Source organism: Providencia sp. PROV130 (assembly GCF_028482225.1).
Classification (GTDB): Bacteria; Pseudomonadota; Gammaproteobacteria; order Enterobacterales; family Enterobacteriaceae; genus Providencia; species Providencia rettgeri.
The window spans coordinates 1-57671 of the sequence record NZ_JAMPQC010000017.1 but is presented as its reverse complement, the minus strand read 5'-3'; the positions used below and the strand labels follow the sequence as shown (position 1 = coordinate 57671).

General features: G+C 39.5%; 50 protein-coding genes and 1 pseudogene (1 of these 51 running past the window's edge). 21 read left to right on the top strand and 30 right to left on the bottom strand.

Features of this window, described 5'->3' with window-relative positions; all coding sequences use genetic code 11:
- Together PSF28_RS12330 and PSF28_RS12325 are read right to left on the bottom strand one after the other, a co-directional pair.
- Nucleotides 1–1541, bottom strand: the beginning of a protein-coding gene (locus PSF28_RS12330) for an efflux RND transporter permease subunit (RefSeq protein WP_272685132.1). 1546 nt of this gene lie to the left of the window's left edge; the window shows 1541 of its 3087 coding nt (coding positions 1–1541); the start codon lies at nt 1539–1541; its stop codon lies off the left edge, out of view.
- Nucleotides 1538–2632, bottom strand: coding sequence for an efflux RND transporter periplasmic adaptor subunit (locus PSF28_RS12325; RefSeq protein WP_247605460.1), 1095 nt, complete (start codon nt 2630–2632; stop codon nt 1538–1540). Before PSF28_RS12325 ends, PSF28_RS12330 begins: the two co-directional genes overlap by 4 nt.
- A gap of 262 nt (nt 2633–2894) precedes the next feature.
- Here PSF28_RS12325 and PSF28_RS12320 point away from each other — a divergent pair, with 262 nt between their 5' ends.
- A complete protein-coding gene (locus PSF28_RS12320; RefSeq protein WP_272685131.1) occupies nt 2895–4949 on the top strand; it encodes a TonB-dependent receptor domain-containing protein in 2055 nt (684 codons plus the stop codon).
- Nucleotides 4950–5010: 61 nt separating this feature from the next.
- Nucleotides 5011–5868 carry an alpha/beta hydrolase gene (locus PSF28_RS12315; protein ID WP_272685130.1) on the top strand — a complete coding sequence of 286 codons (858 nt, stop codon included), beginning with the start codon at nt 5011–5013 and terminating at the stop codon, nt 5866–5868.
- A gap of 2 nt (nt 5869–5870) precedes the next feature.
- Here PSF28_RS12315 and PSF28_RS12310 read toward each other — a convergent pair whose 3' ends face one another.
- Entirely contained in the window at nt 5871–6803 is a 933-nt protein-coding gene (locus PSF28_RS12310; protein WP_109912354.1) for a LysR substrate-binding domain-containing protein, read from the bottom strand.
- A 597-nt stretch (nt 6804–7400) separates the two neighbouring features.
- Between PSF28_RS12310 and PSF28_RS12305 the strand changes: the two genes are divergently transcribed.
- The 7 genes from PSF28_RS12305 (at nt 7401) to PSF28_RS12275 (ending at nt 16290) form a co-directional block, all read left to right on the top strand.
- Nucleotides 7401–8006 carry an ankyrin repeat domain-containing protein gene (locus PSF28_RS12305; RefSeq protein WP_109912352.1) on the top strand — a complete coding sequence of 202 codons (606 nt, stop codon included), beginning with the start codon at nt 7401–7403 and terminating at the stop codon, nt 8004–8006.
- Nucleotides 8007–8041: 35 nt separating this feature from the next.
- Nucleotides 8042–8965 (top strand): DUF2877 domain-containing protein, encoded by a 924-nt coding sequence (locus tag PSF28_RS12300; RefSeq protein WP_272685129.1) that lies wholly within the window; start codon nt 8042–8044, stop codon nt 8963–8965.
- Complete coding sequence (gene fdrA / locus PSF28_RS12295) at nt 8955–10505, top strand: acyl-CoA synthetase FdrA (protein ID WP_272685128.1); 1551 nt, start codon at nt 8955–8957, stop codon at nt 10503–10505. Before PSF28_RS12300 ends, fdrA begins: the two co-directional genes overlap by 11 nt.
- Nucleotides 10505–11920, top strand: a complete 1416-nt coding sequence (locus PSF28_RS12290; RefSeq protein ID WP_272685127.1) for a DUF1116 domain-containing protein — start codon at nt 10505–10507, stop codon at nt 11918–11920. The genes fdrA and PSF28_RS12290 overlap by 1 nt, the downstream gene beginning before the upstream one ends.
- 251 nt (nt 11921–12171) lie before the next feature.
- Entirely contained in the window at nt 12172–13734 is a 1563-nt protein-coding gene (locus PSF28_RS12285) for a xanthine permease (protein WP_272685126.1), read from the top strand.
- Nucleotides 13735–13809: 75 nt separating this feature from the next.
- Nucleotides 13810–14760, top strand: coding sequence for a carbamate kinase family protein (locus PSF28_RS12280; RefSeq protein ID WP_272685125.1), 951 nt, complete (start codon nt 13810–13812; stop codon nt 14758–14760).
- 141 nt (nt 14761–14901) lie between these two features.
- Entirely contained in the window at nt 14902–16290 is a 1389-nt protein-coding gene (locus PSF28_RS12275) for an amidohydrolase family protein (protein WP_272685124.1), read from the top strand.
- A 207-nt stretch (nt 16291–16497) separates the two neighbouring features.
- On the opposite strand, the gene PSF28_RS12270 is transcribed toward PSF28_RS12275, so the two are convergent.
- The 22 genes from PSF28_RS12270 to PSF28_RS12165 form a co-directional block, all read right to left on the bottom strand.
- Entirely contained in the window at nt 16498–17484 is a 987-nt protein-coding gene (locus tag PSF28_RS12270; RefSeq protein ID WP_272685123.1) for a nucleoside hydrolase, read from the bottom strand.
- Nucleotides 17485–17508: 24 nt separating this feature from the next.
- Nucleotides 17509–18510, bottom strand: a complete 1002-nt coding sequence (locus PSF28_RS12265) for a LacI family DNA-binding transcriptional regulator (RefSeq protein WP_272685122.1) — start codon at nt 18508–18510, stop codon at nt 17509–17511.
- Between the two features lie 76 nt (nt 18511–18586).
- Nucleotides 18587–19972: an MFS transporter gene (locus tag PSF28_RS12260; RefSeq protein ID WP_272685121.1), complete on the bottom strand. Its 1386-nt coding sequence runs from the start codon at nt 19970–19972 to the stop codon at nt 18587–18589.
- Between the two features lie 239 nt (nt 19973–20211).
- Entirely contained in the window at nt 20212–20463 is a 252-nt protein-coding gene (locus tag PSF28_RS12255) for an acyl carrier protein (RefSeq protein WP_272685120.1), read from the bottom strand.
- Between the two features lie 3 nt (nt 20464–20466).
- Nucleotides 20467–22413 (bottom strand): hypothetical protein, encoded by a 1947-nt coding sequence (locus PSF28_RS12250; RefSeq protein WP_272685119.1) that lies wholly within the window; start codon nt 22411–22413, stop codon nt 20467–20469.
- Between the two features lie 79 nt (nt 22414–22492).
- Nucleotides 22493–23701: a hypothetical protein gene (locus PSF28_RS12245; protein ID WP_272685118.1), complete on the bottom strand. Its 1209-nt coding sequence runs from the start codon at nt 23699–23701 to the stop codon at nt 22493–22495.
- Nucleotides 23702–23704: 3 nt separating this feature from the next.
- Nucleotides 23705–25039: a type III secretion target, IpaC/SipC family protein gene (locus PSF28_RS12240; RefSeq protein ID WP_272685117.1), complete on the bottom strand. Its 1335-nt coding sequence runs from the start codon at nt 25037–25039 to the stop codon at nt 23705–23707.
- Between the two features lie 20 nt (nt 25040–25059).
- A complete protein-coding gene (sctE, locus tag PSF28_RS12235; RefSeq protein ID WP_272685116.1) occupies nt 25060–26994 on the bottom strand; it encodes a type III secretion system translocon subunit SctE in 1935 nt (644 codons plus the stop codon).
- Between the two features lie 10 nt (nt 26995–27004).
- The gene (sicA, locus tag PSF28_RS12230; protein ID WP_442958809.1) at nt 27005–27526 is read right to left on the bottom strand and encodes a type III secretion system translocator chaperone SicA; all 522 of its coding nucleotides are present in this window, start codon (nt 27524–27526) and stop codon (nt 27005–27007) included.
- 139 nt (nt 27527–27665) lie between these two features.
- Entirely contained in the window at nt 27666–28739 is a 1074-nt protein-coding gene (locus PSF28_RS12225; protein ID WP_272685115.1) for an EscU/YscU/HrcU family type III secretion system export apparatus switch protein, read from the bottom strand.
- 21 nt (nt 28740–28760) lie between these two features.
- Complete coding sequence (gene sctT / locus PSF28_RS12220; protein ID WP_210837867.1) at nt 28761–29555, bottom strand: type III secretion system export apparatus subunit SctT; 795 nt, start codon at nt 29553–29555, stop codon at nt 28761–28763.
- Nucleotides 29552–29824, bottom strand: a complete 273-nt coding sequence (gene sctS / locus PSF28_RS12215; protein ID WP_210837882.1) for a type III secretion system export apparatus subunit SctS — start codon at nt 29822–29824, stop codon at nt 29552–29554. The genes sctT and sctS overlap by 4 nt, the downstream gene beginning before the upstream one ends.
- A 13-nt stretch (nt 29825–29837) precedes the next feature.
- Nucleotides 29838–30494 carry an EscR/YscR/HrcR family type III secretion system export apparatus protein gene (locus tag PSF28_RS12210; RefSeq protein ID WP_210837884.1) on the bottom strand — a complete coding sequence of 219 codons (657 nt, stop codon included), beginning with the start codon at nt 30492–30494 and terminating at the stop codon, nt 29838–29840.
- A 10-nt stretch (nt 30495–30504) separates the two neighbouring features.
- The gene (locus tag PSF28_RS12205; protein ID WP_272685114.1) at nt 30505–31437 is read right to left on the bottom strand and encodes a FliM/FliN family flagellar motor switch protein; all 933 of its coding nucleotides are present in this window, start codon (nt 31435–31437) and stop codon (nt 30505–30507) included.
- Nucleotides 31438–31439: 2 nt separating this feature from the next.
- Entirely contained in the window at nt 31440–33551 is a 2112-nt protein-coding gene (locus PSF28_RS12200; RefSeq protein ID WP_272685113.1) for a SpaN/EivJ family type III secretion system needle length determinant, read from the bottom strand.
- A complete protein-coding gene (locus tag PSF28_RS12195; RefSeq protein ID WP_272685112.1) occupies nt 33523–33978 on the bottom strand; it encodes a hypothetical protein in 456 nt (151 codons plus the stop codon). Before PSF28_RS12195 ends, PSF28_RS12200 begins: the two co-directional genes overlap by 29 nt.
- Entirely contained in the window at nt 33978–35270 is a 1293-nt protein-coding gene (sctN, locus tag PSF28_RS12190) for a type III secretion system ATPase SctN (RefSeq protein ID WP_210837875.1), read from the bottom strand. The genes PSF28_RS12195 and sctN overlap by 1 nt, the downstream gene beginning before the upstream one ends.
- A gap of 6 nt (nt 35271–35276) precedes the next feature.
- Complete coding sequence (locus tag PSF28_RS12185; RefSeq protein WP_210837876.1) at nt 35277–35681, bottom strand: type III secretion system protein; 405 nt, start codon at nt 35679–35681, stop codon at nt 35277–35279.
- A gap of 96 nt (nt 35682–35777) precedes the next feature.
- Complete coding sequence (locus PSF28_RS12180; protein ID WP_272685111.1) at nt 35778–37844, bottom strand: EscV/YscV/HrcV family type III secretion system export apparatus protein; 2067 nt, start codon at nt 37842–37844, stop codon at nt 35778–35780.
- A gap of 20 nt (nt 37845–37864) precedes the next feature.
- Nucleotides 37865–38965 carry a type III secretion system gatekeeper subunit SctW gene (gene sctW, locus PSF28_RS12175; protein WP_272685110.1) on the bottom strand — a complete coding sequence of 367 codons (1101 nt, stop codon included), beginning with the start codon at nt 38963–38965 and terminating at the stop codon, nt 37865–37867.
- Nucleotides 38956–40659 (bottom strand): type III secretion system outer membrane ring subunit SctC, encoded by a 1704-nt coding sequence (gene sctC, locus PSF28_RS12170; RefSeq protein WP_272685109.1) that lies wholly within the window; start codon nt 40657–40659, stop codon nt 38956–38958. Before sctC ends, sctW begins: the two co-directional genes overlap by 10 nt.
- Entirely contained in the window at nt 40649–41428 is a 780-nt protein-coding gene (locus PSF28_RS12165; RefSeq protein WP_210840106.1) for a helix-turn-helix domain-containing protein, read from the bottom strand. Before PSF28_RS12165 ends, sctC begins: the two co-directional genes overlap by 11 nt.
- 228 nt (nt 41429–41656) lie before the next feature.
- Between PSF28_RS12165 and PSF28_RS12160 the strand changes: the two genes are divergently transcribed.
- The 9 genes from PSF28_RS12160 (at nt 41657) to PSF28_RS12120 (ending at nt 47164) form a co-directional block, all read left to right on the top strand.
- Nucleotides 41657–42862, top strand: a complete 1206-nt coding sequence (locus PSF28_RS12160; RefSeq protein WP_210840107.1) for a PrgH/EprH family type III secretion apparatus protein — start codon at nt 41657–41659, stop codon at nt 42860–42862.
- Between the two features lie 33 nt (nt 42863–42895).
- A complete protein-coding gene (locus PSF28_RS12155; protein ID WP_210840108.1) occupies nt 42896–43216 on the top strand; it encodes an EscF/YscF/HrpA family type III secretion system needle major subunit in 321 nt (106 codons plus the stop codon).
- 55 nt (nt 43217–43271) lie between these two features.
- Nucleotides 43272–43568, top strand: coding sequence for a type III secretion system inner rod subunit SctI (gene sctI / locus PSF28_RS12150; protein ID WP_210840109.1), 297 nt, complete (start codon nt 43272–43274; stop codon nt 43566–43568).
- A 3-nt stretch (nt 43569–43571) separates the two neighbouring features.
- The gene (sctJ, locus tag PSF28_RS12145) at nt 43572–44321 is read left to right on the top strand and encodes a type III secretion system inner membrane ring lipoprotein SctJ (RefSeq protein ID WP_272685108.1); all 750 of its coding nucleotides are present in this window, start codon (nt 43572–43574) and stop codon (nt 44319–44321) included.
- Nucleotides 44305–44862 carry a hypothetical protein gene (locus PSF28_RS12140; RefSeq protein ID WP_272685107.1) on the top strand — a complete coding sequence of 186 codons (558 nt, stop codon included), beginning with the start codon at nt 44305–44307 and terminating at the stop codon, nt 44860–44862. Before sctJ ends, PSF28_RS12140 begins: the two co-directional genes overlap by 17 nt.
- On the top strand, nt 44834–45538 hold the full coding sequence (locus tag PSF28_RS12135) for a hypothetical protein (RefSeq protein WP_272685106.1): 705 nt from the start codon (nt 44834–44836) through the stop codon (nt 45536–45538). Before PSF28_RS12140 ends, PSF28_RS12135 begins: the two co-directional genes overlap by 29 nt.
- A 43-nt stretch (nt 45539–45581) precedes the next feature.
- The gene (locus PSF28_RS12130; protein ID WP_210840113.1) at nt 45582–45950 is read left to right on the top strand and encodes a hypothetical protein; all 369 of its coding nucleotides are present in this window, start codon (nt 45582–45584) and stop codon (nt 45948–45950) included.
- A 312-nt stretch (nt 45951–46262) separates the two neighbouring features.
- Nucleotides 46263–46691 (top strand): winged helix-turn-helix domain-containing protein, encoded by a 429-nt coding sequence (locus PSF28_RS12125; RefSeq protein WP_272685146.1) that lies wholly within the window; start codon nt 46263–46265, stop codon nt 46689–46691.
- Between the two features lie 26 nt (nt 46692–46717).
- Entirely contained in the window at nt 46718–47164 is a 447-nt protein-coding gene (locus PSF28_RS12120) for a YbaY family lipoprotein (RefSeq protein ID WP_210840344.1), read from the top strand.
- 118 nt (nt 47165–47282) lie between these two features.
- On the opposite strand, the gene PSF28_RS12115 is transcribed toward PSF28_RS12120, so the two are convergent.
- Nucleotides 47283–47744 (bottom strand): MarR family winged helix-turn-helix transcriptional regulator, encoded by a 462-nt coding sequence (locus PSF28_RS12115; RefSeq protein ID WP_210840345.1) that lies wholly within the window; start codon nt 47742–47744, stop codon nt 47283–47285.
- A 108-nt stretch (nt 47745–47852) separates the two neighbouring features.
- Between PSF28_RS12115 and PSF28_RS12110 the strand changes: the two genes are divergently transcribed.
- On the top strand, nt 47853–49679 hold the full coding sequence (locus PSF28_RS12110) for an FUSC family protein (RefSeq protein WP_272685105.1): 1827 nt from the start codon (nt 47853–47855) through the stop codon (nt 49677–49679).
- 179 nt (nt 49680–49858) lie between these two features.
- On the opposite strand, the gene norR is transcribed toward PSF28_RS12110, so the two are convergent.
- Entirely contained in the window at nt 49859–51373 is a 1515-nt protein-coding gene (gene norR / locus PSF28_RS12105; protein WP_210840347.1) for a nitric oxide reductase transcriptional regulator NorR, read from the bottom strand.
- A 181-nt stretch (nt 51374–51554) separates the two neighbouring features.
- On the opposite strand from norR, the pseudogene norV reads away from it, so the two are divergent.
- Nucleotides 51555–52748: pseudogene (gene norV / locus PSF28_RS12100) on the top strand (anaerobic nitric oxide reductase flavorubredoxin); the annotation flags it as partial.
- A gap of 62 nt (nt 52749–52810) precedes the next feature.
- Nucleotides 52811–53473, top strand: coding sequence for an iron-sulfur cluster repair protein YtfE (ytfE, locus tag PSF28_RS12095; RefSeq protein ID WP_210840322.1), 663 nt, complete (start codon nt 52811–52813; stop codon nt 53471–53473).
- 72 nt (nt 53474–53545) lie between these two features.
- Here the strand turns inward: ytfE and PSF28_RS12090 are convergent, their stop codons facing one another.
- From PSF28_RS12090 to PSF28_RS12080, 3 genes are all read right to left on the bottom strand, one after another.
- Nucleotides 53546–54916, bottom strand: a complete 1371-nt coding sequence (locus tag PSF28_RS12090) for a class-II fumarase/aspartase family protein (RefSeq protein WP_210840323.1) — start codon at nt 54914–54916, stop codon at nt 53546–53548.
- Nucleotides 54917–54930: 14 nt separating this feature from the next.
- Nucleotides 54931–56487 (bottom strand): PTS transporter subunit EIIC, encoded by a 1557-nt coding sequence (locus tag PSF28_RS12085; RefSeq protein WP_004266208.1) that lies wholly within the window; start codon nt 56485–56487, stop codon nt 54931–54933.
- A gap of 193 nt (nt 56488–56680) precedes the next feature.
- Nucleotides 56681–57421, bottom strand: coding sequence for a MurR/RpiR family transcriptional regulator (locus PSF28_RS12080; protein WP_272666203.1), 741 nt, complete (start codon nt 57419–57421; stop codon nt 56681–56683).
- Nucleotides 57422–57671: the final 250 nt, after the last annotated feature.

Below are 57671 nucleotides of genomic sequence, written 5' to 3'. Positions count from 1 at the left end.
AATAAAAAACGGGTATAACGCGCTATCCAATTTGGCATTTTAACGCCTTCATGAACACCTTTTTGTGGCAATAGTACATATGCCGCCATTAATGGCGTGACTAGCCTTGCCACCAATAACGAAGACAACACAGCGGCAGAAACCGTAATACCAAATGGCACAAAATATTGCCCCACAAAGCCGCCAATAAAGCTGACAGGTAAAAATACCGCCACAATCGTGAGCGTAATGGCGACAATCGCAAAGCCTATTGCATCCGAAGCTTTCAATGCGGCGAGATACGGCCGTTCACCATGTTCAATATATTTTTGGATATTCTCAATTTCAACAATAGCATCATCCACTAAGATGCCAATCACCAACGTCAGAGCCAATAATGTGATGCTATTTAAGCTGTAATCAAATAACAGCAAAATAAAAAAGGTGGGTAATATCGACAGAGGAAGTGCCACTGCTGCCACCAAAGTGGCTCGCCAGCTTTTCAAAAAGAAAAATACGATAATAACCGTTAAAAATGCCCCTTCTAGTAAGGTTTGAATAGTTAGCGTAAAACTCGATTCCGTGTATTTTACCGTTGATAAAACCAAGCTTATTTCAACATTTGGATTTGCTTTTTGCAGTTTTTCTAATGCGTGTGCGACACCTTGTGCCACCTGAGTATCACTGGAGCCTTTTGCACGATACACCGCAAACCCAACGACCTCTTTACCATTAAGTTGAGAAATAGATTTCACATTTTTATGGCCATCATAAATATTAGCAATTTCCCCCAACCTGACTGATCTTTGGTTATTAATGGGTAACATGATGTTTTTAATATCATCTACCGCGTGTTTTTCCCCTAACACGCGAATGGTATGTTGTAGCGTATTGTACTTCGCATTTCCCCCAGCAGAGTTTTGATGATTATTTTTCAATACTTCATTGATGCTCGCTATCGATAACTGCATTGCCGCGAGTTTATTTGCGTCCGGTTCAATGCGAATAACTCGCTCCGTATCCCCTAATCGACTGACCTTTTGTACCCCCGGAACAGTAATCAACTGCTTACTCACAGTATCATCCACAAACCAAGACAAATCTGCGATAGATTCAGTTTCTGATGAAACGGCATAACGTAAAATCGCCCCACCTTCGACATCAATACGGTTAATTAGCGGCTCGTCGATTGTTTGCGGCAATTCCCCTCGAATTTGCCCTATTTGCTCTCGCACATCGTTAGTCGCAACATGGGCATCAACACTTAAATCAAATTCAATGGTTGTCGTCGATGCACCTTCACTAATCGATGAGCTAATATGGCGGATACCGGGTATCCCAGAAACAGCGCGCTCAACCCGCTTGGTAACGGCATTTTCTAATTCTGTCGGTGATGAACCATCCTGTGTTACCGTTACCGTCACAATCGGAAAGGTGATCACCGGGTTTGCCGTCACGGGTAACTGGTTAAAGGAAAATATCCCTGCAATTGTCAGAGCTAAAAAAATCACAATGGTGGGAATTGGGCGGATAATCGCCCAAGATGATATTTGTAGTTTCATTGCGGTGCCCTTACTGGCACAACTTTATCATCTTCTGATAAAAAGGCCTGAGCATAAGTCACCACATCCAGATTAGTCTTTAATGGGCTTAATATTTCAACATTACCCTGCTGAATTTTACCTATTTGGACAGGTTGTTTGACCACGCGCCCATCATTTACCACACTAAAAATAAAACGCTGACCATCTGGTTCCGTGCGAATCGCACTATAAGGCAGTGATATATATTCACTAGGTGAATTTGTATAACGCATGGTGCCAGTTTCTCCCAGCCTCATCGATTTAATTGGGTCGGTCAGCGTCACTCTAATTTTCCCTAATTGGGTTAATACATCGATTTTCGGTGCTAAAAAACGAAATTTGCCCGAGACCACTTTATTGTCGTGAATTTGGATAGTGACAGGATTGCTCCCCACAATACGAGCCAATTCTGATGGGTGTGCAAGCGCTTCGAACTCTAACTCATTATTTTCGATTAGTTTAAATAACAAAGCGTTATCCGATAACGTACCACTCATTGCATGACGCTCACTGATAACACCAGCAACGGGTGCAATGATTTTTGCTTTATCTTCTTGGCTTTGTTCGCGCTGTAATTGCGCTTGCAATTGGCGTAGCTCTGCACGATTTGCCGCTAATAGCGCATGTTGTGCAGCCGTTTCTGACTTCGCTTTATTAAAATCATTCGCAGAGATCACGCCCGTTTTGGCGAGCGGAGACAAACGCTGTAATTCACTTTGTGATTGGGCACTTAAAGCCTCTTGTTGCTTAATGTAAGCAGCTGCTTTATCAATTTCGGCTTTTAGTTGTTGGACACCCGCGCTTTGAATTGGCGATTCTAGCGTCGCCAGTAATTGTCCTTTTTCGACCCATTCGCCTTCTTCCACGAAGACCGCGGTCACGATTTGTTGTTGCAATGGAGAACCGATAGAAATTTCATTTCTCGCCACAAATTGGCCTGGAAGATTAACCACATCCGCAACCTTAATTTTTTGCGGATGAGTCACACTTAAGCGTATTTCCTCCGCTTGTACCCCATGAGCGACCATCATAATAAAACTGCATAAAATGGCTAAAAATGTGTATTTCATATAACTCAAATTTTTCTAGTGAATGTTGGCGCTAGAGTAAATTCACGCACAACCAAACACCATAAACCAGAGTTAAACCTTAATTTTTCGTTAAGCTTGGCAAAAGTCGTAAAAGGGGAAAACACCGTAGGTGAAAATTCTTAGCTGAGATCAAATATTGCTCATAAATTAGCTAGCTCATTATTTATTTTTGATATGTTTTAGTGATAATATTCGCAAACAATATAATTATCATTCTCATTTATATTTACTAGGGATAACTATGACTTCGCAATATCACTACACCCTGATTGCCGCCGGAGTTTGTGCGGCTTTATCTTCATTTAGCGCTACAGCAGCAGACAATAAAACAGATACCATGGTCGTCAGTGCATCAGGCTTCTCGCAACAACTGCGTGATGCCCCTGCTAGCGTGACCGTGATCAGTGCAGACCAATTACAAAATAAACCTGTCCGTGACCTCGCCGACGCCGTGAAAGACGTGGAAGGGGTGAGTATCGTTGGTGCTGCAAACAAACAAGATATTAATATCCGTGGCTTACCCGGCGAATACACGCTGATATTGGTCGATGGGCGCCGTCAAAACAGCCGTGAATCACGTCCAAATGGCAGCGGTGGCTTTGAAGCGGGCTTTATGCCACCTGTCGAAGCGATTGAACGCATCGAAGTGATCCGTGGACCTATGTCCTCCCTGTATGGTTCCGATGCAATGGGTGGTGTTATCAATATCATCACTAAAAAAGTGACTAATGAATGGCATGGCAGCGTCACCACTGGGGCTATTATCCAAGAAAACAGTGATAGCGGTAACTCGACTGACGGTAACTTCTATCTGTCTGGCCCATTAATTCAAGATAAACTTGGTCTGCAATTATATGGTGGTGGTAACTACCGTCAGGAAGATAAAATCTTAGAAGGTCATCATCAGCGTGATAACCGCAGCTTAACAGCTAAATTAACCTTTACACCACAAGAGAACCAAACCTTCTTACTAGAAGCAGGTCGTAGTACTCAAGAGAAAACATCGACACCAGGTAAATCTGGTGCTGAATATGAAATTCGTGGTGGAGACAAGCAATATAACTCTAAAGAAGAGTGGCATAACGACCGTAACCACGCAGCTCTGACTTATAAAGGTGAGTGGGATTCTTTTAATACTGAGCTAAGTGTTTACCAAGAAAAAACCAAACGTAAAATAAAATCCCAAGACCGTAATCAAACTACAGGCCATTGGGAAGGCGGCTATGAGGCTCGCGTACCAGAAATCACCAATACCGTTGTTGATGGAAAAGTGGTGGCTTTCCTGCCGGACAATATCCTAACCGTTGGTGGGCAATACCAGTACTCTAAATTGAAAGACAGCTCTTTGGTTTCAAAAGGCGTAATGGAAAAAACCAGTATGTCAGTCGATCAATCAGCACTGTTTGTGGAAAATGAGTTTACCGCAACAGATGATCTGATCTTAACGGGAGGCCTACGTTTAGATCACCACGAAACCTATGGTAACCATTGGAACCCAAGGGGTTATGCCGTTTATTATCTGACGGATGAAATCACCATTAAAGGGGGAGTTTCTTCTGCTTTCCGTGCGCCTACATTACGTGAAATCAGTAAAGGTTATGGCACCTCTACCCAAGGTGGGAACGGGATTATCTACGGTAATCCAGACCTCAAACCGGAAAAAAGTGTCAGTGAAGAAATTAGCATTGCCTATAACCATGAGTCAGGCTTTAATGCGAGCTTAACCTTCTTTAATACCGACTTCAAAAACAAGCTGACTAGTTACTCACTTAACCAACCTGATCCTAACCACCCTAACCTCACGTTATATACCTACGATAATGTGGGTAAAGCAAACATCAAAGGTGTTGAAGTTGCAACGGGCATTCCTATCGCACAGGATTGGAATCTTAACCTAAATTACACATACACCGATTCAGAACGTAAAAGTGATGATGAGAAATTAGGTAATGGTATTTCCTTAAAAGGCTATCCATTGGATAAAACACCAAAACATATCGCTAATGCGAAGTTGGATTGGAACTTCAATGAAGACCTCACCTTATACACACGTGCACATTATGAAGGAAAACAGGTGTGGGCAGCACAACGTAATGGTTCTAAAGTACCTCGCTATCGTAGTGGCTATACCACCATGGATGTGGGCGCAACCTACCAATTATTTAAAAACACCAAGCTAAACTTTGCGGTGCTAAATATTGGTAATGAAAAAGGGCCTAAAATTGATAAAGTTGATGGAAACTGGGATGTTGAAGATGGACGCCGTTATTGGGCGAACGTTAACGTTAGCTTCTAATTAACTCTGGGGGTGTGCCTGTTTCAGGTATACCCTCAAAACCCTTAAATAGACTCAATAAATGAATAAAATCATATTAAGTGGCATATTGCTGTGTATGACCAGTTCCGCATTTTCCCGCCCAAGCCAGACTATTCCACCCTTGGATAAAACAGTCGGCCAATTTTATGATATCCAACAAACGGATATGACTTACGGTGACCGTGCGCTGCGCATTTACAGTGCAGTACCCTATAATGTCACCGCACAACGCCCTATCCTGTATATGCTTGATGGTAATGGTTTATACCCCAAAGCGGTTAATCGCGCAGTTGAAAAGCTGCCAGCGGATAAACTACCGATTATTATTGGGATTGGTTACCCCATCGATGAAGCCTTTCCAAAAGCATGGCGAACCTACGACTATACTCCCCCTGTTGCGGGTGACGAATTTAAACAAGGGGGCGGTTCCCCTGCGCTATACCAATTTTTAACTGACACTATTCGCCCATGGGCAGAAAAACAGTTTCCTATTGATAAAAGCAAGCAAACCCTATTTGGCCATTCATTTGGTGGATTATTTACCTTGATGGCGTACCAACAACAACCGGATGATTTTCAGTTTTATGTTTCTGCCAGCCCGTCATTATGGTGGGGTAAAGGAAGTATGGTGGATTTAGCGAAGCTGACAGCTAAACAAACGGCTTCCCCCCTGTTTGTGACTTTAGGCGGTTTAGAAGAGAGCCCTGATTTATCCAAATTGAGCGCCGAACAAGTGCAAAATTACCAAGCGCGCAAAAGTTGGATTAGCACACGCCAAGTTTGCACTGAGATTGCAAACCACCAAAGGCACTGTAAATTTAGGTTATTCGACGGCAAAAACCACGGTTCAGTGATCCCCGATGCTATCGATAAAGCCCTTGATGTCGCTAGCCAATAAGACTAATTGATGGGTTTTAGGAGATCGCTGTAGAGCTCTGCTAGAACCCCCTTTTCGCCAAATTCTTTACGGATCCACTGCGTCACAAGCCCAGTAGCCGAATGTTGTGTGGCTAATAGCATATGGGAATCTTGCCGTGGGTTCTGAATTTGTTTTGTTACCAACAAACCATGTTTAACATGGTCTTTGATCATGTAATCGGGTAAAAACCCAATCCCTTCACCTAATATCTGACACTGGCATTTAGTATTAAAATCAGGTACTTGAATGGCTTCTTGCCCATGTAACAGCCAACCCACCCGCTTATTAATGGTATGCGCGGTATCTTCCACCATAATATTGGGATAAAGGCGCAGCTGGCTCTCAGCGATGGGCTCTGGCATCAGTGCCAATGGGTGTGTGGCAGCGATAGCAAATTGCCAGTGAATCGCACCGATTTCAGTGTAGTCAATTCCACCGCCATCCATCAACGTACCCGGAGCACCAATCGCAATATCTGCATGGTTATTAATAATGGCATCCCAAACCCCATTATACACCTCGGTTGTCACAGTGATGTGGCAGGTAGCAAACTGTTTTTTTAATATTTGCAATAACTTAGCGGTATGATACGGCGTATATAATAACTGATTAATACAGATACGTACCCGCGCTTCAATCCCTTGCTCAATGGAATAAATACTTTTTTGAATAGAATGGAAATTATTGAGCAAGTCGGTTGCTTTGCGATAAAAATAATACCCTGCTTCTGTGAGTTCAATATTACGGGTATTACGAATAAATAACGCGACATCTAAATAGGTTTCAATACGTTTGATGGTATAGCTCACCGCAGAGGTGGTCACGCCTAATTCTTCCGCTGCTTTACTAAAACTCGCAAACTTCGCCGCTGTTGTGTAAGTCAGTAAGTTTTCTTCCGTAAAAATTGAGTTCATACCCACCGCCAAAAATGTTTAAAATTTAGACAAATCATGTTTTTATGTGAATAAAATTCAATAACGTAAAAATCAGATTATTTTTCGAGCATATTTTTATAGCTTAACAGAATTATTAACAACTGGAATAGATTAAATTTGATATGCATTTTTCCCAAGTAAAAACCCTACCTTTAAAGTCACTATTAATATTCGAAATACCTAATATTATTGAATTAAATAGGCAAACTAAGTATTAACATTCGATACAGTCGCGATCAATAAAATTACATATTTAACAAATTAAAAACTTTCAATTTGATGTCTATCACAGAACTGAGTAAATCATGGTTTTCGATTTTAATTAACAAAAAAAATCACACAGTTTGGGCCACAAAATAGCCATAAATCATCAAAAAACGCTAAAAAAGGATGCTCACACGCACAAAAAAGGTGGATTATTGAATTGAATTCAACAATCAAACGCCTCATTGATGAATTAAATTTAAATGGATTCTTTTTATTAATGACAATTGCTATGCTCTAACCATCATAAATAATCTTTAAATTGTCTTTATCTATGTTGGTGATAGCAATAAACCAACCTAAGGGGAAATGATGACAGCCAGTACTCTCGCTCACGATTTTTTAACCGCAGCTGAACAAGGGCAATTAGAGTTATTAAAAAGTTGTCTCGAAAAAGGTGTGGATATTAATATCACTAACCGCCAAGGTCGCACTGCGATTGTTAATGCAAGCCTAAACAAACATTATGAATGTGTCTCTTTCCTCATTAATGCAGGGGCCGATATTAATAAACAAGACCAAACTTGTTTTAACCCTTTTTTATTAAGCTGTCTTAATAATGACCTCACTTTATTACGCATTGTCTTACCTGCAAAACCAAATTTAGACTTATTAACCCGTTTTGGTGGCGTGGGAATTACACCAGCCAGCGAAAAAGGCCACGTGGAAATTGTTCGCGAACTACTTGAAAAAACCGATATTAATGTCAATCACACCAACTTTGTTGGTTGGACACCACTATTAGAAGCTATCGTGTTAAATGATGGCGGTGAAAAACAGCAGCAAATCGTTAAATTGCTATTAGACCACGGTGCGAACCCTCATATGACGGATAAATATGGTAAAAAACCATTAGAGTTAGCACACGAAAAAGGCTACAGCGAGATTGCTGAGTTACTGATTGCAGCAGGGGCATAGCGAAATCATAGACTCTAAATAGGATAAGGAGGCATGTGAACGCATCCATATCTCATCGGCAAAGGTTATACGGGTTAACGGCTGATACACATTTTCTCAATCTGTTGCATCAGCCCTCCCCCCAAGGAACGATAGAACAAGTATTTAATAAAGCCATTAACTTTTCTATTGATAATGCACTTTATACATTGCTTTGTTCTCAGTTAGATAATGCTCCAAATAGTTGCCGATTAATCAATAAAGACTTTTCTCTTTTCGATATTAAAGAGGGAGAGTCCATTAATTTATTAAATAAAGAAATATTGGTTGGTAATAATTATTTATTATCATTTTCTTTATGCAAAGAATGGCAGCAACCAGTTATCAACTTTAATGATAACAAACTGAAAAAACCAAGTTATTTATTATATATCGAAAAACAAATAAGTAATTTGGATTTAATCTTAACTGAAAATAAAAGCTCTCTATTTAAATATCAGGGAGATAATTTTTTTTATCTCTCTATGACGAAGCAATTGGTTCAATTACGCTCTGAATTGATTGAATCAATAATTAAGAAAGATAAAGAAAATATTGTTTATGTGATCCGCCAGTTTGTTGGATTGGGTATCGGGCTAACTCCTTCAGGAGATGATTACTTAGTTGGGTTAATGGCATTTTTATTATTAATCGGTCATCCAGTTGCCACTTTTCACCCTGAATTTTTTAAGGGAATAACCCAAAGCTTAGGCCAAACGACACCAATCAGCGCCATCACATTAGAAAAAGCGTTAAACCGAGAATATCGCGAAAATATGCAGCAATTAATTCAATCATTAGTTGATGCGAAAGAAACCAATATTTATCCACAATTTTTAGAGATTTTAAATATCGGGTCGAGTTCTGGCAGCGACATGCTATTTGGCTTGCGAGATGCCCTGTATATCACCCATTATTTCGGAGAAAACTATGTCGACTAAAGTTGTCATAAAGAAGAATACCTATTTCGATTCAGTCTCATTGATGTCTATTTCCACCAAAGCCAACCAGCTCGATAATGTCGAGCAAGCCTTTGTCGCGATGGCAACAGAAATGAACAAAGGCGTTTTACGTAATTTAGGGTTACTAACACCTGAATTAGAAGAGGCCAAAAATGGCGATTTAATGATTGTCATTAAAGGCCCAAGCGATGATGCTAACGAAGCCACATTAATTGCTATCGAAGAATTATTTAATAAGAAAAACCAAGGTGGCGGGCAGCATGAAGCTAAATATGCCACTATTAATTCAGCGAAAACACATATCCCAAATGCCAACCTTGCCGTCATTTCAGTGAACGGTCAGTTTGCAGCCCGTGAAGCGCGCATTGCACTAGAAAATGACCTCAACGTTATGCTGTTTTCCGATAACGTCTCCATTGAAGATGAACTCGCGCTCAAACAACTTGCTAGCAAGAAAGGCTTGCTAATGATGGGTCCAGACTGCGGAACTGCTATTATCAATGGCACCGCATTATGCTTTGGTAACGATGTACGCCGTGGCAGCATTGGTATCATCGGTGCATCCGGTACGGGTAGCCAAGAACTCAGCGTCCGTATTCACGAATTTGGTGCAGGCGTTTCTCAATTAATTGGTACTGGTGGTCGCGATTTAAGCGAAAAAATTGGCGGTATCATGATGATTGATGCACTAAAAATGCTCGATGCTGATGATGAAACCCAAGTTATCGCACTGATTTCTAAGCCACCAGCCCCTAGCGTAGCTAAAAAAGTGCTAGAGCAAGCGGAAAAATGCCATAAACCGGTTGTTGTGTGTTTCTTAGGTAGCCAACCACTACCAGAAGACAAACCGGGTTTAACCTTCGCCCAAAGCACCAAAGAAGCGGCACTGAAAGCCGTTCTATTAACCGGTATTCGCAAAGAAGATTTAGATTTACACCCGCTTAATTTACCACTAATTGATGAAGTTAGAGCCAAACTGAAGCCTGAGCAGAAATACATTCGTGGCTTATTCTGCGGTGGAACGCTATGTGACGAAGCGATGTTTGCCGCGCTGGAAAAATACGATGATGTTTACAGCAATATTCAACCAAACCCTGACTATCGCTTAAAAGACCTCAATAAAAGTATTGCGCACACCTTCCTCGATTTTGGTGATGACGACTTTACCAACGGTAAACCGCACCCAATGATCGACCCAACCAACCGTATTGAACGTTTACTGCAAGAAGCTCGCGACCCTGAAGTGGGCGTCATTATGATGGACTTCGTTTTAGGTTTTGGATCACATGAAGACCCTGTGGGTGTCATGATTGATGCGATTAAAGAAGCCAAAAACATCGCCAAACAAGATGGCCGTGAATTAGAAATTTTAGGCTATGTACTGGGCACTGACCAAGACACCCCATCGATGGATGCACAAGTCAAAATGCTAACAGATGCTGGAGTCATCTGGGCAAGTAGCAGCACCAATACTGGTTTATTAGGGCGTGAGTTTGTATGGAAAGGGGAGAAAGCATAATGACTTCATTATTTAAGCAGCCATTAAATGTCATCAACGTTGGTATCGAAATGTTCAGTGATGACCTGAAAAAACAACATGTTCCTGTCACTCACTTAAATTGGACACCACCGGGACAAGGAAACGTAGCAGTTATCCGTGCACTCGACCAAATTGAAGGCAATGAAGCATTACAAGCCAAAATTGCAGCGGCTAACGCACAAGCTCTCGAGCGGATCATTCAATCTCAACCTGTATTAGTCGGCTATGACCAAGCCATTAATGTCGTTCCCGGCATGACCAAAAATACTATCCTGCACGCTGGCCCACCTGTCGCTTGGAAAGATATGTGTGGCGCAATGAAAGGTGCGGTGACTGGTGCGTTGGTTTTCGAAGGCTTGGCAAAAGATTTAGCGGATGCCGAGCGTGTTGCGGCCTCCGGTGAAATCATCTTCTCACCTTGCCATGAACATGATTGCGTCGGTTCGATGGCAGGTGTGACTTCAGCTTCAATGTTTATGCACATTGTTGAGAACAAAACCTATGGTAACCGTGCGTTCACTAACCTCAGCGAACAAATGGCGAAAATCTTACGCATGGGTGCCAATGACCAAAGCGTCATCGACCGTTTAAATTGGATGCGTGATGTTTTAGGCCCAATGCTACGCGACGCAATGAAAATCGTTGGTGAAATCGACCTACGTTTGATGCTTGCGCAAGCACTGCATATGGGCGATGAGTGTCATAACCGTAACAATGCAGGAACAGCCTTACTTATCCAAGCGCTTACAACAGGGATCATTCAAACTGATTTCTCTGTTGCACAACAAAAGGAAGTGTTTGATTTTGTTGCAAGCAGCGATTACTTCTCCGGCCCAACGTGGATGGCGATGTGTAAAGCATCAATGGATGCGGCTCACGGCATCGAATACAGCACCGTTGTTACGACCATGGCGCGTAATGGCTATGAATTTGGTTTACGCATCAGTGGGTTACCAGGTCAATGGTTCACAGGTCCTTCTCAGCAAGTTATTGGCCCAATGTTTGCGGGCTACAAACCAGAAGACTCTGGTTTAGATATCGGTGACTCCGCTATCACAGAAACCTACGGTATTGGTGGATTTGCGATGGCAACCGCACCCGCCATCGTTGCGCTGGTTGGTGGTACGGTAGAAGAAGCGGTCGATTTCTCTCGCCAAATGCGTGAAATCACCTTAGGTGAAAACCCGAATGTCACTATTCCATTATTGGGCTTTATGGGTATCCCTACCGCCATTGATATCACAAAAGTTTCTGCCAGCGGCATTCTACCGGTTATCAACACCGCGATTGCCCATAAAGATGCGGGAATCGGTATGATTGGCGCAGGTATTGTTCACCCGCCGTTTGATTGCTTTGAAAAGGCCATGCTGTCTTACGCACAGAAATATGCTTAGTTTTCAGCCATAAAAAAAGACGCCCAACTCCGGTTGGGCAATAAAAATAAAACGAATACCCTGATTGATTTTATTTGAAAAACAGTGCTGTAACTCAAAATATAGGAACATACCCTAAATAATTTGAATTGCAGCTAGGCGGCAAGTAAACGAGACCCTAGGAGCATACATAAGTATGTGACTAGGGCGAGTGAATGCAGCCAACAACGCTGCGGTTCAAAGTATGACGGGTATACAGGGGAATACTTAAAATGAGTATATTCAAAATCAAGTGGAAACGTGGGGATTTGGCCGCCTACTTCGGCTTAATGACCAACAACCTAACCAACCTACTCACCATGATGGGCCTGTTAATTTTCGTTGTCGGCATCCCATCTGAAATTGTTTACGGTCGTATCGCTCCCGCCTTTGGTTTCGCTGTTTTACTTGCCAGTGTGAGCTATGCTTACTTTGGTCAGCAAATGATCAAGCAAACCGGGCGCAATGACGTCACCGCTTTACCATCAGGGCCGAGTGCGCCTTCTATCTTTACAGTGACGTTCTTAGTTATCATGCCGGTCTACCAAACCACACAGAATGCGGAATTTGCGATCCAAATCGCGCTGGTTTGGTGTTTTGTTGAGTCGATGATCCTCGTCGGTGGTTCTTTCTTAGGTGAAACCATCCGTAAGATGATCCCACGCACCGTACTGTTATCCTGTTTATCCGGTTTAGGGTTACTGTTACTGGCGATGAACCCAATGCTGCAAGCATTTGAAGCCCCAACGGTTTCATTCATTGTGCTGTTATTAATCTTCATTAACTGGTTTGGTAAAAAACCGATTTTTGCTCGCATCCCAACTGGCTTATTGCTGCTAATTGCCGGTACAGTATTGGCATGGGTTTCTGGCTTGCAAAGTGCGGAAGCAATCAAAGACTCAATGGCATCATTTGGTTTCAACCCACCGGGTATTCATATTGATAGTTTCTTCCAAGGCCTGCCACACGCTTTACCTTACTTAGCATCAGCGGTGCCACTTGGCTTAGCTAACTATATTTTTGACCTTGAAAATATTGAAAGTGCGCATGCTGCAGGTGATGAATACAATACGCGTAAAGTCATGTTAGCTAACGGTTTATCATCGACAGTTGGCTGTTTTATGGGTAACCCATTCCCTGTCACTGTTTACGTAGGTCACGCAGGTTGGAAAGCCATGGGAGCAAGCGTGGGTTATACATTAGCATCCGGTATCACCATGTTTATCGTACCACTATTCGGTATCGGTGCCTTCATGTTAGCTATCATTCCAATGACCGCTATCGTACCGATATTGGTATTCATCGGGGTCGTCACCGCCAACCAAGTTGTGCGAGAAACACCGAAAATTGAAGTTCCCGTTATCTTTATCTGTCTGTTCCCATGGATTGCTAACTGGGCACTGACAATGGTCAATAGCGTAATGGGTGCAGCGGGTACGTCAGCACAAGCCATTGGTATCGAAACATTACTGCACAAAGGCGTTTACTACCAAGGGCTTGTCCACTTAGGTAATGGGGCACCACTGGCAAGTATGCTATGGGGTTGTATCGCTATCTTCGCTATCTTAAATCAACCGCTACGTGGTGCAGTTGCCGCAGCAGCAGGCGCGATATTAGTGTTCTTCGGAATTATTCACTCCCCAGCGGTAGGAATTGCAACCGGTTCAACCTTGATGTTTGTTTATGCATACCTCATGATGGCGGCTTTATTTGTACTCAAGCATTTTTTAGATAGCCGTAAATCGGTAGAACAACAACAAGCTGAAAAATCTGAAAAACTCAGTAAGTCAGTGTAACCAAGCCAACCTTTATAGTAGGTGTGCGCAGTACACCTACTATCAGCTAAATCTCTGTATCAGGAAACATTAACAATGAAAGAACTCGTGGTTGTTGCCATCGGGGGCAACAGTATTATCAAAGATAACAACAGCCAGTCTATCGAAGCTCAAGAAAAAGCCGTTCAAGAAGTGGCGCTACACATTAGTGACATGCTTGAAGGCAATTACAACATTGTTTTGACCCATGGTAATGGACCTCAAGTTGGATTAGATTTGCGCCGTGCAGAGATTGCACACGAAACAGAAGGGTTACCGTTAACCCCTCTTGCTAACTGTGTCGCTGATACCCAAGGGGGTATCGGTTATTTAGTTCAGCAAGCGCTGACTAACGTGCTCGCGAAACGCCATAATCGCCAAGCCATTACCGTGGTTACCCAAGTTGAAGTGGATAAAAATGATCCTAACTTCAGTGCGCCAACTAAACCCATTGGGGCATTTTTTACCGAACAACAGGCTCAACAATTACAACAGGAAAACCCAAGTTGGCATTTTGTTGAAGACTCAGGCCGTGGCTATCGCCGTGTGGTCGCATCTCCAGAACCTAAACGTGTCATTGAGTCGAAAGCAATTCGTACCTTAACCGAACATGACTATGTGGTGGTCGCTGCCGGTGGTGGTGGGATCCCTGTCATTGATAATGGCAATGGCGGATGCCAAAGCGTTGATGCCGTGATAGATAAAGACCTCTCTACGACATTACTGGCAAAAGAATTAAACGCCGATATTTTGATTATCACCACAGGTGTCGAGAAGGTGTGTATTCACTTCGGTAAGCCTGAGCAGCAAGCTCTTGGTGAAACTTCAACAAGCGATATGCAACGCTATATGGAAGAAGGCCATTTCCCTGCGGGTAGCATGCTACCGAAAATTGAAGCCAGCCTATCGTTTATTGCCAACGGTGGTAAACGAGTGATCATCACCACCCCTGAAAAACTACCAGAAGCCTTACGCGGTGAAACTGGAACCCACATTGTTCAAGGGTAAGTTTCTATAATCTGGATCATGCGAATTTTTTGTTAGTCGCAAACTGCAGTATCCCTCAGATCGTTTGATAACGATCTGGGTGGATAAGTATCGCTTAAAAACAGGAAATTCGGCAGTAAATGGATATCACTAGGAGTTTCTATGAAAGCAGAAAAATCATCCGGCAGAAGAGAGTTCCTTTCCACCAGCGCAAAAGTAGCTGCCGCTTGTACGCTATTTGGCGCTGTATCAGGGCTTGCATCCGCCGAAAGCCAAGCTAGCCAAACAGCAGGCCAATCCAGTATCACGGATAAACATTATTACCTCGATGAGGTGTTACTCGAAACGGGTTTTAATTACCATGATTCGACGGTCGTCGGCACCCAAACCGCCTTATATACCGTAGAAATCCGTGACGGTAAAATTGCGGCCGTTTTACCCAATAAACAACATGCAGATGGCACATTGAATGCCTATAGTGCGCAAGGCAAACTCATGCTACCGGCCTTTCGCGACATGCATATCCACCTTGATAAAACCTTCTATGGTGGGCCATGGCAAGCGCCACAGTCCCGTGAAGGTAAAACGATTATGGATATGATCGCGTTAGAGCAAAAATTGCTACCTGAATTACAGCCTTTCACGGAAGAAAGAGCGAATGCGCTGATCGCGTTGATCCAATCCCACGGATCAACCATTGCTCGTAGCCATTGTAATATTGAGCCCGTTTCTGGTTTAAAAAATTTAGACGCCCTACAAAAAGTCCTTAATGACCACCAACAAGACCTTACTTGTGAAATCGTTGCATTTCCTCAACATGGATTATTACTTTCAAAATCAGAAGGTTTGATGCGTGAAGCCATGCAAGCTGGCGCACACTATGTGGGGGGATTAGACCCAACAAACGTCGATGGCGCGATGGAAAAATCCCTTGATACGATGTTCCAAATCGCTCTCGATTATAATAAAGGCGTCGATATTCATTTACATGAAACAAGTCCTGCTGGCTTTGCCGCCATTGAATATATGATCAAAACTGTGGATGAAAACCGCAGCCTACGGGGCAAAGTCACCATCAGCCATGCCTTTGCATTGGCAACATTGAGCCCTGAACAAGCAGAGAAAACCGCGAAACAGCTCGCAGAACAACAGATCACTATTGCCTCAACTGTGCCGATTGGTACATTGCATATGCCATTGAAGACACTCAATAAAAATGGTGTCTTTGTGATGACCGGAACGGATAGCGTGGTCGACCATTGGTCACCATTTGGCCTTGGTGATATGTTGGAAAAAGCCAATTTATACGCCCAGCTGTATACTCGTCCTGATGAGCTCGCGCTGTCCCGCTCACTCGCCATTGCGACAGGAAACATTCTTCCACTGAATGAAAAAGGTCAGCAAGTTTGGCCAGCAAAAGGGGATGACGCAAGCTTTGTGTTGGTGGATGCATCTTGCTCCGCAGAAGCCGTGGCTCGTATTTCACCACGTCATGCGACTTTCCATAAAGGAAAGCTGGCCCACGGTGTGATGCAAAAATCAGTCAGTTAGGCTTTCACATAAACATAGCGCCTAATGGCGCTATCAGACTGCTGGCAAACATACTATGTTTGGCGGCAAATCTAATAGGTTTTGAAAATAAGCTAGGAAAATCAATTCATTGATTTTCGGCTGATAACACAAAGCGGGAAAAACCACGCTTTTATCCCGCTTTGTCAACAACCTCATAGCGCCTGATTGGCGCTATATCTTCATCTTTTATATCGATTTTGCCCTGTATCCACTAATCGATTGAAAAATCAAATCGAGTAGGCGCTGATTATCCACCGATTGCAATACGGTAATAGGCTCTGTGGTTGGTGCGGGTATACCAATGCGCAAACGCAAAGCATCATAGTAAAAACTTTTGCCTCGCAGTGCCCCTTGCAGCTCTATTCCCACCTGTTTTTTCTCATAAGTAGCAATACTTTTATCAAGTAACCACGCCACAGTAAGCACATCGTGGATCCAACAACCCGGCAGCTGCCTTGTGGCTCGTGAATAATCAATCCACGGGCGCATCGTGCTCACCAGAAATTGGCTAAGGGGGGATTGTAATGAAGCAAACCTGTCAAGGTCACTGTGCACCATCTGCGTTTGCACGGTCACATCCATTGGCACTAAGGTAATATTTGCCCCACTACTCAATACCGCATGAGCCGCTTCAGGATCAAGGCCAAAGTTTGTGTCTTTAACATAACCAGGAACATTAAAAACAGCCCCCATAATGACAATTTGCGCTACATTTTGAGCCATTTCGGGGAACAATTGCAGTGCCATCGCGATATTGGTTAACGGGCCAATCGCAATGATGGTAATTTGTTTTGGGTTCTGACACACCAATTCCCCCATACGCAGTGCCGCTTCTGGGATAGATTTCGGTAAACACGGTACTGGCGGGACAGAATCCCATAGGTGCTTAAGTTGTGCCCGCTCGGCACCATTATCAAGCAACTCACGCCACGGCCCGATGGCCTCAACCAACGCGGATGATGCCCCCCGATAGACAGGGATGTTTTCACCCAAAGAATTTACTAAATGACTCGCGACATTGAACCCGACTTCACTGGGTGTATTCCCTGAAACCGTGGTGATCATATCAAGCTGGATTTCAGGCGCGGCGATGGCTAATGCAAGTGCCAGCCCATCATCAACATTGGCGCCTGCAACCCCGTTGCCGGGGTCGCAATCTATAATTAAACGCATAAATTTCCCTGAAACAATAAATAATCAGCACCCGCACGAGTGCCCGATTTGTAACTCAAAATCCACTTCACAGATGGCTTCTTTAGATGGCCAATTTTGTAAAATCTGTATCGCTCTTTGCGCTATTTTATCAACAGGCTGGCGAACAGTTGTGAGAGTTGGAACGGTATACTCTGATTGCACAGTACCGTTAAAACACACTAAAGCGATGTCTTCGGGTACACGCATTTTTAATTCAGCCAAGGCTTTTAAACAACCAAAAGCTTGTAATTCATTCGTAGCAAAAATGGCTTCGGGGAACCCTTCTTCCCGCATCTGATAGATAGCTTGGTAGCCCCAATCACGGGTATATTCCCCCGATAAAATCCATTTTTGGTGTATCGTTAAGTCCGCTTCTGTGAGTGCCGTTTTCCAACCATTCAAGCGATCTTGGGTATTGAGCATCTCATTTGGGCCACAAATAATTCCAATATTTTGATAACCATGCTTAATGAGATGACGCGTAATTTTATAGGCTGCGAGCTTCTCATTTACTTGAATGGTACTGATCCCTTCTGTGGCCTCAATCCTATCAAGCATCACACAAGGCGTGCCTGATGACTGAATTAAATCAACATAGGGATGCCGGTCAACACTGGTATAAATGAGGCCTTCAACTTGCCTTAACAACAGGTTATTAATCAGCTCTTTTTCACGAACCCGTGAATCCCCCGCATCACCCAGCAACAAAACATGCCCATATTTAAACGCTTCTCGCTGTAAGGCATGCGCAATAGAAGCTAAAAACGGGTTAGAGATATCGGGGATCACTAACCCATAGGTTTGAGTGCTACCCGACGCTAGGGCTTTTGCAATACCATTTGGCCGATACCCCGTTTTTTTGATTGCTGCTAACACCTTTTGCCGTGTTGCCTCAGCTACCGGACGAGGGCCATTGTTAATCACATAACTGACTACCGCAACCGAGGTTCCGGCTTCGCGGGCAACATCTACCCGCGTCACTTTACGGAGGTTCGTATCAGACACTCAGCAATTCCTTTTTCAAATATCAATTCGCCAAAGAATAACAGTCGCTCTGATTTTTATATACAACCCTGCTCACTTATATCGCATCTTCAGGGAGATTCAGGTCACGACCTCGAGTTTCTGGCGCAAAGAATGTAGTCACCAAGCCAATGCATGCCATCCCAATAAAGTAGACAGCAATTGGCCACCACTGACCTGTCCAAGACAATAATGCCGCTGCCACTAATGGCGCTGTACCACCAGATAGAATAGAGCCAAGTTCTTTAGCGAAAGCCATTTTAGTATAGCGATTACGCACCCCAAATAACTCCACGCCCCAAGCCGCTTGTACTCCGAAAATCCCCAGTGATGCTAACCCCATTCCAACCACAATCGTTGGGATGACAATCATCGGTTCGCGAGAGTCTAATAACATAAACGCTGGTACGGCATACAACATCAATAGGAAACAGAACCAGCGATAAACAATGCGACGCCCAAATCGGTCGGATAGCCAACCTGCAAATGGGATAATGGCAAAACCAAGAATTGACGCTATCAAAACCGCCGTTGTCGGTACTGATTTATCCACCATCAATATCTTCGTCACATAACCGATGATAAAACCTTGGGCAAGGTAAGATGGGCCATTTTCACCGATGCGTAACCCTACCATTGTCCAAAATGCCCGCGTTTTTTTCCAAAATGAACGGTTATCAACTGGATGAGCCACGGCATCAGATTCCAATGCAAGGCGACGCTCTTCTGCCAATTGCGCTTTTTGGCGCTCAAAGACAGGTGTTTCGCGCATATGTTGACGAATAAATAACGCCGCCAATGCGATCAAAATACTGCCAAGGAAAGGAATACGCCATCCCCATGACATTAAGCTTTCTTTGTCCATTTGTAACACTATCAGCCAAAGCATCGAAGCCAGTAATGTCCCGCTGTTGGAACCTAATGCAATAATCGAAGAAACTAAGCCACGGCGTTTCACTGGTGCATATTCCCCCAGCATCACCGTACCGCCAGATAATTCAGCTCCCGCCCCTAGCCCTTGAGCAAACCGCAAGATAACCAAACAGACCGGCGCCCAAACACCAATTTGTGCGTGGCTGGGTATCGCACCAATTAATGTGGTCGATAACCCCATCAAGGCAATCGTGATTACCATGACCATTTTTCGGCCATGTTTATCCCCTAACCAACCAAAAAATAATGCGCCTATTGGACGTGCGATAAACCCAACTGAATAGGCCGCAAAGCTTGAGAGTAGTGCCATAATCGGTGTTGCATCTGGAAAGAAAACATCGCCGAAAATAATACCTGCCGCTAAACCATAGAGAGCAAAGTCTGCATATTCCATGGTTGTGCCTAACCAACAAGAAAAAATCGCCCGCCGGAAATCTTTCTTCCCTTCTGGCGTGCTTAACCGCTCTTGTGCAGCTTGCTGGCTTGTATCGGCATTTAATTGTGTAGCCATAGTGATGAACCCTTGGTGTTGGCGCGAAGCCTATTAATTTAATCAAAAAAATCTAACTGGCGCTTTTATTTACTTAAAGGATAGTCTACGCGCGTAGATTTAAGCAAACGAGGGTATGCTATTTTGTGAGCATTATCACTTGATGACAAAAATATGAATTTTATATGACTGAAATAATACGTTAAATTATGGCCTAAAAATAAAAGCCACATTCAAATAAGTACTGTGGCTTTATCTGTTTATTTGACACTCAATAGGTACTCGGTAATATCCCGTAAGTTATACCATTTCATCCAGACTTCATCGTTAATTGGTTGCCCAGTATACTGCTCGATAGCTGCTATCAACTCCAACATTTCCAAAGAATCAATATGCAAATCCCTGATTAGGGCTGAGTCCATGGTGAAAGGCTTCGTGAGCCCTGAATAAGTGCGGATTTCCTTAATTTTATCCTCTACCCATTGTTGCTGAACTAAGCTCTGTGCTGTCATCTCTTAACCTTTTTCAGAACGGGTTGTATTATCGTTATAGCGTTCTTTATCTGCTTGATTGCGGGTTAACGCCCCCATCTCTGTTAACGTAACTGATTGACTTGTTTTCTCATCAGATAACCGCCATGTTGTCTTCGTTTTCCCAGTGGCTTCATCAACAATTTTTGCGGGTTTAAATTGGTTACTAAACGTATGGGTATTATTAGGAATGCCCATTTTCTCAGTACCTGACGCAATTGGCCCTTTCCCATAACGCTCTTTTTCGGCTTGATCACGCGTCAACGCACCTTGAGTGGTTAACGTCACGGGTGCGACTTCCGGTGTTGCTGGCTGCCAACTTTTCTTTGTTTTCCCCGTCACTTCATCCGCAATTTCGACTGATTTAAAGCGATTAGCAACGGTATTCGGGTTATTAGGAATGCCCATTTTCTCAGTACCTGACGCAATTGGCTCTTTCCCATAACGCTCTTTTTCGGCTTGATCACGCGTCAACACACCTTGAGTGGTTAACGTCACGGGTGCGGCTTCCGCTGTTACTGGCAGCCAACTTTTTTTCGTTTTCCCGGTCACTTCATCGACGACCTCTAATGATTTAAAACGATTAGCAAACCGATTAGTTCTAGGAAGAAATACATTAACCTCTTCAGATTGCTTAGCCTCAATAGAGACTGACGGCACATCCGCCGAGAGCTCCCCGGCCGACATTCGGGCACCGCGCACAATCTTTTGCTGTAATTCTTCAGCGGATAAAGTCACCTCTTTGGGGGCATTTTCTCTTAGTTCATTCTCTTTTTGTGAGATAGGCTGATCGCGATTGGCATTTTGCATCTCGGGTAGCGCCTTAAATCGAGTGGACGGCCCCACTGCATCTTCTATCATCTCATGGCTTTGATTATCATCCCTTTCTACTGTTCGGTTATCTGACTGATGATTTTCAACCTGCCCTGTTTTAGCATCTATATTATTAATCGACGCAATGTCTTTTGACATATTGTAATTATGGGTGATGTAATAATTATTTATCACCGATTTTGGCTCAGTCGCTGGGGTCTTTTGGGCTAAAACTGCGGGGTTCGCACCACCAGCAACCGTCTCCTCCGGCTTGGCTTCTAGCGTCGTTGAAGGGGTTTCTGTCTGGCTATCGACGATTGATGGCTTAATGATTTCTATTTTTTCTTCTAATGCAGAAAAAATATTATTTATCTGCTGATATTTGTCTACAAAATTATCGTCTTTAAAGTCCGAGTAGCTCTGCATTTCACTTTCAATCAGTTCATTTTTTTTGTCATTAAGCCCAGCATCCAAGAAAAATTCTATTGAATAACGATTAATGGTACTTTCTGGAAGACTTAATTTCAGTATATTTGTAATCGCCGGTTTCACATTTTTTTCAAAAAAACGCTGAGTTAATTCCTCTTTTTTTTCATTAAATAATTTTATTATCTGTTTATCAAATTTAGTTTGTTCTTTTTTCAGTATCTGCTTAATATTTTTATCCGTCGGGCTTTCAGCAGTTTGTTTAATTAATTTAGCAGCGCAAGATAATAATGTCGGTGTGACTTCTGTTTTATCTAATAATGATAATATAATTAATCCATTTTCAGGGCGGTATTGTAGCTCTTGCCCCTGAATGTCACCACCATGGCCTAACGCCATCGCCGTTGTGATCATCTTTTCACTAATATTTTTATGGCCATGTCCCTCTAATAATAGCTTTATCGTGGTGGCTTGTTGGCCGCGGTTATTACGATGCAAATCAACACCATTGTCACAAATCTCTTTTTTTTCTTCAAAAAGATGACTTTTCATTAGAGGGAAATCACCGTCTACTCCATGATTACTGACCGATGTCATCTTACTGGAAAGTGAGGTTGATTCATCATCATGCTTAAGTACAGGCGATACACTCTTAATACCTGATAGTATTTGATTATTATTTGAAATAGGCATATAACACTCGATTCAGTGGTTCTATATATTAAATATTTAATATTAATTTAAAATTAACGACTGTATTTAGAACTCATAATTACATATTGACGTAGCCATTATTATATTGCTGTAAATCTTTATAGAGTTGAATCAGCAACTGAGTTAAAGTTTCAAAATGGCTATTATCTTGACGGAACGTTTCTAATAAACGAGACACTGAGCTATTAATAGTATTTTTTTGGCCATCAATGGCTGTTTGCAAGCTTTGAAACTCTTGGGATGAAATATCGCTGCCTTCATCACCCCATTTAAGAGAGGAGTAGTTCAATGCATAGAATATTTCTTTAACCGGTTTTAAATCTGGAAAAATAGATAACGTCCCATTGCTCTTTTCACAAATAAATCCTTGCCCTGAAAGCTTCTTTTCCCAAAAAGCGATCTCTTGCGCACTCCCTTTAATTTCCATTAAGGGCTTGGCATTATCAAAATCCGGTTTCCATTTTCCATAATATTCGCCAATACTGACTCCTTCCTTAATGACAACATCTTTTTCTAGCTGTTCTATTTCCTTTTCATACTCATCCATATCGTAGCTTAATTGATTCATTTTATCCTGATTAATATTTAATATATTCCACGCCATTAATTTCTTGTACTCCTTTTGTTTATTCTTTATTTTGTTTTGTAAGTTCTCTATTGCGTCCTTATTCTTAACACTTCCGCTTGCCACTGCCTTTACTTCTTTCTCCATACTCGTACCTGAATATTTCGCCACAATTTCATCCATATCATTTAATGTGGCTTCTAATTTAATATTGATTTTTCCTTCTTCTCCCGCCTTCATATAACGCGATAACTTACTCGCCATCGTATTCATATCTTGCATATATTGGGTTGATGCTTTAACTAATTCACCGTATTTTTGCTGGTAATCCGTATAGATATTTTCAATAACCCGACTTATCCCTGCGATATGAGGTCGACCATCTGCAACCTGTTTTCTGGCTGATAACCCTCTCGCCTCTTCGTAGCTATCATTAGCATGCTGATGTTTGTATGCCAGCATTTTTGCTTTGAGTTGTATGTTTTCCAAGGAGTCATTTACTGGCGGAGGTTGAATATTTACCTCTGGAATTCGGTAGCCCATTTGCTGAAATGCATCGAATGCCCTCTCATGAAGATCAAGTGTATGGTTAAGGGTAACCTCCCCCTTAAAGGGGAGGTTTGTTTGTTCAATCGCTGAAGAAGACAGTGGCAATGGCTTTATATTTAATGGGTTATAGCAACCCAAACCTGAGATATCCATACACTAACCTCTTACCAGGCTTTGCATTGTTCTTAAGCTACCTTCACGAATTTCACGTAAATACTCTTGCATTTGTTTAGCAAGGTCTTGGCTTTTATCAATTTGTTTATCTTTATCGGCAGAAACTGAACGTGCAATATCAGCCACGGATTGTTCCATCATTTTGTCTGCTTCTGCCGATTTCACATTGACTTGATTTGATGTCGTTGCTAATTGACCTGCATTATCTGACATTCGAGAGGCTTGCTCAGCCACCCCCATTTGTACGCGAGATTTATTCATCACTTGGTCGTGCTTCTCATGCTGTGACACCCCCAAATATCTTGTACGTTTACTTGCTTCTTCAATTCTTTGGCTCGCAAGATTTTTTTGGTTTTGTGTCGCTTGGTTGCTCAACGTCACAGTTGAACCCTCTTTCCCCGTTAAATTCAGGGCATTCGGTTTCGTTGTATCGCTCCCCACCTTGCCATTTAACCCAGATAACTTACTCGCACCACTGATATTTTGATTTCCTGGTACCAGGTTATGTTTAATCGATTGCTGTTGCTGACGCAGCCCTCTAGCTTGAAAAGCACTGCCCGCTGCAGTAATTGCTAGAGAGGTAAAAAAGCCCATCATCGCGCCTTTAAAGGTTTCTTTACCTTCACGAATTGTTGAGTCCGCAGAGGCTTGTACCATTTGGGCATTTAATTGCAGAAAATCGGCACTGATACGGCGATCTGAAATATTGATCTCTGCCATCACTTTGCGAATAATTTTCGATAGCTCCACCATCAAATCGTTACTAATAATGCCAATAAAAGTATCGTTTTTAACACTATCAATAGGCTGTTGGCCGCTATTACGATTATCACTTTCAAGCTGCCCTGAAGATGAATCTTTGAAAAAACTACTAGCAACCAATACTTGAATCGCTTGGGATATCTGTTTTAAATCCGCTTCATCTGGTAACTGAGCATCTTCAACCAACTGTTCAATATGGCTTTTTTCTTCAGTTAATACCTTACTGATTGCCTGCTGGATACTTTCGGGTGTTAATGTACGAAATGCATGAAGATCATCCAATGTCGTTAGCTTATCGGAATCTGCTAATTCCCTGATATCCGACAACATTTGATTATCATGAATTGAAAATTGAGACATCTTTAATAATGGCTTATCCACCATAATCTCAGCCCCTGATGCCATCACATGAACATCATTTAATTGTACACCTTGCGGGACATGCGCTTCCCCCGTGTTTACATGACGATTCATTGCAGGAGAAATACCGCCAAAACTGGCTGGCTCATGAACTAAAACAGGCTTGCTTAATTCTGATTGAATATTAAAACTCATTTGATAAATTCCTATATTAGCTATGCAAAGCGGGCTGTTTTCAGCATATTGGCTTTCGTTTGACCGGATTGATTTAACGACGTAAGCATGCCACTAAACATGTCTTCGAATTGTTCGTAATTTTGCGACATAGATTTCAATAAATTTTTTAATAACTCATCCAAGGCTTGAATGGTTTCACTGTTAAGCATCATGCCTGCAAGCATTTCTTTCATATCTCGTATTTGACCTGCTGCATGTAAATTCAGCCCTCCTGTCGTTGCGGTATTAGCCACCGTTAATACCGCGCCGGTCCCCTTCATACCCACTTCAAGACGAGCCGCTGCGACACTTTGTGTTTTAACTGAATTGATTGCTTTATCTGCAGTTTTGGTAGCACCCGTAATATTGTCAGCTTGATCTGCTACTTTATCGGCCGCTTTCACAATGTCTTTCATGTCATCGGCTTTTTGCGCTACCTTTGTCGTGGTTTTTACTGCTTGCTGTAAATCATCAATGCTATCGGCTAACTTAGTCAATTTAGTGAGCGTCACCATATCATCTGCCGATTTCCCGACCTTACCTGCGCCATTTGCAATATTGCCTAAGGCATTAGTCAAACTACTTGGCATCGACTTAATAATACTTTTCAATAACGTCCCTGCATTTTTAGCCAGCGTTTTTACTGCGTTAGTCGCAATATTGCCGATGTTTTTCACAAAAGATGACATTGACGCTAATGAAAGCGCTAAAAATGCAATTGCCGCCACAATCATTCCGACAATACTGCCAATCTGCTTCGCTTTATCTTCTGAAACACCAAAATTAATCAGCATATCAGTAACGACACTCGAAATTTCTGTGGCCAACATCTGCATCAGGCTACTTTGCCCGGTTTCTTCCAAAACGATATCGGTAACGGAGATAGCAATACCAACCGCAGCGACCGCAATCGCTAATGGTGCAGCAGCACCGAAAGTGGCAACCGTCGCAATGACAGACACAGCCAGCATCACGTAACTAAAAATTTTACTGGCACAGGAGGCCGCTTTATTCGCTTCATCAGCTTTACGCTGCGCTTCTTCCGCCTCTTTGGCTTTTTTCTCTGAATCTTTGCGAGAAGCTTCATTGATTGTTGCCATCACCTCTTCTTGCTCTTTCATATTACGAATAGAGTCTTCATTCATCATTTTTTTCAAAGATGCGGTCAACATGGTCAATAGTGCTAGGGAGTTCTCCCATTTTTCACCGTCAATATCAACACGGCATGGTGCAGTATCGACAAGAGAATTAAGCTGTTTTCTATCTTCATCAGCAGAAATTAGATAATCACTAGAAGCATCAATTAATTTGTCAATTTTCAAATTCAAATCAGCAATTTTCTTGTTTTCCACGCTAATTCTTTGCTTTTTTTCCTCGGGGTCCATGTTGGGCTGCATATTCTGAAGAATATCTAAATAGTTTTGGACTCTTTGTTTCTCATAATTTAGCCCTTTAGTTTCAGTCAGTAGTGCTTCAGACTTATGGGTTTTATCCTCAATTACGTCTAATATTTTTGCCCCTTTTTCACGTACCCTGTCTGTTTCCAAATTAAGTAACTGTAGGCGATAATTAATTTCATTAACATTTAAACCATGTAACAATTGGCGTAACGTAGCAAAACATTCAATCAACGCTGCCCCCCCTTTAAAACTGTTTTTTTGTGCCCCCCCTGTATTTATTAACAACATCTGCTCCTCTTTCGCCGCAGCGGCTTTAAGCATCACCGAAAATGCCACTTTGGGTGTCGCTAACTGGGGTTGACTCTCGGTACGATGGCGTTTCATCTGCTCTGTTGACGTTAACTCCTCACACGCCGTTTCCAAAGCCAAGACTGACTTAACGTATTCATCCCCTAATTGAATGGGGTTACTACCTTGTAAAAAGGTATGAATATTATTTATTCGTTCATTACTGGAATTAGTAACTTGAACCATATAATTTCCTTTATGCTATTTTAGTGCTTGCTACTTCAGTCTCTACACGCACCAATTTATTTGTTAACGTCTTTAAATACGCTTGTGACTTATTTTGTAAATCAATATCCACACTACTTTTCACAACACTTTCAAAACAATGAATCGCTGCACTCATCTTTTTCATCATTAAATTACATTGCCCGGCATGAAACAGTGGGCGGTAATCATTTTTTGCTAATACAAAGGCTAAGGCATATAATTCGGTTGCTTTCTCATAACGCTTCGTTAATTGATAGACAGCCGCCAGCCCCATGACATAATCTGTATTATAGAAATCATAAATACTTAAAAATCGGAAAAACGTTTCCGCTTCTTTTAATTTACCTTGCTGATAGAATTCGTATGCATAAGAATAAATGCCATCCATCGTACTTTGTGGAATACCGTGAATGTCTTTATAAGTCGCCCCATCCATTAATGCAGAAGTGATATTGTCAAGTAATCCCTCCATGTCAGAACTTTGAAAATTGTCTGTTTCCGTATTATTCATATATTTACCTTATTGTTGACATGCAATGCATGCATATACTTTATGCCTGCATCATAATTAACCAGTTTGCTTCTTTCTTTAAAAAAACGATTTATTAAATAAATAATTAATAAAGTTCACTATCTTTCTATAACTACGATTAATCCTTCATGATTTTCTCTAATGTCTTATCAACATCAATTCCCATTTTCACTAGTTCAATACGCATTAGCCACGATATTATTTGCATAATATCCTCTAGTCCTGTTTCATCAATAAAGCTATCATTTTTATATGAGCGCCATATTTGCCTTGCAAGTACAATATCTCTAATTACAGGGACACCTTGTTGCTCTGCATATTTCACAATCGCTTTTGCTTGTGAAGCTTTATTTTTAGAAAGTAAAAAAGGTAATGGCGCAATATCTGAGTCATAATAAATAAGTAATGCAATATGCGTTGGGTTTGCCATTACAAACGTTGAGTTACGAACATTAGATTTAACCTCTTCCGAGAGTAACTCTTGGTGCATTCCCCGACGTGCACTCTTAATATGGGGGTCTCCCTCATTATCTTTGTATTCCTTTTTGACCTCTTGCTTTTCCATTTTTAAATTTTTAATGTACAAAAAGAATTCAGCAATTGCATCTATCAATATAATAATAAGAGCGACAGCCAGAAAAACTATAATAAACGTAACACATAAACTTACCCATTGACTAATCATGCCATTAATCATTGTTCGGTAGAGCATAAAAATATCTTTTCGCCAAACAATAAAAAAGACTAATGTTGATATAATAAAGACAATTAAATATAAAATTGCCTTTACTAGCTCCTTCAATGAGTTTAATGAAAATATTTTTTTAAACCCTGCAATCGGATTTAATTTGGTAAAATCAAGTTTAATCGCTTCACTGGCTAGTCTAAAGCGACTTTGTAATAACGAAATAATTGTACCCGATAAGAAGCAAGCAAATAACACCGGTAAAACAATGCTTAAAAAGACAGTAAAAAACTGCCAAAGTAATGCATCAATTTTTATCTCTGTTGGGGATAAAAATATCTTACGCATTAACCCACCAAGTTCATATAAGCTGGAAACACCTTCAATAACAAATGCACTAACCACAAGTACAATTGCTGCAACACTATCTTTGCTTTTAAAACCTTGTCCTTTCTTAGCTGAGTCTTTAATTTTTTTATCGGTAGGCTTTTCTGTTTTTTCAGCCATATCTATTTATACTCATAACAATTATGAAGAAAGAAATACATCACGTAATGGAGAAATAGAAATCATATTCACTAATATGTCAGGAACTTCATTATGAAAATAAAGAAGAAATACACAAAATGCGATGATTGATTTTATTGCCAAAGATAACGAAAAAGCATTTAATTGAGGACAAAAACGCGAATATAACCCTAGAGCAACCTCTGTAATAAATAATGTCACTAATATTGGTGCAGTCAGAACAACGCCGTTAATGACCATTTTGTTTAGCCACTCCCCTAAAGGAAGGCTATTAAATGACGTAAATCCATGGACAAAAGGTAATAACTGATAACTTTGCGCAAATATATTCGCAAGTTGATACATGCCTCCCTGAGCTAAAAACACCATACAAGTAATATGATTTAATAAAACTGCCAATTCTGAAGCTTCTGAGCCACTCGCTGGGTCAACAATACTGCTAATCGTTTCACCGCGCTGTGTATCAATGAGCTCACCAATAACATTAGCTATCATAAAAGGTAGAGCCAATATCAATGCTAATACGAGCCCAATCGAAATTTCATAAATAAACACATCAACGAAGTTAATTTCATCCCATTGTATTTCATGCGCTGAAAAAAAGGGCCATAAGCCTAATGCGATATATGCCACTACACAGTTTTTAATAATCCCGCCATTAAGCAATTTATTACTCAAAAAAGGCAATAAAAACATCACTGGTGCAATTCTCAGCCAAGCTAACGCTATTTTTATCAACCCTTCTTGAAAGACAAAATAGAGTGAGGACATCAGCGATAGCATTTCCTGATTCATCCGAATAGCCCAATAGCAGGGATCGCTGCCGTTAAAGTTTCTAATGCAAAATTGATGACTTTATCGGATAACCAACCAGAGATCATAAATAGTGAACCAAAAACAGATAACAGCTTTATGCCAAAAGGTAGTGTTTGTTCCTGAAGTTGAGTAACTGTTTGCAATAATCCTACTAATAGTCCTACAGAGGTCGCGACAATAACCGGTATTGCCGATAATATTACAATCAATAACATCGTTTTATTACTTAAATAAACTATTTGGTCCATCATGTTTTCTACTTTAATGCTGCGCTAATTCAATGTATTGCATTACTAGCCCTTTCGAAATCAGCGACCATCCATCAATAGCGACAAATAGAATTAATTTAACTGGAATCGAAATCGTTACTGGGCTCATCATCATCATACCCAGTGCCAATAAAATACTGGAAATAACCAAGTCAACGACAACAAACGGCAAGTAAATATAAAAACCAATTTCAAAAGCTGATTTAATTTCGCTTAATGCATATGCGGGTAACAAAGAAAATAATGTAGCTTCGCCTTCATCCTCACTTACTTCCTCTTCGCTTCGGCCTTGTTGTATTGATTCAAAGAAAGTGACTAACTGTGGGTCTGAATATTTTTTCAAATATGCCTTATATCCACCCAGTCCATTCTCAACAAAGTGATCAATTGATTCCACATTACTAAAATCAACACGTTCCTGACGCATGTGGTTATTAACATCTTGTAATACAGGCATCATGACAAAAATAGAAAGTAATAATGCAATACCATTTAATACCATGGTTGAAGGAACTTGCTGAACCCCCATCGCATTACGTACCATAATTAATACAATCGAGATTTTTAAATAGCAGGTACCCGCTGCAATAATAAATGGTAATAGTGTCGAAAAGGCGACAATCGCTAATAATGGGATTCCATCTGGTATTGTAGGCATATTAAACTCTTTTATCACCTAAGCTCACAATATGCGTGATTTCTAACCCTAGCTCATCACTATTGCCAATATAAATAAGTTCCCCTTCCGCTATAAGTTGTTTATTAGCATAAACTTTAACTTCGCGTTCTTTATTTTCACCAATAGAATAAATATAACCAGGCTCCATCTTTGTAAGCTCATCGACGGTAATATCACTATGGCCTAAAACAAAGGTTAATTTAATATTCATGTCTTTTACATTAAAGGGGCGTACCGCTTCTTGTACTTCATCTTCTTCAGGAAACGCACATTCTTCTTCACTTTCTGGCGCCACTAATTCTTCAATCATAAATAGTCCCTCTTCTTGCTTTTGAAATCGAGCTAATGTCTGTCCTGTCACTGACATATTTAACTGTAATTGTTGGATACTCAGCACATCTCGTAATTCTATCGTTTGTAAAAGTTTGGTGCTGATATAGCTATAGCCCAATACCCAATCAGCTTGCAGTTTTAATAGGCCTAATATCTGATTGGTTTTCTGCCTTTTTTCGAGGCCTTCAATCGGCTCGGGTAATAATACTTCTCCCAGGCTCGCTTCCTTAACAATTAGCCAAGGCTGATAGTTGATACACATATCATCAACTATCTCGACAGATTCACAACGGAAATGCTGGGAGAAAAATGAACTTCCAATATATTCAGAGGTAAATAACTCACATAACTGATTAGTAGTTAATGCATCCCATGCATAATGCACCAGTTTAGGCCAGCGATAATGACACCAGTCTTGAACTGCAATTAATGCGTTTATTTTTTGTGTTGCACTCACTAGTGATAATTGGAAATAACGAAGACGACGACTCGCTTGTTTTATTTGTGTATTAACTGGGTAACATTGCTGCCAAATTTTAAGTTGCTTTTCTTGCGAACTGATCCGTCGAATTTTCAACATAATTAATCTTCTTCTTGCTGTTGGTCATGCTGCTGTCGGTTTCGCTGCTGCTGACGTTCATCTTCACGTCGAATATGCACGCTGCTTTCATGGTTCAATAAATGCTTATTTTCATTCAATGCCAACTGAACATCTCGGCTCGCAGTCGAAGCAATGAACTCCCCTTTAGATGTCAATTCAAACGTCACTGATGGGCTGCTTTGCCACTGATTAAAGGTGTAAGTGAGGCTACGCCCTGTCGATTTTGATTGTTTTCCTTCACCTAAAATTTGATTATTTTCCTTTAATTCCAGCGTGTTATGCACCTCTTGCTTCTGTTGCACAACTTGTTGTGGTACAGACGATCGCATCGTCTCATTGACAGTTGTTGCCATGACGTTGTTAGAAGGATCTATTTCTTCTACCGATGAAACTTGTGAAGATGTCGTGGCCGCTTGCGCTTCATTCGCGAAATAGTGTGTAGGTTTTTCAGATAAGGAAATCTGTTTATTATCTAAAGCAGTGATCCTCGGTGATGCCACTGGCAGCATAAAGGGCTCATTTTCTGCAAAAGTAATCTCAAACTGCTCGCCAACATGATGATGGATATTCTCTTTAATGCCTGGCTTAATACCCTGCTGTTCATCCACCTGATGAGATGCTAACTGCGGCCCCAGAAGGGAAGGCGTATTTTTAAATGTTCCCTCTTTCAATCGGTTATTTATTTGTGGGAATAGACTTAACGACGCGATATCAGGTGAACGAATTGGTCGATGATGAATTGGCTTTGATAGCTCTTGGCCGATTTCCTGTGGATTTACGGGTTTAACTGCGGTTTTTGCTGCATGTTCAATATGCGGTTGTTCGGTTTTTATCTGTGGTTTTAACTGTTTTTGTGCCGGTTCTAAAATACGCCTAGCGGCTAGCTCCCCTAACGGTTCTTCCATATTAAGCAACCTATTCTCGCTTAATTGAGGCTGCCCTTTTTCGTATTGCACCGAATTTCCATTAAACTTTGTCTTTACTTGCGGTGGGATATTCTGCGGTGGAAAGCCAACCATCATCGTATTAAATAGAGGAGCTTCATCTTCGTCAGCCATCTTTTGTTCAGCGGGAGTTGCCGTGGTTACTGATAGCTTATTATCAACTTCGGGTTGATTTAATACATTGGATAGGTCAACTGCCGGAGTGTGACTCACTAGATTAATATCTGCCACTACATTATGCGAAGTTTCCACCTGATCCGTCGTAAATAAATGCCCCTGTAAATGAATATCTTCATTGTTGATGACGATTAATTCATCCACATTTTTGTTTTCGTTCGTCGTCGTCAAATGAGTCAATGGATTAATATCAACGTTATTACAGACAACTAAATCACGTGAAGTTTTAACTGGATCTGTCGTGATTAAACTCTCCTGTATATAAATATCTTTATTGTTAGCTACGAATAATTGATCCACATTTTTGTTTTCGTTCGTCGTCGTCAAATGAGTCAATGGATTAATATCAACGTTATTACAGACAACTAAATCACGTGAAGTTTTAACTGGATCTGTCGTGATTAAATTCTCCTGTATATAAATATCTTTATTGTTAGCTACGAATAATTGATCCACATTTTTATTTTCGTTTGTCGTCGTCAAATGAGTCAATGGATTAATATCAACGTTATTATCTACCATTAACATCTTCGTAGTATCAGCTAGATGACTGTTTGGTAAATTAACGCTAACATTATGTGCGACAAGTACATTACCTTCTGTAACCACACCATTATTCATTGGAAGTTCGTCGGTAGCTTTAATACTTAACTCTTTGTCATGCGCAGCGGTGTGGATACTTGCTTCGATATATCCACGCTCTTCCCCTGCAATAACGCCTTTCGCTAAGCCACTCAGTTGCGATATTTGTTGTGCAGGTAACAGGGCAGCAGATCGCAAAATAAATGAATCCTTTTGTTGATTTTGATGATATCCCTGCTTTTGCATATTCTTGTCACTGACAAGCTTCGCCATTTTATTGGTTATATTTTTATGGCTATATTCAGTGCTAATATATGTTAATGGAGCCGCTTCTCCCTCGATAACGGCATTACCTATTTTTTCATTTGAGTTCGCTTTTATGACTGACATGGACGAATAACTCCTCAATTTCATTTTGTTGCTGAAGCTCTGATTTTAACCTTCTTGCTCTACGTTGTTGTTTGAGATAATTTCGGAATTTCTCGCACTTATTGCGTAAAATGAATGCGCGTTTAGCAATTTCAGACTGCCGTATTTTATTTTTTGATATTTCGACTGCTAAGGTCTCTATTTGAAATTCAAATTGGGCAATTTCTGCTAAAATTGCCGCTTTCAACCGCTGCCTTTCCCAGAAAGCAATTCGACTTAACTCTTCTGATTTTTCATAAGATGCGGTCTGTGTCGCCAGAACTGAAATACGCTGGCGAATATCCCTACATTCCTGTTGCTGTTGCTTTATGATTGACTTTAATTGCGACTGTTCTTGTAATGTCCGGTCAAAACGTCGCTCTGTTAAAGCCAATAAATTAGAGACCATTAAGATGCCAATTTATTGAGAATATTTAACATATGCTCGAAACTCACCGGCTCATCCATAGCTTGCTTTAAGAACCCTTCAATTTGCTCTTTTTTATCTAAAGCTCGGTCATTTTCATGGCTTTCACCACGTTGATATTCACCGAGTTCAAGGTAAAGCTGGATCTGTTCAAGCCTTGAGATCATGTCACGTAAATCAATTGCATAGCGACGATGTTCTGGCGTGGTTACCTTTTGGAATACACGACTAATACTGTGCAAGATATCAATCGCAGGATAATGCCCACGCCCAGCAAGCTTATGACTCAAGTAAATATGACCATCCAAAATTGAACGAATTTCATCACCAATCGGGTCCGATTCCTCTTCACTTTCTAATAGCACCGTGTAAAAAGCAGTAATCGAGCCATGTTTTAGTTGCCCTGGACGCTCCAACAACATAGGAAGCTGTTCAAAAACAGAGGCTGGATAACCCCGCCTTGCAGGTAGCTCCCCCGTTGCCAAAGCCACGTCTCGCAGCGCTCGCGCATATCGAGTCATTGAATCAACGTACAACAATACATTGCGCCCACTGTCACGAAAATATTCAGCAATCGTAGTCGCGAGCAATGCCGCATTGCATCGCTCAATCGGCGGGCTGTCTGAAGTCGCATAAATTAAGATAGTCCGCGCCGCATGGGGTGAATCTTTTAATTCTTCAATAAACTCAATAACTTCTCGACCACGCTCACCAATTAAAGCGACAACATGGATATCCGCATGAGCATGGTTAATAATCATGTTCATTAATGATGTTTTACCACTCCCCGCGGCGGCAAAAATACCAATGCGCTGGCCCAAGCCACATGTCAGTAAGCTATCAATCGCACGTACCCCTGTTACCATCGGCTCAGCAACAGGCCGTCTTTGTGTAACACTCACCGGAGGGCTATCAATACGCAGTAACTTCGTATTGAGCAACATTGGCTCAGAAAGGTCATCGCACAACGCACCAACGTGTTCCCCTGCAGCATTAAAAATTTTACCCGCCAAATGTTCACCGACTTCAAATACAAATGGGTAACCGCTCGGCCGAATGACCACCTCGCGTGTTAAACCTTGTGCACGACCAATTAAACTCAGTACCGTGAGTCCTTCTTTAAAGCCGACAACTTGCGCTTTGGCAATAATGTTTGGTCGCGCAAGAGAATGCTCAATAAAACAAATCTCACCAATAAACACGCCTTGTAGTGGTGCTTCAATTAGGCACCCATGAATGCGCGCAGGATGCGCGCAGAAATCAAATAACTTCATAATCGATTACAATAGCTGAGCACTAAGCTCATTCGCGCGCTCAAAGAATTCTTCCAGACTATCTGCAAACAATTGCATTTCATTCAAAGATGATTCTTTCAAAACCGCAGAGAGCACATAAATATCATCCACAATATTTAATGCAGGTTGACCTGGCTGAAAGTTACGTGGCGGATATTCTAATAATGTTTTCAATAAAGAAGCACTCACTGCATCTAAGTGACTATAGTTACAGTCCGCTAAATGGCTCCAAATAATAATATCATCTGTTGATAAATCGATATTAATTGCAGGAGAGTCATTCATTTCAAGTTGAATATTAGAATGGCAATCCAATTGCGAGTTGACTAGGTCATTTCGCCCCATCGAGCTCAAATACTCATTTAGCGTTTCTATAAATTTATATTTCATTGGGTAGTCCTTATATTTTGAGTATATTTTAATTATTCAACATTTATAATTATATTGAATTCAGTTGCTTTATTTGTTAATAAAGCCAATTTTTAACTATATGGTTTTAACCACATTGACTTTCACCATTTCAGAAACTTCATTGAATGAAAGGACTTCCAATTCAGGGAATCGGCCCTCTAGGATCTTTTTAACAAAGCGGCGAATATCAACAGGCACTAAAATATTCACATCCCTGACTGATAAGTAGCTATTTTCTAAAGCAAGTTCTGCAGCCTGTATCAATTCATTGGTTTTTTCAGGCTCCAGATGTAAGTACACTCCTCCAGATGACTGCCTGACTCCTTGGCGTATTGTGTCCTCTATCTCTGAATTGATCATCAAAACATTTAAACGTCCATCGACCGCAAAGCGTGAAGAGATATAGCGTGCCATTGAACTCCTAACATGTTCAACTAACATTAAACTGTCTTTCTCTTTTGGTACCCACTGTACTAAGGTTTCAATGATCAATTTCATATTACGGACTGAAATTTTTTCCATTAATAAGCGCTGGAAAACTTCGGTGACTTTTTGTACCGTAATATGGCGATAACACTCCTTCAATAATTCAGGGTATTTTCTTTCGAGGTCATCAAGTAAATTTTTCGTTTCTTGAATACCAAAAAACTCATTAATAAATCTCAGTAGTAAGGTACTGATGCAATCAATTGCTTCTGTCACGTCATCACGAGCCATTAAGCCAAGCTGCTCAATATTAGATAAATCCTTCTGTTCAAACCATGTACTTACAGAACCATACTCATCTGAATATTTAATTAAATCAACGCCAAGATATTCTAATTCATCATTGATAGTTAATAATCGATGACCATGAAAATATATATCATATTCTCCAGCCTTAATCTCATTAATTAGTACGACTATTTTATTATCAGGAACAATCGGTGAATAATTTATCGCAACATCTGGAACTCTATATCCATAACGAATAAAAATGTCTTTTTTCATTCTGGATAAAAATTTGTTACCCTCTAAATGCTTCTTATATTTTTGGTTAACAGAAATAATGATAGGTAATGTTTCTGGAATATATTCATCTTCAATATCACTATTTTCTCTTTGAGTTTCTCCTTCAGTCACATCTGGATTAATGATTTCAGCTTCACCCTTAACGGTTTTTTGCTTATTTTTTTGCTTTTTAAAATATCGAAAAGCAAATAACCCTATAAGAAGTCCTGATAACAGTAAAAATATAATGGTTGGAAAACCAGGCAAAAACCCCATAGAAAGCACAATAAAGGCTGTAATTAAAATCGTAAAGTCATTTGCAAATAGCTCAGAAACAATGTTTTCACCTAAATTTTTATCATTACCACCAACCCGAGTCACAATAAAACCAGCACTAATCGAAATAAGTAGTGCAGGGATTTGAGCAACTAAACCATCACCAATGGTTAGTAATGAAAAAGTATTGAGTGCAGTAGAAACATCCATGCCCTGCTGAGCCGTTCCCACAGATATGCCGCCAATTAAGTTAACAAAAATGATGATGATACCCGCGATAGCATCCCCTTTAATGAATTTCATCGCTCCATCAAAAGAACCAAATAACTGGCTCTCTTTTTCAAGATCACCACGTTTCTCTTTTACCATTTCTTCACTGATAACACCTGCTCGCAAATCAGCATCAATACTCATTTGTTTACCTGGCATTGCATCGAGAGAGAAACGAGCTGCAACTTCGGCAATACGTTCAGAACCTTTTGTAATAACAATAAACTGTACAATAGTGACAATGGCAAATACCACCATACCAACCACTAAATTATCTTGAATTACAAATTCACCAAAAGTGGCGATAATATCCCCAGCATCTGCCTCTAATAAAATTAGGCGGCTAGTACTAATTGATAGCGCCAACCGAAATAACGTACTGATTAATAAAATAGAAGGAAATGATTGGAAGTTTAATACCCGAGTTATATAAAAAGAGCTCATAAAAATAAGCACGGATATCATAATATTTAAGCCAATTAATAAATCAACCAGTATAGTTGGCAATGGAATAATCAACATCGCAATGACCATTACCATGATAACTAATACCATTAATTCTGGACGATTACGGATTTGTAATAAAAACCCAGTTAACTTTTTCATGGGACAATTTTCCTATCAGACTACGGCTGTCGGTGTAAAATTTGCTCTTGCACCAAAATTTGATCTATGAGTATTTTTAATTGTTCAATAATTTGCTCTCGCGCGTCCTCTGACTGATATACAGTGGTCGGAATAATTGCAAAAGCCAGTAATAACAGTTGTAAAAATCTGCCGCGCATATCAGACGTCATCACTTTCATTTTTTCAGTAATAAAATCTATAACAACTGTTTCAAAACCAATTTGGCTACGAATGCCACGGGTAAATAACTGACTCAGTTCTTTTTCGAGCTTTACTTTATTTGATTTATCATTGTGTCGAAAAAAACCAGATTGGAAGAATTGCTGGCAAAATACATAGTCTAATGATTGTAATTCTCGTAACCGTCCAACACGGTTAAAAAAACCACCAAACTCACTAATATTTAGATCTCCCAGAGGTAATGCTTGCAAATCACAAGCAAGTGCACGCCCAAGGTAGCGCATGATGTTTTCACGCTCTTGGATTTCCATATCTTCAACCCATTGCTCATATAAATAAACAACCGGCCCATCATAACTAATAAATTCGCGATACAATCCACGTAAGTTTCCAGCACTTAACTGTAATTTCTTAGCGAATGCCTTCGCAATGAGTGCAACATTAATTCCTGCTTGAGTATGACGCTTGGTATCCTCTGCTTGCAAAAGTTGTTCTAAAGCCTCAAGACTTTCAATTTGCTCTTTTTTTAATTTTTTACGATTAATTAATGCAGCAAGCACCATTAATAAGTCACTAGGGTCAGTGAAAAACTGCAATAAAAATGCCCGTAATTGTTTTGGTGTCATCAGTTGCTTATTAAGCAGACCTTCGATATGCAATACTGTGTCATCTGCATCTTTATCCAAAATGCGTTCAGCAAACTGCATCCATTCTTCTTCACTGCCCTTTTTAGAACTTCCTCGGCGTACATGACTTGCCGCCAACATCGACATTGATGCATATTCACTGGAACTATCTATGATACCTGCACCACGAGCAACTTCATCGGAGTCATCACTACTGCTACTTACAGGCGCACGGCTTTTATTTTGCGTATTAACTGAAAAACGGTTATTAAAATTCAGAGGGGTTATTGCCATGACTCACTCATGTATTGTTGAAGAAATTGAACCGTACCGTGCAACTGACTATCATGGTTGGTGATCCGCGTCTTTTCGGAAAATTGTCGCCCATCCCACCCTTCATTTTCATCCAATAAACGCGGTTGGATTAAAAATAAACGCACCATTTTTTGCTGATTAGTTGATGAGTGACTAAATAGCCCTCCTACATACGGAAGGTCACCCAAAAAAGGAATTTTACTTTCATTTTCAACGTATTGTTCACGGGTATACCCACCAATAAGCAAACTGCTGTCTTTAGCAATACGCGCAACGGTGTTAATACTGGTTCGGTTAACGGCAGGTAACCCTTCTACGCTGGATGTTTTACCTGTGCTATCGCGGCTTTCTGCACCATCTTCAATATTGACTTCCATTTCAACATTATTACCCGCTGAAATACGCGGCATTACGCTCACCATGGTTCCGTAAGTCACTTGCTCAAGAGTTGCAATACGTTCGCCTTGTAATTTGGCGTAAAAACTCGTGTTATTATCAAATAACGCCGGAATATTTTCTTGAGTTAGCAATACAGGGCGAGAAACGATATGCCCATTGCCACTTTTATTTAACGCGTCAATTTGCAGTAAAAATTGCTGACTATTTGACAATGTGCTGCGATTAAACGAAACCGACCCCGTTCCAGTACTAAAAGTGCCAACCTCCCAGTTAACCCCTAAATTATCTAATTCAGAACGCGTAATATCGATTATCCAAAGTGATAATTCCACTTGACGACGACGCATATCCAATGTGTTAACCAACTGACGAACATAACGAATTTGCTCTTGGCTACCTTTAACAATCAAACTATTACTGTCAGGATGCGCCACCAAAGAAAAAGAGCTGTTTGTCGCTTTTCTTGCTACCGGCTGGGATTTATGTGTTGAAGATAACGAATCGCCAATTGGCGCATCCATTAATTCATCTATTGAGTCACCAGTTGGATTAACCGCTACAGATTGAGGCTGGATAATTAACGTTTCATCGATTGTCGCGCCATTTTTAAATAAGCTATTAATAACATTCAACAAACCAGGAATAGTGATATTTTGCCCACGTAATGAATAACTTCTATCCGTTACCGATGCGTGCTTTAGTGGAATAATCGCCACCTCACCGCTAGATAACTCCTCTTTTCTAATCTGTTCTGCAAGGTATAAGGAAGCGGCTTTAATTAATTCAATATACAGCGGCGGGCCTGAAACAAATAATAGCCGTTCCCCTTCTTGTGAACGTACGGGAAAGCGCGAGTCATAAATACCATTACGTTGAATATAATTGAGTACTTGGTTACTACTAACGTTATTCGTTGGAATAATTGCGCTACGCATTTCACTGTTATCATAAACATAAATACTCGCACCATCGTCATACCACACTAATGCAATTCGCCGAGTTAATGCTTTAAACATTTCATCTGCATTTGCTAAATTAAAGTTACCTGTAACTTTTTTTTGCGCCGCTAATTTACTCAGAATAATCGGCTTATTTAATCGCTCTGCAACCGCATCAAACACCTTACCTACCGCAATATTATTTGCGACAAATGTATCGTGATTTTTTGACTGCGTAACAGGCTCAGCCACAATAATTTCGGCTTGTGCCGAATAAATACTCATACTCAGTAAAAATAGTGTTAACCCTAACATTCTATTTTTTTTACTGCTCATATATTGTTGCTCCAATATGCCTGATTTCTGATGGTGTCAAGCCTAATTCTTTTTTAATATCATTAGTAAAATGTGATGCAGAACAATAACCGGCTTCCAGCCCAATATCTAATATTGAGTTGTTACTTTCAATTAGCTGTAAAATTGCATTAGCCATCCTGACACTCATAATTTTCCGCTTTGCCGTTTTATTAAAGTTTTCACGATAAAGCTGTCTAAAATAAGAAGCTGATATACCATAACGTGCACATAACTGGTTAATATTAGCGTTTTTATTCTCTTGAGCTGAGGAGAGAATAAATCGCATCATGCCATAGGCTTCGTACCGCCTGAGTATCTCGCACCAACTATCAAATATAGGGTGATTTCTAATAATTAAATCAATTACTACATTTTTGATTGATGCAGTTAATGAAAAATCTTCAATTAATTCGATATATTCATTATTGCTATTTTCATCAGGTTGCAGATTTTCTTTTTTTGCAAGGAATGCTTGTCCCGTTGCGGTGTCAATCACCGCTAAAATTTCGACTAATTCTGATAAATCCATTGAATATAACTGCCAACTTGACTTATCTAGTGCGTTCCATTCATTTTCTTGGCAAATAAATATAGCCTGTCGTTCTATCGAAATATTTAAATTTGAATATATAGATTTATAAATAAAAGGCGTTGTGACTTTTTTCGGTATAGCCAAGACCAACTTGTCTTGTAATGAAAAACCACAGCCTTTACTTTCTAATAATGTTGCAATATCTTTATTTGACATTATATATAGGCCTTATCCACGTAATTTTGTGTACGCAGAGTGAGCGATAAGAGAAAAAGCCTCAAGGGAATACTCAGGAATCATTCATACTTTCTATTACAAACGAAAGGTGTGAATGAATAAGATCAATTCAACTGACAAAAAATAGGTTCCTTGGTTTACTTACCGCCAATAACAAGAACCAATCAATCTAAAACAGTATGAATTTAATTTCATGAGATTATCTTTATGAGTGATACAAATAGCGGCGCATGTATAATAAAAATTGCTAGCGGGCCAATGACTGGCCAAGAATTAATGGTTAATACCGACAGCAATCTTATTATCATTGGTAAAGGTTTAGATTATAGAACTGACATCAATGATGACGGCTTTACAACCTATTCAATCCCAAGTGATGGCACTGCCTGCGAATTTTCAATTATTACTGCAAGCCAACACTCTGAAAGTGGGCTCGCTATCCAGTTAAATGATAATGGATTAAGCACAGAAATACCTATCGCCCTTCAGCAACTGCTTTTAGCGGATATATTTCCTATTGTGATCAAAATGCAGGATACCGAGTGGCTGAGCCCGCAGGCACCTAAAACCTCACAGAGCTCAGAGGCTGAAAATCCATTACCTATCGCCAAAACTAAAGTAAAAAGATCGGTCAAACAAAAACCAAGCCTTTTTAATAAACAAACTATATTAGTCTTGTTATTTACTTTATTTTCACTATTTATTGTTTATGCTGCATTCCAATATATTCCTGTTCAAAGTGCTGAAAAAAAAGTAAAAACATTAGAAAACATACTTCAAGGTAGTCACTATCCTATTATCGTTACTCAAAGTGAAAATAATAAAAGCTTAATTTTAGTGCAAACACAAAGAGACTTTGATTGGAGTATGCAACAACTGGTTAAAGCGAAGTACAATGACAGTTTTTTGATTAAAATAATTTCGAAGCTTGAGAATGAGATTGAAAATAAACTTAGTGATATTTCCCCGGAAATATTAAAAATCGATCTTAGCAACCCATGCTATCCAGTAATAACAACTATCAATAACAACTTAATTGCTAAAGAAGAAAATATCAACAAGTTATTATCTAATTACTTTAGCTGTCACGTGAAAAATGAGATAAAACAAATCAGCTTTGGTGAATTATTACAAAAAGCTGAATTAGGATTAACAGAAAGTAATGTTCAATGGCGTAAAATCACTAAAGATAATAAAGTTATCTTTATAATAAAAGGCAGTATGAATGACAACCAAACTGTTTCTCTGATTAACTTTACGAATTCATTTTATAAAAAATGGGGAGATAACCATATTCAATTCTCTATCTCTCTTGCCCAGAATGGGCTCGTAGGAAAATCATTTGTCACCAATGCTAACGGTTATGTCCTATTAGGTAATAACCATTGGTTCTTTAATTCAATAAGCTTTTAATCAACATAAATTTAAAATATAGAGGAATTATATATGGCTAATAGTACAGGCGCCCCTACTTCCAATGGTGGTACAGCAGCGATTAACTGGGGAGAATCCACGCTTGAAAAACAAGGTACTGATAATAACTTAGGCATGATTTATCGTACCTCCGCAAGTATTAGTAATAAAGCAAAACAATTCGGCGATGAGTTAGATAAAATTCTTACGAAGAAAAACCTAGAAGTCGATAACCCACTGGTGCTGGCAGAAATCACCGCCATGAGTGGTAACTATAATATGGCACGTCAATTACAAAGTAACTTTATGAAAGCAATTAAAGATACTGACCAAGCTATTATCCGTAACGTTTAATACTCAATAGAGCATCATTTCAAATGGTGCTCTATCTTTACTTAGGAAATAAATCATGTCACCTATCACTTCAAATTTATCGATAATAAATCCGACAGAAATGGCCTCGGATATACCGTCATCTATGCCCATTGCAGATAAAGTCAAAGCGCTTTTTGTGGAATATAGTGCATCTACGAGCCAAGAAAAAACCGCATTAATGAATAGTGTCAATAGCATTGATCCAAGTAACCCAACCCAATTATTACAATTTCAAAATCGTGTCGGTAAATACAGCCTTGCGATGAATATGATTAGCACATTAACACATAAAAGTGTTTCTGCGATTGATACCGTTTTAAAAGCACAATAAGCCATGAATATTTTAAAGAAATTTATCTTAATTGGTTTTATTGGCTTATTAATGGGGTGTGATAACCAATTATTACTCAGCCATCTAAGCCAAAGGCAAAGCAATGAGGTATTAGCGATACTACAAGAGCATGGTGTTGAGGCTACGCGTAAACAAGAGAATAAAAATGGCGACTCCATTCGTGTTCAACCGAATGATTTCGTTATTGCCGTGGATTTACTACGCCAATATAACCTACCTTCAAAAGAACCCGTGGAAATTATCCAAGCATTTCCTGGTGACTCTTTAGTGGCCTCACCACAGGCAGAACGTACCCGCTTGCTTTCTTTAATTGAACAGCGCCTTGAACAATCATTACTCACCATCCCTGATATTATTAACGCACGCGTGCATGTCAGTTATCCATTAAATGGCAATAATCCGACTAAGCAAATACAAAATGTTTCCAGCTTGGTGACCTATTCTGGGAATGAAGACCCCCAAATGATGATGCATAGAATTAAACTGTTTCTAACGAACAGCTTTGCTGAGGCAAATTACGATAATGTCTCAGTCGTGGTCGTCAATCGCCCGCCGTTGCAATATCAAGTTAAGCCTGAACCTGAACATACATTTAGCCCAGTCATAATCGGCTCAATTATCGCTGCGATGACCATCTTTTTGGCTATTTTACTATTACTATGGCGACAGCTAAGTAACACAAAGTCAGTCACTCATTTGGCGGAGAAACCTGTTGATGGCTACGCTGAATAATCTACTCATTGCACAAGGAAATATTTTTCTCGCGCCAGGTAGCTATTTTCACAGTGAATTTAATGGAGTCGGATACCACGACTTTCCCCCTATGTTGCAAAGTAAACACAACCAGCAATTAATTCAGCAATACTCATTGCCTTTACCAAACGAGAAAACCCCTTTATTACCTAGAGTCTTATCTGAACATTGGGCTTTATTTCCAGAGGTAGCGTTAGGTTTAGGGGTTCTATTACACGCCGAACCGCTTCCTTGGTGGGTTGAACTTTCCAAATACCGTGTATTACATACACGCTTAAGTCGCCCACTTTGGCAGTCAGAAAATCAACCTACTACCCCACCACAGGCATTAACTGCCCTTGGAGCACAACAATTATTGATGTGTTTAGCCCCCTTTGGTACTGCTTACAGTCTACGAGCTAAATATATGTTTAACCTTGAGACTCAGCAGCTTATACCATCATCAGTAAAAACGATGCTACCTTGGAATACTATTGAAGAGACATGCCGTTATGTCAGAGAAAACACCCCTGAATGTTAAACAGACAATGTCTGAAAAAGTCTTGATCAAATATCACGCATTACGCGCCGATAGATACCACAAAACCATCACTCAAAAAGCTAAAAAAAAGGCGAATGAATATTACCAACAAGCGAAACAACAGCAAGAAACTATCTACCAAAGTGCTTATCAGCAAGGTTATTACGACGGCATTAAACAACTATTAACTGACTTTATTCACGTATTAGAAACTAGTGAAATTCAATACCAAGAAAATACCAGCCAAAGTAAAGAACAGCTGATGAAAATATTGAATGACATTTTTGGCAATAATGAGCTACAAGAAATGGTTGCAGTTTATTTTGAAAAGCAATATGCAAAAATGACAAATACCACATTACATCTACCTGCAAAAATGCAAGCTCGTATTACCCGAAGCGGTTCTGATATGAAATTTTCAACCACTGCTGATAATACGATTGCCTTAGAAGTTGATAATAAAATTACCTATTTTTCCCCTATTACTGCGTCTAAAAATATTTTTTCTCATGTGTTTTCTGTTCCAACACAGTGCCAAATATTAAAAATGCATAAAAAGGCCTATCACAATTTGATAGCAACAATAAACTCAATCCAAGGAAAACATAACGATGCAGACGACTCTACACACGAAAGTCACCAATGTTCAGAACAGCACGTCTCAAGCTCACTCTGAAAATATTCAAAATAAAATGTCTTCATTATGGCAAGAAAAAAATATGGATATCAAAAATAAGCATCAATACAGTGAAAAGATAGAGTTATCCCCTCAAGAAAGCAATAAAGTTGACCAATTTATTAATGAACTTAAATCAAAAGATGATAAAAAAATATTTTTTTCTCATGTATTTAAGACGATGATTAGGTTAGGAAGAAATGAAAAAAAGAATTTTATTGCAGGTGTCAGCCAAACATTACAATCATCCAGTGATCCTGAATTCGTTTCATTAAATAAAAGATTTAATAGTTCACTTAGCCATTATATGGCGATTAGTTTGGCCTGTGTCCCGCTTAGCAACCAACTTCGCCATAATATGGCAAGCATTAGTTTGGAAGGTGATAATGATGAAGGTGAACTCTTCATCTAATACCTTCCCTTTCGATCAATTTCATCTTGTATTTATAGTTTCTCGACTAATATTTATAGGTTTAGCTTATTTTTTTAATATTCTAAGCCTATCTTTTTGACAAAGATCAAGAAATATAAAAAATACAAATAAAAATTGATATATACAACTGCTAAATATAGTTTAAATTTACCCCATCAAAATACATGAATCTAATATCAAAAAACGATTTTTTAATATTAAAATGAGTCTCGTTTTTTATATTGGGATATATTCCATCAACCGTTAGGATAGATATAAATTATGACCGATTTATCAACAATAGATAATTTTATGGATAATATTAACTATAGTGAAAAAGAGTCAATGATTCTTTTGTCTGGTCAAGTCGTATACGACCCACTCAAGCGCACACTTTCGCGTGATAAAAATATCGTTAATCTTTCAGAAAATGAATCATGCCTACTTAAATTATTATTAATAAAAACAAATAGTAAAAGAGAAGTCATGCATGAAATTTGGGAAAAAAGAGGCACGATTGTAACAGAAAGTAGTTATTACAAGCTTGTCAGACAATTGCGCCAATCCTTTAAAAAAATCGAGCTCGATGAAAACTTAATTATGACTTTACCCAGAATTGGTATTTTATATACTGGGGAAAAATCAGAAATGCCAATACTGTCTAAATATGATGCCAAGAAAAGTATTTATACCTATATGCGATGTTTTTTCCAGAGGATGTTTATTCGTTCATCACTATAATCAGATTTCGCTAAAGAGAAAATATAATGTTAAATGTTAATCCCAATCGTCCAAAAAAACACTTTATTTCATTGCTCATACTGTTTATAACTTTCATGCTATCCGCTTGCAGTAATAATTTAATGGATTATTTCACTCAAAATCCCACTTACCATATCAATGGTAATATTTATTCACATTCTTACGATATTCCTGAAGATGCGACAATTACACTGTCATTAACTTCAATACAACAGAATGAAAACAATGCAAAGTCTAATCTGGATTACAGTTTTAAAACACAAAATTCAGGACGTAGTATCGCATTTACCGTTGCTCTGCCTGAAGAATTTGAATCCAAACGCTATACCTTAGGAATGAGTGCCAGAGTTGAAAAAGAGGGTGAATTAATCATGATGAGTAATAAGCTCAGCCCAGTACCTGAGAATTTATCTGAAATAGTATTACTTCCTGTGGCTGCTATTCAGCAATAGTAATACTCATTTCATCAAGACCAATTAAAAATATTCTATCCCTCTTAATGGAGAGTTATATTTACCTGTACTCAAACCAGCTCGAAATCCTTAACGTTGCTAGGTTGGTTATTAAGCCTCACTCATTGGGTTCTTCTAATAAATGTGGAAAATCTGCCACCGAACTTTCAATCGCTCGTTTCGCTAGACTTTCTAGTGAGCTAAATAACTGTTCTGCCTCTTGTTCTGGTAAGTCCGCCGCTAAATAATCATTCCACTTATTTAGTTTAGAATTTAACTCATTCACAATCGTTTTGCCGAGTGATGTTAACGAAACATGATAAACCCGTTTATCGACCAAGCTATTCGTTTTGGCAACCCACCCCTTAGCTAAAAATTTGCTCACACCTCGAGTCGTCACGGATTTATCCACAACCATGGCTTTTGTAATCTGCTCTAATGTTGATGCATCATACTGGTCAATATGTAAAATCATCAAACACTCAATGGCATTGATACCATAAGGCTCCCCCATCCATTTCATATAATGGTGAGCTGCCCGGCTAATCACCCCAAATACTCGAGCCTGTTCTGTACGCATAGCCCCTCTTTAGTTGATTTTATCAACTAATTAGTTAATAATTACACTGATCTTAGTTGATTTTATCAACTAAATACCTTTTTAACACGCCAAATTTACTCATATTCTATGCCACAAATAATAACGTTACTGAATTCCTTGGGATTTAACCTAGCACGCTTTCGTTTTGCTGCCATTACTGCTTGTGCATCAATTGTCGCACTGTTTATCGCACAATATTTAGAGTTGGTTCACCCTCAATGGGCAGCGATGACCGTCTGGGCTTCTGCACAACCTTGGCGTGAAAATTTACTGGAAAAAAGTTGGTGGCGTTTCGCTGGAACAGTTAGTGGCGTGCTTGCGGGTGTTGTTTTAATTCAACTACACATTATCGACCCGCTATTATTTATCATAGGGCTCGCATTGTGGTTAGGGGCATGTAGTGGTATTGGTCAACTGCAAAAAGGCTTCGTGGCTTATGGTACCTTTTTAGCGGGTTATTCCGCGGTCATGGTTAGCATGCTAAGCGTCCACATTACAGATAGCCTGTTTATGGTTGCATGGGATCGGCTATGGACTATCCTTGTTGGCGTTCTTTCTGCAGTGGTTTTCAATTTTTTATTTACACCAAAACGTGAACAAGAATCTGTTATTACACTTAAAAACCAAGTTGATACATTGTTTTATCAAATTTTGCATCACACACTTGAAAAAAAAAAGCCAATTAAGTCACAGGAAATTGACCAACTCTGGCAAGTGATGACAAGTTATGAGGAAATTCTAGAGACTAACCGCATCGGCTGGCATTACCACCGCAAACAAGTTGCTAAAGCGCGGCAAAAACTCATGATACAAAGCCAAATATTATTACATTTAGATAAATACCAATCTATTGCCCCCTTTTATTTTCCTGCGCAAGAGCCAACTGATACTCAATGGAAACACATTTTGTCACTGTGCCCTAATGGGGTACTTAAAATGCTGTTAGTCCCGCTTTACTATGCTACTTTTGGTAAATCAATCAAGAAGATAAATAAAACCGACAAATTAAAACTCCACCAAGATAAAATTTCAGCATGGCATGCCTTTGCCCGTTCATTTATGGCAATCGCTGTAGTTGGCTTGTTATGGCTATGGACACAGTGGCAAGTCTTGGCTTACCTCATTCTCGGCCTTTCCGTAATGTTGGCGCTATTTGCTTCCCTTGATTACCCCGCAAGATTCATGAAAAATATTTTTACAGGGCAATTATTCGGTGCTATTGCCGCGTTAATCTGTACATGGTGCTTATGGCCCTTTGCCTCTTCATCATGGCAGATGTCCTTTTTCATTATTCCTGTGATTATTAGTGGCGTTATCATTTTTTCCCATAACCGCCTAATTTTAATTGCTTTTGATTACATCATGGTTTCGTTGATTTTACTGCAACCATCTTACCCTTTTTCGTTTTCATTCCCTCAAAGCATAGGTAATGCTATTGCGATAGTTTCAGGCCCATTAGTTGCAATGGCCGCTTTCGCGTGGGTTTACCCAACCAACCCGACCAAACGCTACCAGCAATTAATGTATCTCTCTGAGCAACAATTTAAACAGGGAATCAAAACCTTAACTCAAGGAAATAAGCCCTCCACAACCCAATTTATGCACCGTTTATTTAGTGGGTTATTGCTAGCAAAAAAAGCAAATCTTCCTGACTCACCGATATTCGATTTTTTTATTACTCGGCAAAGTATTTGGTTATACCTACTTATTGTACACAAGCAATTTGCACATCATGCATCAAAGAAGAGAGTCCTTATTGCACTTGAAAAACGTATTCAACAAAATCATTTTGATTTGAAGAAAATAGCCACCCTCTTTCGGCATTTACAGCGTAACGATAGTGATAATGAAGAGCTTGAGCAACTCGAGAAATATGTGAAACTCTATATAAAAAAGGAATATTGCCAAAAATAAGGCAAGAAATAATCTAAGTTTAACCAATTATCTAAAGATAAATATCCCTATACATGGGAAGCTAAAGAAATGTTGTTTGCTAATAACTACGATGTGAGATTTGCTGACGAGCTACAGCTAATTATTAAAGGATTAAAAAATTAAGATCCTAAGGACAACATTACGATGCCCTTAATACTTTATTTCAGGCCTAATCGTTTAGCTAGTCGATGTAAGTTAGCAATATCTAAAGATAATTCTCTAGCACATGCAGACCAATTATGATGGTTTTGTTCCAGTACTTGTGTAATGACTTTACGCTGAAAGTCATCTGTTGCTTCCCGTAAGTTTTTAGTTAATGGTATGACTTTCTTTGAGGTTTCCGTAAACTCATACTCATTGTTATCAAAGATAAAATATTGAGGCTGTAAGATAATATCACCAGTGTCAATTGAGGCTCGAGCAAGGACAACGGCACGATGAATCGCATGTTCCAATTCACGTACATTTCCTGGCCATGAATAGTTGAGTAAATACCGTTGTAATGAAGAACTCAGCACCACACTAGATAAACCAAAACGCTGACGATATTGCTCACAAAAATATCCAGCTAATAAAATAATATCTTCACCACGTTCCTTTAATGGGGGAACAAATAGAGGAAATACGCTTAAACGATGGAATAAATCTGCCCTAAACCGCCCCTCTAATACTTCTTCGCGTAGATCACGATTAGTTGCCGCTAATACACGGACATTAACGCGTAAACTGCGATCATCACCAACACGTTGAATATCACCATATTGCAATACTCGCAGTAATTTTGCCTGTAATGCTAATGATAACTCTCCAATTTCATCTAAAAATAAAGTGCCATTATCTGCCATTTCAAATTTACCACTACGGTGACTAATTGCTCCCGTAAAAGCACCTTTAACATGGCCGAATAACTCACTTTCTGCCACGCTCTCAGGTAATGCCGCACAGTTTAAATAAATAAGAGGATGATCTGCTCGAAGGGATTTTTCATGAATGGATTTAACGACTAATTCTTTTCCTGTTCCCGTTTCTCCGCTAACCAGAACATTTAATTCTGACGCAGCAACAATATCGATTTCCTTTTTTAGTTGCTGCATACGAAGAGATAAACCGATGATTTCGGTTTCTCCTGACGGTTTAAATCGTATAGGTTTACTCGACAATATATTTTGGTTTTCAAGCTGTTCAATAAGTAATGCATTATTTAATGCCCCGGCAGCTAATGCAGCAATTAACCTAAGTGACTCATTATTAAATGCATCGAATTGGTCAGGTTCCATACCATCTAATGTTAATGCACCAATAAGATTTTGCCCCGCATACAAAGGTAAACCGACACAAGCATGGACTTTTAAGTGCTGATGATGAGGAATTAACCCATCGTATGGATCAGGAAGCTGGCTATCCGCAGGAAAACGTACTACATCGCCAGCTCTTGCAATTGCTTCAAGCCGGGGGTGTCCCGCCAAAAAGAATCGGCGACCTAAAACATCAGCCATTAATCCATCAATTGCTAAGGGAATAAATTGACCTGGTTCATAGCGCAATAACGCACAAGCATCGCACCCTAATGATTGCCTTAATGTGGTAATTAAACGCTGAAACCGATCCGCATGTTCCATACCATCTTGTAATTCTATTGCAATCTTTGCTAATGCTTCAACAGAAAAACCCATGATCTACTCCCCATAGTCAATTTGACAACAATTATAGTCATAATGACGATTATTGATACAGTCATTATGACTATAAATTAAAAATATTTATTTAAATTTATTTAAAAATCAATGTATTAAATGTTGGCATGAATATTGATTATATCTTCCTATACTTTAAAAAATACAGGATAAAATTAATATGGCGATTCATGTAAAAAATAATATTCATTGGGTGGGTCAACGTGATTGGGAAGTACGTGATTTTCATGGTACTGAATATAAAACATTAAAGGGAAGTAGTTATAATAGCTATTTAATCCGCGAAGAAAAAAATGTCCTTATTGATACTGTCGATCATAAATTTAGTCGTGAATTTGTTGAAAACTTACGCTCACAAATTGATTTAAATGATATTGACTATATCGTGATTAACCACGCAGAAGAAGATCATGCTGGTGCACTAACTGAATTAATGCGCTTTATTCCTAATACCCCGATCTATTGCACCGCCAATGCTATTGATTCAATAAATGGTCACCACCACCACCCTGAGTGGAATTTTAAGATCGTTAAAACAGGCGATACGCTCGATATAGGTAACAATAAGCAATTGATTTTCATTGAAACTCCAATGTTACATTGGCCTGACAGTATGATGACTTATTTTACTGAAGATGCAGTGCTTTTTAGTAATGATGCTTTCGGGCAGCACTATTGTGATGAGCGATTATTTAATGATGAGGTCGACCAAAATGAATTATTTGAGCAATGCCAGCGCTACTATGCCAATATTCTTACACCGTTTAGCCGCTTAGTAACACCAAAAATAAATGAAATTTTAGGCTTTAACCTACCTGTCGATATGATAGCCACGTCACACGGGGTAGTATGGCGTAATAACCCAAATCAAATCATTGAATTATATTTGAAGTGGGCAGCAGATTACCAAGAAGATCGCATCACTATTTTCTACGATACCATGTCAAATAATACCCGTTTAATGGCGGATGCAATCGCTCAAGGCATCAATGAGGCCGACCCTAATGTCGCAGTTAAAATATTTAACGTTGCACGCAGTGATAAAAACGACATTATTACTCATGTTTTTCGCTCCAAGGCTGCATTGGTCGGTACCTCAACCATGAATAATGTCATGATGCCCAAGATAGCAGGTATGCTTGAAGAAATTACTGGCTTACGTTTTTTAAATAAAAAAGCCGCTGCTTTTGGGAGTTTTGGCTGGAATGGTGGCGCTGTTGATCGTGTTCAAACACGTTTGATGGATGCTGGTTTTGATACCGCATTATCTTTAAAAGCAAAATGGAAACCAGACACAAAAACATTAGATGACTGCCGTGAGTATGGACGTAATATTGCTCGCCAATGGGCATTACCTGCATAAATTAACTAACAAAGTAGCATCAGAATTTTATGATTTTTTAGAGGATACCTCATATGCAATTTAGAGATAAAACACTTGGACAGCTCGCATTATCTATTCCTAGAGCCTCTTCTTTATTCCGCCAATATAATATGGATTACTGTTGTGGTGGAAAACAGACTCTCAGCCGCAGTGCAGAAAAATTAAATTTAGATATAGACCTATTAGAAAGCCAATTAGCTAAATTAGCCACAGAAACGTTAGAAAAAGACTGGCGTAAAGCTCCGCTCGGTGAAATTATCGATTTTATCATTGTTCGCTATCATGATAGGCATAGAGAACAATTACCTGAACTTATTTTACAAGCACAAAAAGTTGAACGCGTTCATGCAAATAAGCCAAGCGTGCCAAAAGGTTTATCAAAATACTTAGAAGCATTACTGGAAGAATTAACTAGCCATATGATGAAAGAGGAACGCGTTTTATTCCCTATGATAAAAAATGGGATGGGTCGAAATGCAGCAGCGCCAATTAGTGTGATGGAACAAGAACATGATGATGCTGGTGATATCTTAGAGGCCATTAAAGGCATTACCGATAATGTCACACCACCACCAGAAGCCTGTACTACCTGGCGTGTATTGTACAATGGTATCAATGAATTGATTGATGACTTAATGAATCATATTAACCTAGAAAATAATTTATTATTCCCAAGAGCACTCGCTGGCGAATAAACAAATAAAGGCCTATTTATATAATAGATAGGCCTTTATTTTAAATATTTTTATATAATATACTAAAAATACCTATTGATATTGTTGCTTAATTTCTTGGGCAATTGCTAATCCACGTTTTGCTTCTTTTTCAGCAATTTCGACAGATAAGCCAATATAAGACCTCGGGTCGAGCATGGCTTTAATTTCGTCATTACTGAACGCTGCTGATATCACACTATTTTTGGTTAAATTAGTGTAGAAATCCTCCCCATCCGCTGCCGTTTTAATGGCTTCTTCATACAGAAGGGAATGAGCTTTATCTTTACCTAATTTTTCCGCCATCTTCATCATGACATATTCAGTATTATCAAGACCTTTATTTCTCAATACATTATGAAGCATTCTCTCTTCATGTGGCACAATCGTCCTCGAAAGCTCCTCAGTTCTTAATAAAATTTCTGTGGTTAATTCCAAAGCTTCTTCGATTAACCCATCAAATAACATATAAGAACTACTATCACCTTCATAAGGCCTTACCGCGGAATACATACCAACACTTGGTAAGGAATATAATTTCTGCGAGTTAGCGATAATTCCCTTTGCCAGTTTCGGGTTTATTTTATGTGGCATAGTACTACTGCCTACTGTTCCTTTGGTAAACCCTTCAGAAACTTCTGCAATTTCTTCTAACGTCGTGCTATAGACCTCTTCGCCGATTTTATGGCAAATATTCGCCATTAACGCTAAATTTGCCATATATTCAAGCTTATGGGTGCTCAAATTTCTGGAGGGTACTTCCATGGCTTCCATCCCCACCAGCTCAGCGACACGCTTTTGTACCGCCATACCAACACCAGGCATCGAGTTAAATGCACCGACTGCACCACCCATCATGATAGTGAAAACGCGTTTTTCACACTCTTGCATCCGCTGATAACAGTCAATAAAGTCACTGATCCACACTGAAACTTTATAGCCGTAGGTTATCGGGATTGCATGGCGTCCATGGGTTCTTCCCGGCATCACCATATGTTTGGTTCTTTCAGCTAAATCCGCCAAGTTTTCGATAATTTCACCCAGTAACAACATAAATTTATGGTGTACGGTTTTCATCATATACAGCTGTGAACTTTGCTGAATATTTTGTGTGGTAATTCCATAATGGATATATTTACCACTTTCCTCAGAGCAAGCATTCACTAAAACTTTTAAGAAAGGTACAAAGCCATGACCTATTTTCTGGTAAATACGGCTCATTTCTTCAAAATCGATATTTTCGATTACAGCCTTTTCTTTAATTTCATTTGCCGCTGATTGAGGAATAAATCCCAGTTCAGCTTGAGCTTGGGCCAACATGGATTCAAACATTAACCAAGTAGAATATTTTGCTTCATCAGACAATAAGTCTTTAATTCCACGGTCATCGATAGTTTTACTTTTAGAATCGTATAATGCTCTCATTTCGTATCCCTTCTTTATTTCTTCATTGCTTCATCAACAGCATTGCGAACGAACTCAACCTTTGGTCCATATACGACATGGACGTGGTTTGCCGATGGAAAGAAGAATGCGGTACATCCTGATTCCAACATTAAATCTTTATCAATTTGGTTAACTTCTCCAACATCAATACGCATACGAGTAATACAGTTGTCTACATTACGAATATTTTGTTTTCCACCTAATGCTTGGATTAAAATTTCTGCGATTTCGCCATATCGTTTTTCTTTAATTAAGGTATTTTTCAGATTACTAGATTCTTCACGACCAGGAGTTTTAATATCAAATTTAATAATTGCCCAGTAGAAAATAAAGTAAGTGACGACGGCTAAACAGCTGCCGATAATAACAAGGAAGATCCAGTTAGTGTGTTCGTACAGCAGCCCAAAGATAGTAAAATCAAAGACGGTTCCACGAATATAACCGATACCGACCTCAGCCAATGAAAGTAACACCGCACCGATACCGACAATAATGGCATAAATTAAATACAGTAATGGCGCAATGAATACGAAGGTAAATTCGAGTGGCTCAGTGACGTTACCAAGCATTGCCGTTAATACCATGGTGACAAGCATGGATTTCACTTCTGCGCGGTTTTCTTTCTTCGATGTTTTATATATAGCAAGAGCAATTGCAGGGAATAGGAACAATGTAACCAACATTTGTTGCTGCGCCATAAAGCGAGTCAAACTTGGCATCATCGCCCAATATTCGCTATCCGGGCCTTGGTTAAATAGTACTTCAGTTAATGCAGGGACAACACCAACAAAGGTTTGGCCATCAATAATATAAGTCCCACCCGCTTCAGTGAATCTAAACAAAACGTTCCATACATGGTGTAAACCAAATGGAATAAATAAACGTTCACCCCCTGCTGTAAAAAATGGCCCCACTGGACTTAAAAATACTGCAGAGAGCTTCATTAAACCTTGAACTAATACTTCCCAAATAAACGGTAATAGCGCTCCCACTCCAATCATTAAGCCTATCATAATAATAGAAACGGATTTTTTACCGGAAAAGAAAGCGAATGCGGTCGGTAACTCAAGGTTATAAAACTTATCGGTGGCCCAAGCGGCAATCAAACCAGTAATAATCCCTCCGGCGGCACTGATATTTAAAGTTTGTATGCCAAGAACTTTAATTTGCCCTACTTGACCCATCATTGCAGGGTCTGCAAGTTTGCCGGTAAGGACTAGCCAAATATTCATGGTGATGATCAGCGATAAGTAACCGACTACCGAGGCAAAGACAGCAATCCCCTTATCTCGATGGCTCATCCCATAGGCCACCCCCATAGCAAATAACAGGGGAATATTATCAAAAATAACACCTGCGATTGAACGAATACTGACAAGTAATGCATTAACCGTTTCATTTCCAAGAAAAGGAAAACGTGCAATCATATAAGTCTGCACTAATGCACCACTGATACCCAATATCATACCAATAGGGGCTAATACACCTATCGGAAGGAGTAATGTTCTCCCAAAGCGTTGAATAGATTCACCAAACTTTTTTCTGGCCATACTGTTTCCTTATGACTTCTATTATTAGAATTAAAGGCATACTAGCTTGGGGGGGTTATAAAAGAAATGATGTCACGGTTTTAAAAATTATCTTAGGTCATAATTAATGACCTATGTCATTTTAATATAAAACTAATTGCCAAAAATAAAAATGAAAGACAGGTGAAATTTTTTAGGAAGTAAAAAAGGAAATTTAAAGTAGGTTTTCTAATTCATTGATAAGTAAATCAACGAGAATAAAAAAGCCGATTCTGGATTTTGTATCATCTCTTTTGGTATCAAAATTATCGGCAAAACAAAACAGAGTGTTATCAGTATAAGTGGTTAATTCATTGGTATTAAAGGCTGTCATGCTAATGATATTAGCCCCTTTTAACTGCACAATTTTTGCTGTTTCAATAATTTTTTTGGTTCCCCCAGATAGCGAGATAAAAATAACAGTGTCATCTTTGCTAACTAATCGAGTGAACGAATCAGATAAATTGTAGTCATTAATGAAAAAACAGTGTAAACCTAACGCAAATAGCAAATGCTCAAGGTAATAACCAACCGCTTTACTTGTTCCTCTTGCAACAATAAAAATATTTCTCGACTTATGTAGTATTTTAGCGCAATCACTAATTTGCTCTTCATTAATTAACGTAAAACTTTTATTAATGTTTTTTTCGAGTTGTTTTTTATAAGATGATGAGATAATTTTTTCAGTTTTATTTTTTGTTAAAATGTAATTATTAATCTGAAACTTAAGTTCTTTAAACCCACTGAACCCTAATTTTTGCGATAAATTAATGATAACTGTTTTAGAAACAAAGGTTTTAGCAACCAGTTCATTAATATTTAAGTAAGGGATATCTGTAATGTTATCAGTCAGGTATTTTAAAACTTTTTTTTCGCTAATGGTTAAATTATCGTAATTTTTTAAGAAATCCAACATATCCCCCCCTTAATCAACCTAATCAGCCCAGAAGTCATTCTTTTTATAATAATAAAGTCAATATAGGCAGCCAATTGGTTGATTATACGTTAAATGACCAACCAATGTTGAATTTAAGAGGTGATTTTTGTGAAATGCGACAATAATCGAGGAAAAATTGGTATCACAACAGGTTGTTTCCTTTGTGATACCTTTTATACAAATAGTTCAGTTACCTCATCAGCACCATTACAAACACAGTACGTTGAGT

Bases quoted from the DNA above. Each gene is read 5' to 3' on its own strand.
- PSF28_RS12325 (WP_247605460.1), bottom strand. From the start codon at position 2,632: ATGAAATACACATTTTTAGCCATTTTATGCAGTTTTATTATGATGGTC.
- PSF28_RS12320 (WP_272685131.1), top strand. From the start codon at position 2,895: ATGACTTCGCAATATCACTACACCCTGATTGCCGCCGGAGTTTGTGCG.
- PSF28_RS12315 (WP_272685130.1), top strand. From the start codon at position 5,011: ATGAATAAAATCATATTAAGTGGCATATTGCTGTGTATGACCAGTTCC.
- PSF28_RS12310 (WP_109912354.1), bottom strand. From the start codon at position 6,803: ATGAACTCAATTTTTACGGAAGAAAACTTACTGACTTACACAACAGCG.
- PSF28_RS12305 (WP_109912352.1), top strand. From the start codon at position 7,401: ATGACAGCCAGTACTCTCGCTCACGATTTTTTAACCGCAGCTGAACAA.
- fdrA (WP_272685128.1), top strand. From the start codon at position 8,955: ATGTCGACTAAAGTTGTCATAAAGAAGAATACCTATTTCGATTCAGTC.
- PSF28_RS12290 (WP_272685127.1), top strand. From the start codon at position 10,505: ATGACTTCATTATTTAAGCAGCCATTAAATGTCATCAACGTTGGTATC.
- PSF28_RS12285 (WP_272685126.1), top strand. From the start codon at position 12,172: ATGAGTATATTCAAAATCAAGTGGAAACGTGGGGATTTGGCCGCCTAC.
- PSF28_RS12280 (WP_272685125.1), top strand. From the start codon at position 13,810: ATGAAAGAACTCGTGGTTGTTGCCATCGGGGGCAACAGTATTATCAAA.
- PSF28_RS12275 (WP_272685124.1), top strand. From the start codon at position 14,902: ATGAAAGCAGAAAAATCATCCGGCAGAAGAGAGTTCCTTTCCACCAGC.
- PSF28_RS12270 (WP_272685123.1), bottom strand. From the start codon at position 17,484: ATGCGTTTAATTATAGATTGCGACCCCGGCAACGGGGTTGCAGGCGCC.
- PSF28_RS12260 (WP_272685121.1), bottom strand. From the start codon at position 19,972: ATGGCTACACAATTAAATGCCGATACAAGCCAGCAAGCTGCACAAGAG.
- PSF28_RS12255 (WP_272685120.1), bottom strand. From the start codon at position 20,463: ATGACAGCACAGAGCTTAGTTCAGCAACAATGGGTAGAGGATAAAATT.
- PSF28_RS12250 (WP_272685119.1), bottom strand. From the start codon at position 22,413: ATGCCTATTTCAAATAATAATCAAATACTATCAGGTATTAAGAGTGTA.
- PSF28_RS12245 (WP_272685118.1), bottom strand. From the start codon at position 23,701: ATGGATATCTCAGGTTTGGGTTGCTATAACCCATTAAATATAAAGCCA.
- PSF28_RS12240 (WP_272685117.1), bottom strand. From the start codon at position 25,039: ATGAGTTTTAATATTCAATCAGAATTAAGCAAGCCTGTTTTAGTTCAT.
- sctE (WP_272685116.1), bottom strand. From the start codon at position 26,994: ATGGTTCAAGTTACTAATTCCAGTAATGAACGAATAAATAATATTCAT.
- sicA (WP_442958809.1), bottom strand. From the start codon at position 27,526: ATGAATAATACGGAAACAGACAATTTTCAAAGTTCTGACATGGAGGGA.
- PSF28_RS12225 (WP_272685115.1), bottom strand. From the start codon at position 28,739: ATGGCTGAAAAAACAGAAAAGCCTACCGATAAAAAAATTAAAGACTCA.
- sctT (WP_210837867.1), bottom strand. From the start codon at position 29,555: ATGAATCAGGAAATGCTATCGCTGATGTCCTCACTCTATTTTGTCTTT.
- sctS (WP_210837882.1), bottom strand. From the start codon at position 29,824: ATGGACCAAATAGTTTATTTAAGTAATAAAACGATGTTATTGATTGTA.
- PSF28_RS12205 (WP_272685114.1), bottom strand. From the start codon at position 31,437: ATGTTGAAAATTCGACGGATCAGTTCGCAAGAAAAGCAACTTAAAATT.
- PSF28_RS12200 (WP_272685113.1), bottom strand. From the start codon at position 33,551: ATGTCAGTCATAAAAGCGAACTCAAATGAAAAAATAGGTAATGCCGTT.
- PSF28_RS12195 (WP_272685112.1), bottom strand. From the start codon at position 33,978: ATGGTCTCTAATTTATTGGCTTTAACAGAGCGACGTTTTGACCGGACA.
- sctN (WP_210837875.1), bottom strand. From the start codon at position 35,270: ATGAAGTTATTTGATTTCTGCGCGCATCCTGCGCGCATTCATGGGTGC.
- PSF28_RS12185 (WP_210837876.1), bottom strand. From the start codon at position 35,681: ATGAAATATAAATTTATAGAAACGCTAAATGAGTATTTGAGCTCGATG.
- PSF28_RS12180 (WP_272685111.1), bottom strand. From the start codon at position 37,844: ATGAAAAAGTTAACTGGGTTTTTATTACAAATCCGTAATCGTCCAGAA.
- sctW (WP_272685110.1), bottom strand. From the start codon at position 38,965: ATGGCAATAACCCCTCTGAATTTTAATAACCGTTTTTCAGTTAATACG.
- sctC (WP_272685109.1), bottom strand. From the start codon at position 40,659: ATGAGCAGTAAAAAAAATAGAATGTTAGGGTTAACACTATTTTTACTG.
- PSF28_RS12165 (WP_210840106.1), bottom strand. From the start codon at position 41,428: ATGTCAAATAAAGATATTGCAACATTATTAGAAAGTAAAGGCTGTGGT.
- PSF28_RS12160 (WP_210840107.1), top strand. From the start codon at position 41,657: ATGAGTGATACAAATAGCGGCGCATGTATAATAAAAATTGCTAGCGGG.
- PSF28_RS12155 (WP_210840108.1), top strand. From the start codon at position 42,896: ATGGCTAATAGTACAGGCGCCCCTACTTCCAATGGTGGTACAGCAGCG.
- sctI (WP_210840109.1), top strand. From the start codon at position 43,272: ATGTCACCTATCACTTCAAATTTATCGATAATAAATCCGACAGAAATG.
- sctJ (WP_272685108.1), top strand. From the start codon at position 43,572: ATGAATATTTTAAAGAAATTTATCTTAATTGGTTTTATTGGCTTATTA.
- PSF28_RS12140 (WP_272685107.1), top strand. From the start codon at position 44,305: ATGGCTACGCTGAATAATCTACTCATTGCACAAGGAAATATTTTTCTC.
- PSF28_RS12135 (WP_272685106.1), top strand. From the start codon at position 44,834: ATGTCAGAGAAAACACCCCTGAATGTTAAACAGACAATGTCTGAAAAA.
- PSF28_RS12130 (WP_210840113.1), top strand. From the start codon at position 45,582: ATGGATATCAAAAATAAGCATCAATACAGTGAAAAGATAGAGTTATCC.
- PSF28_RS12125 (WP_272685146.1), top strand. From the start codon at position 46,263: ATGGATAATATTAACTATAGTGAAAAAGAGTCAATGATTCTTTTGTCT.
- PSF28_RS12120 (WP_210840344.1), top strand. From the start codon at position 46,718: ATGTTAAATGTTAATCCCAATCGTCCAAAAAAACACTTTATTTCATTG.
- PSF28_RS12115 (WP_210840345.1), bottom strand. From the start codon at position 47,744: ATGCGTACAGAACAGGCTCGAGTATTTGGGGTGATTAGCCGGGCAGCT.
- PSF28_RS12110 (WP_272685105.1), top strand. From the start codon at position 47,853: ATGCCACAAATAATAACGTTACTGAATTCCTTGGGATTTAACCTAGCA.
- norR (WP_210840347.1), bottom strand. From the start codon at position 51,373: ATGGGTTTTTCTGTTGAAGCATTAGCAAAGATTGCAATAGAATTACAA.
- ytfE (WP_210840322.1), top strand. From the start codon at position 52,811: ATGCAATTTAGAGATAAAACACTTGGACAGCTCGCATTATCTATTCCT.
- PSF28_RS12090 (WP_210840323.1), bottom strand. From the start codon at position 54,916: ATGAGAGCATTATACGATTCTAAAAGTAAAACTATCGATGACCGTGGA.
- PSF28_RS12085 (WP_004266208.1), bottom strand. From the start codon at position 56,487: ATGGCCAGAAAAAAGTTTGGTGAATCTATTCAACGCTTTGGGAGAACA.
- PSF28_RS12080 (WP_272666203.1), bottom strand. From the start codon at position 57,421: ATGTTGGATTTCTTAAAAAATTACGATAATTTAACCATTAGCGAAAAA.